Below are 55882 nucleotides of genomic sequence, written 5' to 3'. Positions count from 1 at the left end.
CAGCGGCTGGAGAAGAGCGGCGTCATCACCGGCTACCGGGCCGTGGTCGATCCGGCGGCCCTCGGCCTGAACCTGCACGCGGTCATCCGGCTGCGCACCACGCACGCCCGGCTCTCCCACGCCCTGGACTTCGCCTCCCGGACGCCCGAGATCGCCTCCACCCTCAGGGTCACCGGGGAGGACTGCCTCATCTTCGAGGTCCACTGCCCCCAGGCCGGACGACTGGAGGAAGTCGTCGACGCCCTCGCCAGGTACGGCCCCGTCACCACCTCCCTCGTGCTCCGCGCCTACCCGGACAAGCCGCTGACCGAGGCCGCGGAGGCAACGCCGTCCCGCACCGGCCGGCGGCCCCTGCGCGAAGGCACCGGCGCCTCGCAGGCGTGAGGCGGCGGGGGAACGGCCGTGGGAGGGCCCGTCCGGCGCTCACCGGGCGGGCATGCCCCCGTGCGGGCTGTTCACCACCAGCGGCACGGACCCCTCGGCGAGGTAGGGGTGGCCGGGGAAGTGGTCGAGGTGCAGGTGGCCGCCGTCCCCCGCGGCGGCCATGGCGCGCAGGTTGTCCGCGAGTACCGCCCTGGCGGCCTCGTCACCGCTGATCACGAGGATGCCCCGGGAGGCGTCGAGGCGGATGCGGACCCCGGGGCCCGCCCCCTTCGTGACCTCCACGCCCGCCAGATGCTCACCGCCCGGTCCGGCCGTGGAGCGGAGCAGCCCCTCGCCCCCGGCCACCGCGCCCGCGAGGCGGTTCAGCTCCGCTGCCGACGCGGAGAGATCCACCTCGCCGTATACGCGGTCACGGACAATCCTCACGGTGGCGCTCCTTCCCGGCCGGACTTCCATGGTCCCGCGGGAACCCGTCCATCCACCGCCCGGGTCCCGGAGTTGCCGGGCGGAACGCCCTCCTGGGGGCGCGCCCGCCTCCTCCCGCGTGCGGGAATGGCCCACGGGGCCGCCCGCGTTGCACGACCATGCCGACCGACGCGCCGCGGCCCGAGGTGCTGCGCTACACCGCCTTCTCGAACGACCCCGACGGGGGGAACCCCGCCGGCGTCGTCCTGGACGCCTCCGCCCTGGACGACGGCGACATGCAGGCCATCGCCGCCGACCTCGGCTACTCGGAGACCGCGTTCCTGACCGCGCCCCCCGAGGGCCTCGGCGGCCCGGAGGGACGGGCGTTCGGCCTCCGGTACTTCAGCCCCAAGGCCGAGGTCCCGTTCTGCGGTCACGCCACCGTCGCCACCGCCGTCGCGCTGGCCGAGCGGATGGGCACCGGGGAGCTGGTGTTCGCGACGCCCGCGGGCACGGTGCCGGTGGAGACCACCGAGGAGGGCGGGACGGTCAGGGCCACGCTCACCAGCGTGGAGCCGTACGTCGAGGCGATCGCCGAGGCCGACGTCGCCGAGGCCCTTGCCGCGCTCGGCTGGCCGGCCGCCGATCTCGACCCGGCCTTCCCGCCCCGCATCGCGTTCGCCGGCGCCCGCCACCTCGTCCTCGCGGCGGCGACCCGCGCTCGCCTGGCGGACCTCGCCTACGACGTCCCGCGCCTCGAAGCCCTGATGCACCGCCTGGACCTGACCACCGTGCAGCTGGTCTGGCGGGAGTCGGCCACCGTCTTCCACGTCCGCGACCCCTTCCCGGTCGGCGGCGTCGTCGAGGACCCGGCGACCGGGGCCGCGGCCGCCGCGTTCGGGGCGTACGCCCGCGAGCTCGGCCTGGTCCCCGGGGAGGCCGTCCTCACCCTGCACCAGGGCGAGGACCTGGGCCGCCCCGGCGAGCTGACGGTGACCCTGCGCGCGGGCGACCCGCGCGTCCGCGTCAGCGGCGCGGGGGCGCGCATCGGCTGAAGCGGCGGCGGTGCACGCCCGGCGCGCGAGCATGTCCCCGCGGGGCGGGGCGGGGCGCGCTGCGCGGGGCGCGGTGCGGGGTGCGGGGTTGCGGGGCGCTGTCGTTCGCGGCGCCCTCGTCCGCCGCTTCGCCGGGCGGAGGGACAGGGACGTGGGGCAGTCAGCGCTGCCAGAGGCCGACGCGATTGCCGTCGGGATCACGGAACACGGCCATCTTCCCGAGGCCGGGAATCTCCCAGGGCGGCACCGCGCAACTGCCCCCAAGCGCTTCGGCGCGTCCGAGTGCCGCGTCGACGTCGGCCACCGGGAAATACATCACCAGCCCGGCGGGGTGCGGACCGTCCTCCGTCGCCTGGCCAATGCCCCCGGCAACGCCTTCGGGCGTCTGGGTCAGGCCGTAGTCCATCGACGCGTCGACCCTGACCTCCCAGCCGAAGAGCTGCCCGTAGAATTCGCGGGACCTGTTGGCGTCCAACGCCGTGATGTCGAACCACGCGGGCGGCTGATTCATCCTTGCGTTCCTTTTCTGGTGTACGCCTGTCGTTCACTACCGGGACCGCCGACCTGCCTGAAACTCATCGGGGCATTCGGTGTGAGTCGGCTCACGACCTGAGGGATGTGCGGGGCTCCGGAGCGCCGCGGGATGTAGCCGCCGTAGCCGTGGTCCGCCCTCCTCGTTGGGCGTAGCGTCATGTCAGGACCTTCCGGCGGGGGTGCAGGAACCATGCCCAAGGGCAAGAGGACCATCGGCGAGCGCATCGCCCTGTTGCGCGAGTTCCGCGACGTCACCCAGGAACAACTCGCCGAACGCGCCGGGGTCTCGGTGGACACCATCCGCAAACTGGAGCAGGGACAGCGGCAGACGGCCTACATCAGCACCCTTCGCAAGCTCGCCTCCGCGCTCGACGTCGAACTGGAGCGCCTCCTCGGGCAGCCCACGGTGACGCCCGAACTCCCCGCTGCCGAGGGCGGGCTCGTGGCCCTGCGCGATGCCATTCAGGACGTGGGCGACCTGCCGGGAGTGCCCGTGGACGGCGCGGAGAGCGCGCCGCCTGCCGCGGACGAGTGGGTACGTGCGGCACGCGACGCCACCGGGCTGTACTGGACGGGCCAGTACGCGGCGCTGGCGGCCCGGCTGCCGGCCGTTCTGCGGGAGGGGCGGCTCGTCGCCGAGCACGCCGGGGGGAGAGAGGTGTGGCGCGAGCTGGGCCTCGCCTACCAGGTGGCGGCCTCGCTGGCGACGCAGACCGGCCACACCGCGTGGGCCTTCCAGGCGGTGGAGAGGCAGTTGCGAGCGGCGGAGCGGGCGAGCGATCCGCTCCTGTCGGGCATGGGCGTCTCGACGCTTTCCTGGGTGCTGCTGCGCCAGGGGCGGTGGGAGGAGGCGCAGCGCGTGGCCGAACGCAAGGCGGACATGCTGGAGCCGCGGAGTTACCGGCGCGCGCGCCCGGCGGAACTCGCCGTGTACGGCAACCTCCTGGTCTCGGCGGCGACTCCGGCCGCCCGCAGGGACCGGCACGACGAGGCGTCGGAGCTGCTGAACGCCGCTGCGAGCGCGGCGGTGCGCTCGGGCTCGGTCACGGTGTACGGCACGGCGTTCTCCCCGGTCGACGTGGCCACGCAGCACGTGAACGTGGCCCTGGCCGGGAAGGACGGGATGTCACCCGCGCGGGCGCTGGCCATGGCGGACGAGGTGGATCTCGACGCGATCTCCCGGCCCGTGCACCGCGCTGCCCACCGCCTGGACGTGTCGCAGGCCCAGTACCTCACCGGCGACACGGACGGCGCCTTGGCCACCTTGCTTGAGGTCGAGGCGGACCAGCCGCAGTGGATCAGGTTCCAGACGCTGGCCACCATGGCGGTGCAGGGTCTGCTCGAAGCCGAGCGGCGCCGCAACACCACGCTGCGCGGGCTGGCCGCCCGTCTCGGGATCGACCCGAGCCTGTGAGGGCGTAGGACAGAGCGTCCTAGTCAGGCCATGCGCTCGTCGGCAGTTGATGTCCGCCATCCCTGTAGCGTGATCGCGCGCATCCGTAGCGTGATTCCCGAAGGTGCGGTGCTCGCCGTCTTCCCTGCCGGGGACGTCGGTTGACGCCGCTCGACTGAGGGGAGCGACATGACGACGACACGCAGTACGGCACCCACCTCGACCGTGGGCCGGTACATCTCCCCGCCGTGCGCGGGGCGCCGTTGTGAGGAGTGCACGCAGGGGGAGGCGCGGCCGCCGGAGCCGGAGAACGGGATCGCCTTTGACCCGTGCACGCACCGCTGCCATACGGTGTGGCCCGGGCGGGAGTTCGGCAGGTGAGCGGGGAGGCGGCGGGGCTGGTCTGGGGGCCGAGGCGCCTGCCGGTGCCGTATGTGGCGCGCTGGAGCGGGGAGTCGGTGGTCACGCAGGAGGCGTTGCGCGTTCGGCCCGACGGCCGGGGGCTGGCGTACCGGGACGAGAGCGCCGGGGATCGGGACAGGCGCGGGGTGCTGTGGGCCCGGCTGCTCGAAGAACCCGGCAGCGGGCAGCCGGACTTCCGCACCATGCACCCGGCCCGGCAGCGGCGCGCGATGCTGGAGCGGCTTTGCCAGGTGTGCGGCGGCCAGGCCGACCGCACGGGGCGGGGCTGGCTGTTCGTGCTGCGCCGTCCCACCCCGGCCGGGGACCGCCCGGACTGGCCGGAAGGACTGCTGAGCACGAAGCCGCCGGTGTGCGGGCCCTGCGCCCACCTGGCGGCGGAGCACTGCCCGCACCTGGGCGAGCCGGCGTTCGTGCGCGTGCGCAAGCCGCGGGTGTGGGGGGTGTTCGGTGGCCTCTTCGTGCCGGGGCCGGGCGGGCGGCTCGCCGCGGGCGGGGACGCGGACCTGCCGTACGGGCACCCGGCCGCCCCGTGGTTTCTGGCGAACCAGGTCGTCGTCGAACTCGCCCGTTGCACCCGCCTGCCGGGGCCGTAGCCGTGGCGGCCTCCCGGCCCCGGCCACCACGTGCGGCGGGCGCCGCGGGGGCGCCCGCCGTGCCCGCCGCGTCAGCCGAGGCCGCCGAACCGCGGGGTGTTCAGTCGGGGCGGACGGAGAGGGAGTGGCGGAAGACGTTGCCCGGGTCCCAGCGGCGCTTGGCCCGTTGCAGCCGGGCGTAGTTGTTGCCGAAGTAGAAGGCGTGCCAGGGCACCCCCGAGGTGTTGAACTCCGGGTCGAGGATGTCGGGGTCGGGGGAGTTGATGTAGCAGCCCGCGGTGTCCTTCCCCGGGATCGGGTAGCCGCCGGTGGCGGCGTAGACGCCGCCGTACACGTCGCGCAGCCAGCCCACGTGCGCCTGGTCCTCGCCCGGCTGGGACCAGAAGCTCTCGTAGGTGACGACGTAGGTGCTGTCGCGGTGCGGGAAGGCGACGGCGTCCTCCGGCACCGTGTTGATCTGCGCGCCGGCCGCGTAGAACACCACGCGGGAGGTGTCGTTGGCGTAGTCGTCGCGGGTCAGCTGGCGGAAGGCCGCGGCGCACTGCTCGGGCGTCCACGGGGTCTTGTGGAACGCGGACTTGACGGCGAGGCGCTCGGTGAGGTGCCACATCGTCCGTGGCTCGATGGAGGACAGCAGGCGCTCGGTCTGGTCCCAGCGCATCGGCAGCGAGGGACCCACCTGCATGCCGGTGCCGTTCGCCACGTACGTCGTGAACTCCCGCAGCGCCGACTCCGCGCCCGGCAGGGCGGCCTCGACGAGGCTGAGCATCTGGATCTGCCGCCCCGCCTTGTGCGGGGCGATCATGATGGCGCCGATCGCGCCCTCGGGCGGCTCGGCGGAGGGGTGTTCCCCGCACCAGCCCGCGAAGTTGCGCACCAGGCGGGTGAAGGACTCCTCGGTGAGCCCCTCGTAGGGGAGGGTGGCCGCGTTCACCAGGACCCGCTCCGGGGTCCGCGGCAGCTGGTCGCGGGGATCGTCCCCGGTGGCGCCCCGGGAGCGCAGCCAGAAGCGGGTGACGATCCCGAAGGTCCCGCCGCCGCCCCCGCAGATCGCCCACCACAGGTCGCCGAGGTCGCCCCGGGACTCCCGGGAGGCCACGACCGCGCGCGCCCCGCCCCGGCGGTCCGCGACGACCACCTCCACCGCCGCCACGTGGTCGGCCACCACGCCGTTGCGCCGGTTGAGCAGGCCGTAGCCGCCGCCGGACGCGTGCCCGCCCAGGCCGACGGCGGGACACAGGCCGCCGGGCAGGGTGACGCCCCAGCCGCGGTTCAGCGTCTCGTAGACGTCGGTCAGCTGGGCGCCCGGCTCGGCGAGGAACGCCCGCCGTTCGCCGTCCCAGGACACCCGGTTGAGCAGCGAGAGGTCGACGATGACCTCGGCCTGCGGGTGGTAGACGAGGTCGGCGTAGCAGTGGCCGCCGCTGCGCACCGAGAGCCGCTTGCCCGAGCGGACCGCCTCGGACACCGCGGCCACCGTCTCCTCGGTGGAGCGCACCACGTGGACCGCCTCGGGCGAGGCGCGGTAGCGCTGGTTGAAGCCCACCACGAGCGTGTCGTACTGATCGTCTCCCGGCTCGACCCTCATCGGCCCCCCGCCTTCCGCATGAGCCCTGACCTCATTGCGCCTCCCGTCGGTTGCCGCACCCCGCAGAGCTGTGTCACTCAGCGTACGCACGGAATGACGGTCATATCGTCGCTCCTGGTGAGGAATTGAAGCCGATGGGTGTGTGGGGCGCGGGAGTGCGCCCACGCCGCGCGCCGCGCGCCGTCGCGCGCGCGGGGTGAGGTGACCCATTGTCAACTGCGCAAGTGTGCAGAGTCGTTGCGGGGAGGGCGGGACCGGCGGGGGCGGGCTCAGCCGCGCGGCCCGGCGCGGTCGAGGAGGGCCGTGGGCGGGACGGCCGCGTCGGCGAGGCGGGCGGGGTCGACCGGCCGGCCCGCGCGCACCAGGGCGGCGAGCGGGACCATGGCGCCCGGCATGTTGACGCTCATCGCGGCGAGCGGCCTTCCCTCGCCCAGCCAGAAGGCGAGGAACTCCCCTTCTCCCGGGTCCCCGCGCAGCACCACCCGGTCGCACTCGCCGGGCGCGACGTGCCCGACGTACTCCATGCCGAGCCCGTACTGGTCGGTGAAGACGTACGGCAGCCGGTCGTAGGCGGCCTCGCGCCCGAGCATCGCGCGCGCGGCCGTCCGCGGCTGGTGCACCGCGTTGGCCCAGTGATCCACGCGCAGGTGCCTGCCGAGCACCGGGTGGAAGGCGCAGGCCACGTCTCCCGCGGCGAACACGCCGGGCGCCGAGGTGCGCAGCCGCTCGTCGGTCTCCACGCCGTCCCGCACCCGGAGGCCGGCCGCGTGGGCCAGCCCGGTGTTGGGCACGTCGCCGATGGCCACCACGATCACGTCCGCCTCGATGTGGGTGCCGTCGGAGAGCTGCACGCCCTCCGCGGCCCCGCCGCGGCCGGTGATCTCCGCCGCCTGCACGCCGAACCGCAGGTCCACGCCGTGGCCGCGGTGCAGGTCGGCGAAGACCGCGGAGACCTCGCGGCCCAGCAGCCCGAGCAGGGGCAGCTCGGTCATCTCCAGCACGGTGACGTCCAGGCCCGCCTGCCGGGCGACGGCCGCCGTCTCCAGGCCGAGCCAGCCCCCGCCGAGCACGACCAGCCGGGAGGCGGTGCGGAACGCGGCACGCAGCCGGTCGCTGTCCTCGATCCGGCGCAGCCGGCGCACGCCCTCCAGCTCGGCGCCCGGGATGTCGAGGGGACACGGGGTGGAGCCGGTGGCCAGCAGCAGCGCGGCGTAGCCGATGCGGGTGCCGTCGCGGAGCACCACCTCGTGCCGCCCCGGGTCGAGCGCGGTGGCGGGCAGGCCGAGACGCAGGTCCACCTCGTGCTCGGCGTACCACTCGGGCGGGTGCACGAGGAGGCTCTCGCGCGGCTCGGCGCCGCTCAGGTAGCCCTTGGAGAGTGCGGGGCGCTCGTAGGGCGGCTCGCGCTCCTCGCCGATCAGGACGAGGGGCCCCTCGTAGCCCTCCTCGCGCAGGGTCCGCGCGGCCACGGCCCCGGCGAGGCCGGCGCCGACGATCACGTGGGCGGCGGGCGCGGGCACGGTCAGCTCCCGGCCCGGGACGTCGGCGCGGGCCGTGGCGCGGCGTGGCGCCGCGCGAGTCGCCGTGCGAGCGAAGGGATCATGTCACCGCCGTTCCTGTCCGCTTCCGCCATCCTCCGTCTCCCGCGGCCGGCTCGCATCCGCAGGCCGGGCGCCGCCCGGCACCGGGAGGCCGGCCGCCGCGGCCGCCTCGGCGAGGACGGCGCGGAACATGGCGGGGGTGAGGCGGCCGGTGAAGACGTTCCGCTGGCTGACGTGGTAGCAGCCGAAGACCGTCAGCGCCCGCGCCTCGCCCGCCGGGCTCCCGCCCCCCGGGCTCCCGGCGCCCGCCTCGTCCCGCGCGCCCGCCGCCTCCCGCGCGCCCCCCGCCCGCGTCGCGCCCCCGGCGCCTCCTGCCGCCTGCGCGCCTCCCGACCGCTCCCGGCCCTCCGCCCGCCGCAGCGTGAGCCGCGCGCCGTGGCCGAACGCGGGCCGGGGCCGCGGCACCTGCCAGCCCGCGCCGCCGAGCGCCGTCAGCACGGCCTGCCAGCCGAAGCCGCCGAGCGCCACCACCGCGCGGACTCCTGGCAGCAGCCCCAGCTCCCGCGCCAGCCACGGCAGGCAGGTGTCCCGCTCGGCCGGGGTGGGCCGGTTGCCCGGCGGGGCGCAGTGCACCGGCGAGGTGATGCGCACCCCGCGCAGCCGCAGCCCGTCGTCCCGGCTGAGGGCCGTGGGCTGCGAGGCCAGCCCCAGCTCGTACAGCGCGGCGTACAGGAACTCGCCCGAGCGGTCGCCGGTGAACATCCGGCCGGTGCGGTTGGCGCCGTGCGCCGCGGGCGCCAGGCCGCTGATCAGCAGCGGCGCCTCGGGCGGGCCGAAACCCGGCACCGGGCGCGACCAGTAGGTCCACTCCCGGAACGCCTCGCGCCGCACCCGGCCCGCCTCCTGCCGCCAGGCCACCAGCCGCGGGCAGGCCCGGCAGCGCACCAGCTGCTCCTCCAGCGCCTCCGGCGTCCCGGCCGCCGCGGCGGCCGCGGCCGGGAAGCCCGGGTGGTCGGGGGCGGGAGAGGCGGCCTTGGGTGCCGCGGGCCGGTCGGGCATGAGGCGCGCTCCTCGGGGTAGTCGGGCGGGGTACGGCGCGAACCCTGCGCCGCACAACCCACAGGTCGGGGTGAGGACAGCATGGGCGACACGAGCCACGACAGCGGACACGACACCGGCGAGAGCGCCGGCATCAGGTGCCGGCGCGTGTACGAGGACGCCGACGGCGCGGACGGGACCAGGGTGCTGGTGGACCGGGTGTGGCCGCGTGGCCTGCGCAAGGCCGACGCGCGCCTGGACGCCTGGCTGCGCGACGTCGCCCCCTCCACCGAGCTGCGCCGCTGGTACGGGCACGAGCCGGCGCGCTACCCGGAGTTCCGCCGCCGCTACCTGGCCGAACTGCGCGAGCCCGGGCGGCGCGAGGCCCTGGCCGAGCTGTCCAGGCTGGCGGACGGCGGGCCCCTGACGCTGCTCACCGCCACCAGGGACGTGGCGCACAGCCAGGCCGCCGTGCTCGCCGACCGGCTGGCCCACGGGAGCCGAGGCCCCGGCCCTGGCGGGCCGGCCTAGGAGGCGGGACCGAGGTCGACCTGCTGGAGCAGGGACATGGTCGAGCCGATCTTCACCTCGTAGTCGTGCCCCTCCAGGTCCACGTCGATGACGGCGCCGTCCGCGGTCAGCCGCAGGTCCCAGCGCAGCGGGGAGCAGTCGGCGTCGATCACGTCGACGATGTCCAGGCCGGTGGCCAGGTCGTTGTAGAGCCGCACCGCCGCCACGGCCCTGGCGTCCCGGCTGAGCACCAGCGCCGTCTGGTGCTCCTCGGTGCCGCTCAGGACGTTCTGCGGGGTGGCGCCCTCCACCAGCCGGTACTGGTTGAACACCTTCGACTCCCGCGCCAGGTACTGGTCGAGGCAGGAGGCGGCCCCGGCGCCCGCGCCGTCCTGGGCGCGGGCCGCCTCGTCGTCGTCCGTGGCCCGCGCGAGCAGGAGCAGGGCCGCCGCCACCACGGCGGCCAGCGAGGTCGCCGCCACCGCCAGCCTGAGGGCCGCCTGCCGCTTCTCCTGCTTGCGGCGCGCCGCCGCGGCCGGCGGCGGGGCGGCCACCGCGCGAACGTCCGCCTTCACCGCGGGCGGCAGCCAGCCCTCCGCCCGGCGCTGCCCGGCCCCGGAACCCAGGGCCCGGCAGGCCTCGGCGACCTCGGCGGGGGAGGGGCGGTCGGCGGGGGCCTTGGCCAGGCAGCGCAGGATCAGCTCCCGTATGGCCTCGGGGCACTCCTGCAGCCGCGGCCGCTCGTTGACGATCCGGTAGATGAGGGCGGGCACCTGGCCCTCGCCGAAGGCGTGCCCGCCCGTGGCGGCGTAACAGGCCACGGAGCCGAGGGAGAAGACGTCGGAGGCGGGCGTGACCCGGCCGCCCGTGGCCTGCTCGGGCGCCATGTACGCCGGCGTGCCCACCCGGGCGCCGGTGTCGGTCAGCGAGGTGGCCTCCGCGGCCCGGGCGATGCCGAAGTCGATCACCCGCGGGCCGTCGGCGGCCAGCAGCACGTTGGCCGGCTTGAGGTCGCGGTGGATGACGCCGGTGGCGTGGATGGAGGTCAGGGCCTCGGCCACGCCGGCGACCAGGTGCAGCACCGAGTCCAGGGGCAGCGGGCCGTGCCGCTGCACGGCCTGCGACAGCGCGGGCCCCGGCACGTGCGCGGTGGCCAGCCACAGCGGCGGCCGCGAGGTGCTGCTGTCGAGGACGGGCACGGTGAACGGGCCCTGCACCCGCCGGGCGGCGCCCACCTCGTGCCGGAACCGCCGCCGGAACTCCGGGTCCTCGGCGAACTCCGGCCTGATCACCTTCAGCGCCACCGGCTGCCCGCCCCTGCTGTGGCTCAGGTAGACCGTCCCCATGCCGCCCGAGCCGAGGCGGCCGCGCAACCGGTACCCGCCGACCTCCCGGGGGTCCCCCGGCCTCAACGGTTGCAGCAGGTGCACGGCTCCGCCCCCCGAATCGTGTGCGATGTGTGAGCGCTTCGTTACCGCACGATGCTAGCCGCCGCCCGGGAGGCGCGGGGGGTGGCGCGGAGCCGCGGACCGCGGGCGGCACCCGCCCCTGCGCGGGTCTCGCCGACGCGCGCCCGCGCCCCTCCCGGCCGCCGTGCGCCGTCCCGTTCGCGCCCCCGCGCCCCCCGCGTCCCCGGCCCGGCCGGGGCCCGCCCACCTCGGGGAACGCGTCCGGCACGGGCCCGGCAGGCGGCCGGAACGCGCCCGGCGGCGGCCGGAGGCGGGTCTGCGGGCCGCGGCCCAGGCGGGGGCGGCCGGACGGCAGGCCGCCGGGGGGAGCGCTCAGGCGCCGGAGGGGAAGCCGAGGTTGACGGCGCTCTCCGCGGGCCGCGGCCACCGGGTGGTGACGACCTTGCCCCGGGTGTAGAAGCGGATGCCGTCCTCGCCGTACACGTGGAGGTCGCCGAACAGCGAGTCCTTCCAGCCGCCGAAGGAGTGCGAGGCCACCGGCACCGGGATCGGCACGTTGACCCCCACCATGCCCGCGGCCACCTCCAGCTGGAAGCGGCGGGCGGTGCCGCCGTCCCGGGTGAAGATCGCCGCCCCGTTGCCCCAGGGCGAGGCGTTGATCAGCGCCAGGGCCTCCTCGTAGTCCGCCGCCCTGACCACGCAGAGCACCGGGCCGAAGATCTCGTCCCGGTAGGCGTCCATCGCGGGGGTCACCCGGTCCAGCAGCGAGACGCCGAGGAAGAACCCCTTCTCGTGGCCCTCGACGACCAGTCCTGTGCCGTCCACGACCACCTCGGCGCCCTGCGCCCGGGCGCCGCCCACATAGGAGGCCACCCGGTCGCGGTGCTCCGCGGTGATCAGCGGCCCCATCTCCGAGGCCGGGTCGTCGCCCGGGCCGATGCGCAGCGCGCGCGCCCGCTCGGCGATGGCGGCCACCAGCGCGTCGGCGGTGTCCTCGCCGACGGCCACCACCACCGAGACCGCCATGCAGCGCTCGCCCGCCGAGCCGTAGGCGGCGCTGACGGCGCTGTCGGCGGCCACGTCCAGGTCGGCGTCCGGCAGCACCAGCATGTGGTTCTTCGCGCCGCCGAGCGCCTGGACGCGCTTGCCGTGGGAGGTGGCCGCCCGGTGCAGGGCGCGCGCCACGGGCGTGGAGCCGACGAAGCTGACGGCGGCCACGTCCCGGTGGGCCGTCAGCCGTTCCACCGTCTCCCGGTCCCCGTTGACGACGTTGAGCGCCCCCGCGGGGAAACCGGCCCGCGCGGCCAGCTCCGCCAGCCGCAGCGCCGCCGAGGGCACCTTCTCGCTCGGCTTGAGCACGACGGTGTTCCCGCAGGCCAGGGCCAGGGGGAACATCCACAAAGGCACCATCGCCGGGAAGTTGAAGGGCGTGACGCAGGCCACCACCCCCAGCGGCTGCCGCACCGAGGCGACGTCCACGCCCGTGGACACCTGGGTGGACAGCGCGCCCTTGAGCTTCTCCGGCACGGCGCAGGCGAGTTCGACGACCTCCAGGCCGCGGGCGATCTCCCCCAGCGCGTCCGCCCGCACCTTGCCGTGCTCGGCGGTGATCAGCGCGGCCAGCTCCTCACGCTCGGCGTGCAGCAGCTCGCGGTAGCGGAAGAGCAGCGCGGTGCGGCGCGCGAGCGAGGTCGTGCGCCATTCGCGGAACGCCTCCGCCGCGGCGGCGACCGCCCGGTCGACCTCGGCCGGGCCGGCGAACGCCACCCTGGCCGCCTCGGCTCCGGTGGCGGGGTCGTAGACCGTGCCGTGGCGGCCTGAGGTGCCGGCCGCCGGCTTGCTGTCGACAAAGTGGCCGATGGTCTTCATCAGAATCCTGGTCTCCTGGCTGCGAGTTCGTGGGGCCGCCCGCGGCCCCCGGGGGAGGCGGGCCGCCCGCGCCCGGGGGAAAGCGGTGGGCGGGCGGCCCGGTCGGCTACAGGTGGCGGCGGCGCTCCGCGGCCCGGCGCTCGTAGGTCTCCCGGGCGGCCCGCGCCGCCGGGCGCGAGGCGGCCCCGGCCACCGGCACGTCCCACCACGCCTGCGCCTCGGGGGCGGTGTCCGCCGGGTCGGTCTCCACGTAGACGCAGGTGGGCCGCTCGTCGGCGCGGGCCGCGGCGAGCGCGGCGCGCAGTTCGCGGTACGTGCCGGCGCGCAGGACGTGCAGGCCCAGCGAGGCGGCGTTCGCCGCCAGGTCGACCGGCAGCGGGTCGCCGGTGTAGGAGCCGTCAGGGGCGCGGTGCCGGTAGGCGGTGCCGAAGCGTTCGGCGCCGGTCAGCTCGGAGAGCCCGCCGATGGAGGCGTAGCCGTGGTTCTGCACCAGGACCACGTTGATGCCCAGGCCCTCCTGCACCGCGGTGACCAGCTCGGTCGGGTTCATCAGGTACGTGCCGTCCCCCACCAGCGCCCACACCGGGCGCCCTGGGGCGGCCAGGGCGACGCCGATGGCGGCCGGGATCTCGTAGCCCATGCAGGAGTAGCCGTACTCCAGGTGGTACTGCCGCCGGTGCCTGGCGCGCCACAGCTTGTGCAGGTCTCCCGGCATCGACCCGGCCGCGTTGATGACGACGTCCTCCTCGCCGACGACCTCGTCCAGCGCGCCGATCACCTGGGTCTGGGTGGGGCGGGCGTCCTCGTCGGCCGGGGTGAGCGAGGCGGCGACCCGGGCCTCCCAGCGTTCCTTGCCGGCGGCGTACTCCGCCGCGTACCCCGCCTCCACCCGGTGCCCGGCCAGCGCCTTGCGCAGCGCGGCAAGGCCGGCGCGGGCGTCGGCGATCAGCGCCAGGGCGCCCATCTTGTGCGCGTCCGCGGGGGAGTTGGTGAGGTTGACGAAGCGGACGCCGGGGTGGGCGAACAGGGTGTGCGAGGCGGTGGTGAAGTCCGTCCAGCGGGTGCCGATCCCCAGCACCAGGTCCGCGCGCCGCGCCAGCGCGTCGGCCGGCTCGGTGCCGGTGTGGCCGATGCCGCCCAGGTCGCAGGGGTGGTCGTGGCGCAGCGAGCCCTTGCCCGCCTGGGTGGAGGCGACGGGGATGCCGGTGTCCTCCACCAGGGCGCGCAGCGCCTCCTCGGCCTCGCTGTGGTGCACGCCGCCGCCCGCCACGATCAGGGGGCGCCGCGCGGCGCGGATCGCTTCGGCCGCCGCGGCGAGCGCCCCCGCGTCCGGGGCCTGGCGCGGAACCTGCCACACCCGCTCGGCGAAGAAGCCCTCGGGCCAGTCGAACGCCTCCGCCTGCACGTCCTGCGGCAGGGCCAGCGTGACGGCGCCGGTCTCCACCGGGTCGGCCAGCACCCGCATCGCCGCGAGCGCCGCCGGAATCAGCGCCTCCGGCCGGTGCACCCGGTCGAACCACCGGCTGACCGGGCGCAGCGCCTCGTTGACCGAGACGTCCCCGGCCGAGGGGTGCTCCAGCTGCTGGAGCACCGGGTCGGCCGGCCTGGTCGCGAAGGTGTCGCCCGGCAGCAGCAGGACCGGCAGCCGGTTGATCGTGGCCAGCGCCGCGCCCGTGACCAGGTTGGTGGCGCCGGGGCCGATCGAGGTGGTGACGGCCTGCGCCGACAGCCGGTCGCGCTGGCGGGCGAAGCCGACGGCGGCGTGCACCATCGCCTGCTCGTTGCGGCCCTGACGGAACGGCAGTACCGCGCCGGGACCCTGGCCGCTCTCCACCAGCGCCTGCCCGATCCCGGCGACGTTGCCGTGCCCGAAGACGCCCCACACCGCGTCGATCAGCCGATGGCGGCGGCCGTCGCGCTCGGTGAACTGGCAGGCCAGGAAGCGGATGAGGGCCTGCGCGACGGTCAGGCGGCGGGTGCCGCCGCCCGCGGGGCCGGGGCGATCGCCCCCCTCGGGGGCGGGGGAGTGCGCCGGGGGGCTCGCCGGCCGGGGCGGCGCATCGTTTCGTGGAGCGTTCACCTGGACACCTCCGGAGGATGGTGGCGCGGCAGGCGGGGGTCCACGGCCTCGGCCTCCCAGGCGCCCCTGACCCAGGCGTGCCCGGGGTGGTCCCTGATCAGCCAGGCCCGTTCCTCGCCGGGCCCCGCCATGACGTTGAGGTAGTACATGTCGTGCCCGGGCGCGGCGATCGAGGGCCCGTGCCAGCCGTCGGGAATCAGCACGGCGTCCCCCGAGCGGACCTCGGCCAGCAGCTCGGTGCCGCGGCCCCGCCCGGAGGAGGTCACCCGCTGGTAGCCGAAGCCCGGCACGGCCTCGGCGCCGGGGGAGGGCGCGATCTCGAAGTAGTAGATCTCCTCCAACTCGGACTCCTCGCCCGGGCGTTCCTCGTCGTGCTTGTGCGGCGGGTAGGAGGACCAGTTGCCGCCGGGGGTCAGCACCTCCACGGCGATCAGCCGGTCGGCCTCGAAGACGCCGGCGGCGGCGAAGTTGTGCACCTGCCGCGAGCAGGCCCCGGCCCCGCGCAGCTCCACCGGCACCCCGCCGGCCGGCCCGTACCTGGCGGGCAGCCGCCGCCCGCAGCGCGCCCCGGCCAGCGCGAACCTGCCGCCCTCGGCCGAGGAGAGCGCCACCCGCGCGTCGCGCGGCACGTAGGCGAAGTCGGAGACGCCGGAGAACACGTCCGGCCTGCCGTGCAGCCGGAACGTCTCGCCCCCGGTCTCCACCGTGCAGCCGCCCGAGAGCGGCAGCACGATCCACTCGCTGTCGCCGGTGGCGAAGGAGTGCCGCTCGCCCGGCCCCAGGGGCAGCACGCGCAGCGAGGAGTACGCCCAGCCGGCGCGCTCCGGGGAGACGTCGAGCGTGTACATCGCCCCCGAGGCGGTACCGGCCGGCAGGTGGCAGCGCGCCGTCTTTCCGGCCGGACCTTCGGTCGTGTCCCTCACCCCAGTCTCCCTTCCGGCGTCGTCTGCCGTGGTTCTCCCGCGGTGGCGAAACCGCCGGGCGACGCCGCCCCGTTCGCCCCCGCCTCCGGGCGCGGCCCCTCGCGGAGCAGGCCGACCGCGGTGGTCACGGCCCGCAGGACGTCGCCGTCCGGCGGGTAGAGCAGCGAGCGGCCCACCACCAGGCCCCGCACCGTCGGCAGCCGCAGCGCCGCGCGCCACTTCTCGAAGACGGCGTCCTGGTCGCCGCTGACCTCGCCGCCCAGCAGCACCGCCGGCAGCGTCGAGGTCTGCATCACCTGGCCCATCAGGTCCGGGTCGTCGGTGACCGGCACCTTCAGCCAGGTGTAGGCCGAGGTGCCGCCGAGCCCCGAGGCGATGGCGATGGAGGTGGCCACGGCCTCGGCGCTGAGGTCGTTGGTCACCTTCCCTCCCACCCGCCGGGAGATGAAGGGCTCGACGAAGACGGGCAGCCGGCGCCTGGCCATCTCGTCGATGACGCGGGCGGTCGCCGCCATCGTGGCCAGCGAGCCGGGATCGGCATAGTCGATGCGCAGCAGCAGCTTGCCCGCGTCGAAGCCGAGCCGCTCGATGTCCTGGGCGCGGTGGCCGGTGAACCTGTCGTCGAGCTCGAAGGCCGCGCCGGCCAGCCCGCCCCGGTTCATCGAGCCCATCACGACCTTGCCGTCGAGCGCGCCCAGCAGCAGCAGGTCCTCCAGGATGTCGGCGGTGGCCAGCACCCCGTCCACGCCCGGCTGCTGGAGCGCGAGCACGAGGCGCTCCAGCAGGTCGAAGCGGTTGGCCATGGCCAGCCTGTCCCCGCCGACGGCCAGGGCGCCGCGCGCCGGGTGGTCGGCCGCGACGATCATTAGCCGCCCGCTGTCGCCGAGGAGGGGGCGCCTGACCCGGCGGGCGGCGGCCTCGGCGATCGCCTCCGGATGCCGGGAGCGCACCGCGACCAGGTCGCTGATCCCGATGCTCACGGCAGGTTCTCCTTCCGCGCCGCCCGGGGCCCGTCCCCGGCGCCGTCTCCCGGCGGCCCGGCGGCCAGCAACTCCTCGACCTCGGCCGCGGCCGGCATGGCGGCGGAGCAGGCGAGGCGGCCGGCGACCAGCGCGCCCGCCGCGTTGGCGTACCGCGCCAGCCGCTCCGGCTCCCACCCGGCGAGCAGCCCGTGGCACAGCGCGCCGCCGAACGCGTCGCCCGCGCCGAGGCCGTTGACGACCTCGACCGGATGGGGCGGCACCTCGGCGCGGCGGCCCGCGCGGTCCACCACGAGCACCCCCGCCGGACCCTGCTTGACGAGGGCGAGTTCCACCCCGGCGGCGAGCAGCGCCTGCGCGCAGGCCCACGGCTCCCGCTCGCCGGTGGCGACCTCGCACTCGGCCAGGTTGCCGACGGCGACGGTGGCGTGCGAGAGCGCCTCCCGGTACGCCTCCCGCGCCGCCTCGGCCGAGCCCTCCGGCCAGAACATCGGGCGCCAATCCAGGTCGAAGACCGTCGCGACCTGCCCCGCGCCGCGGCCGGCGGAGCGGGCCGCGAGGGCGGCCAGGGTGGCCGACCTGCTGGGCTCCTCGCACAGTCCCGTGCCCGACATCCAGAAGATGCGGGCCGCGGTGACGGCCGCCAGGTCCAGCTCCTCCGGGCGGATCTCCAGATCGGGCGCCTTGGGCAGCCGGTAGAAGTACAGCGGGAAGTCGTCCGGCGGGAAGATCTCGCAGAACGTCACCGGCGTCGGGTAGGCGGCCACCGGCCGCACCCACCGGTCGTCCACGCCGAACTCACGCAGCGCCTGGTGGCAGTAGTCGCCGAACGGGTCGGCGCCCGTTCTGCTGATCACCGCGGCGCGGCGGCCGAGCCGGGCCGCCGCCACCGCGACGTTGGTCGGCGAGCCGCCGAGGAACTTCCCGAAGGACTCGACCCGCGCCAGCGGGACGCCGATCTGCAGGGGGTAGAGGTCGACGCCTATGCGTCCCATGGTGATGACGTCGAAGGGTTCGCTCATCATGGCTCCCGGGGGGCGGTGGCGGTCAACGGCTCAGCCGGACGGTGGCGATCTCCCAGGGCCGCATCGGCAGCGACACCGTGCCCCGGGGACCGCCGGGGCCCTCGGGTCCTTCGGCGCTCAACGGGCCTGCGGCGACCGGCAGTTCCTCGCCCGGGCGGCCCAGCAGGTCCACCCGCCTGGCCGCGGTGAAGTCCCCCGAGAGCCGCGCGGTGGCCGCCACGCCGCCCTCCGCGATCAGCCGCACCTCCACGCACCCCTCGCGCTCGCGGACGCTGCTCACCACCACGCCCTCGCCCGTCACGGCCGGCCCCGCGGCCGGCGGGGGCAGCGCCGTCCCGGTGGGCGCGGTCCCGGGAAGGGTGAACAGGCCGTGGCGGAACTCCTCCGCCGCCCGCAGCACCCCGCCGGCCGCCCAGTCCGCCGGCCCACCCTCGGCCGCGTCCTTTGCCGGGCCCTCCGGGTAGGGCAGCAGCGCCAGTTCGACCCGCCGCTCGCCGCGGGACTGGGCGCCCGGCGTGGGCACCTGGGGCCCGGCGGGCTCGTCGCGGTAGGCGTGGCGGTTGCGCGAGAGCGCCCCCACCGCGCGCAGCACGGTGAGCGAGAGCTCCGCGCCGCCCGAGGTCAGCTCGTACTCGCTGTACTCGGTCAGCAGCACGGCCAGCCCGCCCGCGGCCACGAAACCGGACGCGGGGAACGTCGGCAGCGGCTTCTCGCCGAAGCCGCCCTCCGCGTCGAGGCCGCGCTCGGTCACCGCGAACTGCCCCTCGGCGAAGGAGCGGTGTGCCCGCCGGGGCAGCGGCAGCCGCAGCCGCAGCCGGTGGTCGTCGCAGGGATTGTCGAAGGACAGGGTGAGCCGGGCGAAGCGCTCGGCGGCCCGCAGCTCGACCCGGGTGCGCACCGTCACCCGCCGCGTCTCGGCCGACCTGCCGTTCGCGGCGAAGTCCCCCGCCGCCGGCCAGTCGTACGTGCGGATCACCTCCAGGGAGGAGGCCAGCGGGTGGCTGGCCAGGGGCACCACCCGCACCGAGTGCGGCCGCTCCACCCGCACGTCCGCCGCCGGCGGCGCGTAGTTGTAGCTGTCGCCGAGGTCGCCGCCGTCCACCAGCGCGCCCAGGCCCTGGACGACGACCCCCTCCGGGGTGCGGAGGCTGAGTTCGCCCGCGGCGTCGACGGCCACCCGCAGCAGGCCGTTGTCCAGCACCCGCCCCTCGGCCCGCACGTCGTGCCGGGGCGGGGCGCCGGCCGGGGACTTCGCCTCCGGCCTGACCGCCGCATGCCCCAGCGCGGGCACCTCGGCCCACACCGGCACCGTGCGCCTGGGCACCGCCAGAATCCGCACCCGCAGCGGCCGTCCGGCCGCGCGCCCGGCCAGCGCGGCGCGCACCTCGGCCACGTCGAAGGGCACGTCGGTGTGCGCGGCCACCGTGAAGGTCAGCACGTCCTCGGCGTAGGACCAGCCGGTGACGTGCTGCCCGTAGAGCTCGGTGCCGTGCACCCTGGCCAGCGCCAAACCGGGCTCGGCCAGCAGGTCGTCGGCGAGCACCTCAAGGCCCTCACCCGGCGCGGGGGCGTCGAGGAAGACCACCCCGGAACGCGGCCAGGGCGAGGGGTTGAACACCAGGTGCGCCTCGCGCGGCACCGACCGCGCCAGCCTGCCGCCCACCAGGTCGCACACCGCGCGGCCCAGCTGCTCGGCCTCCGCCATCCTGGCCGCGACCTGCTGGGCCGTCTCGTCGCAGCCGCAGCCGGTCACCGAGTCGTGGCAGCTGACGGAGATCAGCTGCCGCCAGGCCAGGTCGAGGAAACGCCGCTCGCTGCCGTCGCCGTACAGCGCGGCGAGCGGCTCGGCGTAGCGCTCCACGGTGCGCTCGGCCCTGGCCATGGCCTGCTTGAGCGCGGGCCGCACCGAGAGCACCCCGGGCAGGATGTTGGACCTGGCGTGGGAGCGCAGCTCGCCGTGGATCTCGGGCAGGCCCGCCACGGTGGTGGGCAGCGCCTCGAAGAACTCGGCCAGCGTGGCCAGCCGGGTGGGCACGCCGGTGCGTGCGGTCGTCGCCGCCAGCCGCTCGGGGGCGTCGGCGGCCGGCGCCGTGTGGTCGGAGCCGTACATGCCGAGCAGCGGGGACTCCGGCTCGCCCGGCAGGGCCCAGCGGCCCATCCGCTCGGCCAGCGCGACCGTGCGCTCGTCGGTCAGCTCCGGGTCCTCCAGCAGCCCGGCCGCGTTGCCGTAGCCGCCGTCGGCCAGGAAGCGGGTGCGGATCGCGGTGCCGTCGGGGGCCACCCAGGCGAAGGTGTCGGTCGCCACCCGCGCCGGGACCCCGCGGTAGACGCAGGCGTGCGCGAGGCCCGCCCCGCGCAGGATCTGCGGCATCTGCGCGGCGTGCCCGAACATGTCGGGCAGGTAGCCCACCGGCATGGCCGCGCCCAGGTCGCCGGCCCGCCGGATGCCGCGCTCCAGGTTGCGCACCAGCTGCTCGCCCGAGCACAGGAACTCGTCCATGAGGATGTCCCACGGGCCGATCGCCAGCCGCCCCGACTTCACCAGGGCCGCGACCCGCTCCCTGGCCTCCGGCCTGACCTCCAGGTAGTCGTCCACGGCGGCCATCTGGCCGTCGAGGGTGAACCGCTGGCGCGGGTCACGCTCCATACGGTCGAGCAACTCGTCGAGCAGCGCCACCAGTTGCAGCCTGAACCGCTGGAAGGGCAGGTACCACTCCCGGTCCCAGTGGGTGTGCGGGACGATCACGAGTTCACGCATGCGCGGCCTCTCCTGTGAGGTTCAGCCCGTACCGCGTGGCCAGCCGGTGGGCCGCGCGCTGGGCGGTGACGACGTCGGCGAGGCCCTCGGCCACGCCGGACAGCGGGGGCGTGCCGCGGGTCACCAGGGCGTGGAAGGCGAGCAGTTCCGCCTCGAAGCCGCCGAGCGTGCCGCGGTGTTCCGCCCGCCGCTCCACCCCCTCGGCCGAGCCGACCTCGGTGAGCAGCGTCGGGGCGTTGAGCAGGTAGGGGGAGGGGAAGACGAGTTCCAGGGAGCCGGTGGCGTGGTGCACGGCGACGGTCTCCCGGTAGGCCGGGTAGTCGGGCAGGTAGAGCCAGCGGATGGCGTAGCGCCCGCCCTGCGGCAGCGGACCGGACAACTCCACGGAGGGCTGGGGCCGTTCCGCGGCCTCCGCGTGCCCGGGCGGCGCCCACACGGCGACGTGGTCCACGTCCGCCGGGGTGCCGGCGAACAGCCTGATGAGGGACAGCTCGTGGCAGATGCTGCCCAGCGTGATGTCGTACAGGGTGCGCACCGGGGCGGCCGGCTCCTCGCCCAGGGCGGTGCCCACCAGCTTGTCCTCCTCGGCCCGCAGCGCCGCGACGGCCTCGGGCGGCACGTCGCCCGCCGGGCGCGGCAGCCTGGCGAAGGCGAGCTGGGAGGCGGAGGAGGGGTGCAGCACGGTGACGTCCACCGCGTGCACGGCCTGCGGGCCGCCCACCTTCTGCAGCAGCCGCAGCATCCGCTGCGCGGCCGGGTCGTACTGCTTCATGTAGCCGACCATCAGCCGCTCGGCGCCCGGCACGTCGGACAGGGCGGTGATCTCCTCGCGGGTGAAGCCCAGGGGCTTCTCGGACAGCACCCGGTAGCCGCGGCGCAGCGCGGCCGTGGCGTAGCGGACGTGGGAACCCGAGGTGAGCAGCAGCACGGCGTCGAAGCCGCCGCGCTCCAGCATGGCCGGGACGTCGGTGTGCCGGTGCTCGGGCGCGATGCCGTAGCGCGCGCCGACGCGTGCGGCCAGCGCGGGGGACAGGTCGGCGACCGCGGTCAGCGAGAACCGGTCCGAGAGCCGTTCGAGGAGCGGCAGGTGGATGGTCTGGGCGATGACGCCGAGGCCGGCGACGGCGACCCTGACCCGCTCCTGCCCCTCGTTGCCGCCGCTCACAGGCCCGCCTCCCGCAGCCGGGCGCGGTTGGCGCGCTGGGCCGCCATGAGGCGGGCGGCGTCCCGGCCGGTGGGGGGCGCGTCCTGCTCGACGACTATCCAGCCCGTGTAGCCGATCGCGCGCAGCGTCGCGGCGACCGCCTCCAGGTCGATGTCGCCCGCGCCGAGCGGCGTGAACCCGCCCGCCGCGACCATGTCCATCAGGTCCCCGCCCGCCGCGGCGGATTCCGCGGCGAGGGCCCGCGAGGCGTCCTTGATGTGCACCTGCTTGATGCGTGGCGCCCAGTCGCGCAGCCCGGCCAGCGGGTCGCCGCCCGCCAGCCACAGGTGGCCGGTGTCCAGGCACAGCGAGACGTCGGTGCTCTCCAGCAGCCGCTCCACCTCGGCGGCGCTCTCCACGTCGGTGCCCAGGTGGGGGTGGAAGACCGGTTCGAGGCCACGCTCGCGGCAGCGGTCGGCGGCGCGCTGCACGCGGGAGGCGAAGCCCGCCCAGTCCGCGGGCTCCCCGTAGGCCAGGCCAGGGCGGGCGAAACGCTCCGGGTTGGGCGGGCAGGCGAGGGTGGGCCGCGGCGCGAACGCCGGGTCGGGGACCGGGACGGCGGTGAACATGTCCAGGGCCGCGTCGAGCCCGGCCAGGTCGGCGCGCCAGCCCGCCTCCTCGTGGTAGCGCAGGTCGACCCAGCCGCCGGCCAGGCCGAGGCCGGCCCGCTCCAGCGCGGCGGCAAGCTCCTCGCCGGTGCCGAGGTAGCCGATGGGGCCCGAGTCGACACCGTCGTAGCCGGCGTCGGCGAGGCCGGTCAGCAACTCGGCGGCGGTGAGAGGGGCGTCGTCGGGGGAGTAGATGCCGAAGTTGACCGGGGCGTTCGCCACCCGGGTCGTGCCCGCCCGCGTCGGCGGCACCGAAGTCACTGGCATAGCGCGATCACCTCGTTCTCGTAGGTCTCAAGCCGGTGCTGACCCGGCGCAGCCGGGAGCAGGGCGCGGTCGCCGCGCACCGGGAGGCGGCTCCCGTCGGGCCGCACCAGGGCGGTGCCCTCGGCGCCGAGCGCGAGCAGTTCGTCGCCCAGGCGCAGCAGCAGGGCGGCGCCAGGGCCCGCCGAGACGGCGGTGCGCCCGGCGTCCAGCGCGGCCAGCAGCCCCGCGGTGCTCTCCTCGGCGACCAGCAGCCAGGTGGTGGGCTCGCCTGGCAGCCCGTTGCCGCCCGGCCGGTGGAAGTCGCTGCCGCCGATGGCAATCACCTCGGGCCGCCAGGCCATCGCCCAGGCCAGCGGCCCGCCGTGGCGGCGGTCGCGCCAGTCGGAGTGCCAGACCTCGGCGTGCCGGGTGCGGCGCGGCAGCGGGTTGCGCCAGGAACAGTCGCCGCCCAGCGGGTGGTTGACGGACATGACGCCGCCGTGCTCCTCGGCGTGCGCCAGCCAGTGCCCGGCCGGGCGGCGGAAGTCGACCCAGCCGGTGTCGCCGAAGACGTTGGCGTGCCCGGTGTCGGTGGTGACCTCCTGGCCGGGCAGCAGCACGATGCCGTGCCGCTCGCCCGTGGGCCCCAGCTCGGGGTGGTGGCTGACGGTGTTGTGGTCGGTGACGGCCAGGAAGTCGAGGCCGCGTCCCGCGGCGAGCGCGGCCAGCTCGCCCACGGTCAGCGCGCCGTCGCTGTGCACGGTGTGGCTGTGGAAGTCCCCGGCCACCCACCGCATCCCGTCCACCTCGGGCAGGTCGCGGCGCGGGGGCCGCGGGGCGGGCGGCACCTCCTGCGGGGCGGGCGGCGGCGGCGCCGTGTCGGCGGTGGTGATCCGCACCTCGTAGTCGAGGCCGCCGGGCGGCACCCGGTGCAGCCGCAGCAGCACGTGCCAGCGGCCCGGCTCCGCCTCGCCCGGCAGGTAGCCGGGCGTGGCCCAGCCGGCGGCGACGGTGTAGGAGTCGCGGGCGCCGCCCGACCAGCCGCGGAAGCCCGCGGCGCCCAGGCAGCCCAGGTCGAGGACGCCGGCGGCGCGGTCGTAGGAGAGCTCCACGGCCACGGCGGCGGTGCCGGGCGGCACGTCGAAGGGCAGCTCGCGCAGGTTCTGCTCCAGCCGGTCGGCCAGGGTCCACCGGCCGCGGTGCACGGTCGTGGCGCGGGGGCTCACGCCGCCTCGCCCTCGCCGGGGCGGCCGGCCGGCCCGGACTCCGCCGGGGCCCGGTTCAGCAGTTCGCCGTCCCGGTAGAGGAGCGCGCGGTCGCGCCGGGGCACGGCGTGGCCGATCTCGCCGGGCGTCAGCCGCCGGTCCTCGTCCACCACGGCCTGCACGAACCCGCTCTCGCCCTCCAGGGTGACGAGCTGGGCGCTGCCCAGGTTCTCCACGACGCGCACCGCGCCGCGCAGCGCGCCCTCGGCGGGGCCTTCGGCCAGGCCCAGGTACTCGGGGCGGATGCCGTAGACGAGCTTCTCGCCCTCGGCGAGCCCCTCTTCCAGGCCCTCGGGCACCGGCAGCAGGGCCCCGGCCACGTCGATGCGGCCGCCCGCGACCTGGCCGTCCAGGAGGTTCATCGGGGTCGAGCCGATGAAGGAGGCGACGAAGGTGTTCGCCGGGTACCTGAACACCTCGGCCGGGGTGCCGAGTTGCCGGATGCGGCCGCTTTCCATCACGGCGATGCGGTCGGCAAGCGCCAGCGCCTCGGCCTGGTCGTGGGTGACGAAGACGGTGGTGACCCCGAGTTCGCGCTGGAGCCGCTTGAGGAAGGTGCGGGCCTCCAGGCGCATCCTGGCGTCCAGGTTGGACAGCGGCTCGTCGAACAGGAAGACCTGCGGGTGGCAGGCCATCGCCCTGGCGAGCGCGACGCGCTGCTGCTGGCCGCCGGAGAGCTGCCCGGGGCGCCGGTCCAGGTAGTCCGTCAGGCCCAGCTCGGCCGCGGTCTGCGCGGCCTTCTCCCGTCGCGTCGCGCCCGGCACCTTCTGGATGCGCAGCGGGTAGGCGATGTTGTCCGAGACGGACATGTGCGGGAACAGCGCGTAGTCCTGGAAGACCATGGCCACGTCCCGCCTGCCGGGCGGCAGGGCCGTGACGTCCCGGCCGCCGATGCCGACGCTCCCCGAGCTGGCGGTCTCCAGGCCGGCCAGGGTGCGCAGCAGGGTCGTCTTGCCGCAGCCCGAGGGCCCAAGCAGGGCGAAGAACTCGCCGTCGGCGATGGTCAGGTCAATGCCGTCGAGCGCCCGGACGCCGCCGGGATAGACCTTGGTCAGGGCGGCCATCGAGATGTCGGCCATCAGCGTTTGATCCCTCCGTGGAACCGGAATCCGTACCGGGAGCTGACGAGCAGGAACATCAGGACGACCGGCAGGGAGTAGAGCAGCGAGAAGGTGGAGATGAGCGCCAGGTCGGGCTGGCCGCCCTCGGTGTAGAAGGTGTACATCACCACGGCCGCGGGGGACTTCTCCGGCGAGCGCAGCAGCAGGAAGGGGATGAGGAAGTTCCCCCACACCTGGGCGACCGACCACACCGCGATGGTGGCCAGGCCCGGGCGCACCAGCGGCACCACGACGTGCCGCACGATCTGCAGCGGGGAGGCGCCGAACACCTGGGCGGACTCCTCGTAGGACCGCGGGGTGCCGTCCATGAAGTCCTTCAGGATGAAGATCGCGCTGGGCAGCAGGCCGCCGGTGAGCACCAGGATGACCCCGAGCTGGGAGTCGATCAGGTGCAGCTCGAAGGCCAGGTTGAACAGGGGGACCATGGCCGCGGTGCCGGTGACGATCGAGGACAGCAGCAGCAGCGTGTACAGCAGCGCGTCCCGGCCCGGCAGCCGCACCCGGCTGAGCGCGTAGGCGGCCAGCGCCGCGAACACCACCACCAGCACCCCGGTTCCGGCCGCGAGCAGCAGGGAGTTGCCCAGCGAGCGCATCGCGTACGGATTGTCGAAGAGGGTGTCGAAGTTCTGCAGCGTGAAGTCGGGCAGGGAGGCGGTGATGGTGGGCGTGCGGTCGAAGGGGGCGCAGGCCAGCCACAGCAGCGGTAGCGCGAAGAACGCGAGCAGCAGGCAGCAGAAGACGTAGAAGCCGATGCGCCGCACGGCCTGCCTGGCGCCCGCGAGCCCGGCCAGGTGGCCGGTCGCGGACGGGTCGGGCGGGGGGCCGCCGCGGCCGGGGGAGGAGTGCTTTTCGAGGTCGGTGGTCGCTTCCGTGCTCATGCGGGCGCGTCCTCCTTCCGCCTGCGCAGCAGCGTCATGTAGACCACCGCGATCACCAGGTTGATCAGCAGCATCAGCACGGAGATGGCCGCGCCGAAGCCGAGTTCGCCGTTCGAGAGCGCCAGCTTGTAGATGAAGACCGGCATCACCTCGGTCTTGTCCTCGGGGCCGCCGCTGGTCAGCAGGAAGGGCGTGAAGTCGTTGAACGTCCACAGGCTGATCAGCAGCAGGTTGGTGAGGATGTGCCCGCGGATGCGGGGGAAGACGACGTCCCGCAGCTGCTGCCAGCCGCTCGCGCCGGCCAGCCGCGCGGTCTCCAGGTGCGAGGGCGGCACGTTCCCCAGCGCGGCGGCGTACAGCATCATCGAGAACGCCGTGCCGCGCCAGATGTTGAAGACGATGATCGACAACATCGGGTGTTCGAGCAGCCAGGCGGTGCCCGGGGTGTGCAGCGCCGCGTTGAGCGTGCCGTCGTCGCGGTCGAGCAGCGCGATCCACAGGAAGGCGATGACCGAGCTGGGCAGGATCCACGCGGTCAGCACCAGCGCCTCGACCAGGCGGCGCAGCGCGCCGCGCCGGTTGCGCATCACCCAGGCGATGAGGAAGCCGAGCCCGGCCTGGCCGATGACGGCGGAGCCGACGACGAACTGGAGCGTGAGGCCGAGGGAGTGGCTGAAGCTGTCGTCCTTCAGGGCGTCCGTGAAGTTGTCCAGGCCCACCATCTGCGGGTCCGCCGCGGCCAGGCCGGTGAGGCGGTAGTCGGTGAGGCCGAGGTAGATCGTCCACAGCGCGGGGAACACCAGGAAGGCCGCGATCAGCAGCAGCGCCGGGGTGACGAACGCGGCGGCGCGCGGGCGCCCGAGGCCGGCCGCGTCCCGGTCCCGCGCGGGCCGCGGCGCCGCTCCGGCCTGGCCCCCCGCGCCGCGGGGGGCCAGGCCGGCGTCAGGAGGTGACGTGGTCGGCACCGCCGACGACCTCCTCGAGCCCGTCCTGGTAGTCCTCGGCGGCCTGACTCGGGCTGTCGCCGTCCACCACCGCGGCCGTCGCCTCCTGCAGCAGCGTGGAGACCTGCGGGTAGAGGGAGTCGGCGGGCCGGAAGATGGTGATCGGCAGCACCTGCTCGTTGATGAAGGTGAGCATCGGGTCGTCGGCGAGCACCTGCTCGTTCACGTCCGTGCGGGCGGTGATCTTGGGGGTGTCGGCGACCGAGGCGGTGACCGCCTCCGCCGAGTTCATGAACGTCAGCAGGTCCCAGGCCAGGTCGAGGTGGTCGCTGGCCGCGTTGAGGGTGCGCACGCTGCCGCCCGACATGCTGACGAAGTCCTGCCCGTTGACGCCCTGTCCGGGCTGCGCGGCCGGGATCAGCGCGTAGCCGACGGCCTCGTCGCGGTCCTCCATGGGGGCCACGCCGTTGTCGGGATTGACGACGCTGCGCCAGAAGTAGTCGCCCTCGGCGAGGATGCCGATCTTGTTCTCGGCGAACTCCTGGAAGGACTTGTCGCGGCCCTGGGTCTCCTGCTGGAGCTGCGGGTCGCCGAGGCCGCCGCCGTAGATGTCCTCGTAGAGGCCGAGGGCCTGCTCCATCCCGTCGCTCGCGCCGGTCCAGGAGCCGTCGGAGCTGATCTCCTCGCCGGTGCCCGCCAGCAGCGGCAGGATGCCCTGCATCGTGGTGGCCTCGCCCATGGCGGTGCCCGCGTTGAGCTGGATCGGGGTCACGCCGTCGAGCGAGCCGAGGGCCTCGCCTGCGTCGAGGATGTCCTGCCAGCTGGTCGGCTGCCAGTCCGTGGGCAGGCCGGCCTGCTCGAAGAGGTTCTTGTTGTAGAACAGCACGCGGCCGTCGGTGCCCCATGGGATGCCGTACAGGTCGCCGTCGAACGCGGCCAGTTGCTGCACCGCCTCGGGTATCTGGTCCCAGCCGTCCCAGGATTCGAAGTCCGGGGAGGTCTCGCTCAGCGGCTTGATGTAGCCGGCCTCGGCGAACTCGCCCAGCCAGATGCCGTCGAGCGACATGATGTCGGGGCCGGAGCCGGACTGGAGGTCGAGCGCGAGGCGGGACTTGAACTGCTCGTCGTCCACGCCGCTGGGCTCGAAGGTGACCTTGACGTCCACCCCGCGATCCGCCTCTGCCTCCTCGAAGTGCGGGATCACCCAGTTCTCGATCCAGTCGGCCTCCTCGGCGTTCTTGCCGCCGGAGATCGCGTTGGCCGCGATCTTCAGCTCGATCGTCCCGCCGGACCCTTCCGAGTCGGAACCACAGGCCGCGACGCCGAACGACAGGGCCAGCACCCCGGTGACAGCCCAGGCCCGTCTGGTCAGCACTCCCATGAGTCATCTCCTCGTTGAGAAGTTTGCCCCGGGAGACTTACATATTGACCAGACGACGTAAAGGCTTATTGTCTTAACGTTTTGGAGTGCGTACAGGGAACCACGTAACGTGACCGAAGAAGAGCCCTCCGACCGGCGCGGACCGGCGCCCAGCCACGCCGGCCGGCACCGGGGCACGCCGGCGCGGCCGCCGCGGACGCCGTCTGACGCCGCGTCCGGGCGCCGGGGCGACGGAGGGACCGGACGGGGAGTTGGGGGCAAGGCACCGTGACGAGGCAACCCGACGAGACACCCGTGGGGACACCCGAGGGACCCGAGGGACCCACCGGGACACCCGCCGAGACAGCGGCCGAGACACGAGGGAGCGCGCTGGTGGACCTGGAACTGACCGTCGACCGGGCCAGTCCCGTGCCGCTGTACTACCAGCTGTCCCGGCAGCTCGAAGTCGCCATCGAACGCGGCAGGCTGCGCCCCGGCACCCTGCTCGGCAACGAGATGCGGCTCGCCGGCAGCCTCGGCCTCTCCCGCCCCACGGTCCGGCAGGCGATACAGGCACTTGTCGACAAGGGCCTGCTGGTGCGCCGCCGCGGCGTGGGCACCCAGGTGGTCCGCAGCCAGGTCAAGCGCCCGCTCGAACTCACCAGCCTCTACGAGGACTTGGAGGCGGCGGGCCAGCGCCCCACCACCCGGGTGCTGGACCTGGCCACCGTGGCCGCGCCGCCCGAGGTGGCCGCCGCCCTCGGCCTCGCGCCCGGCGCCGAGGTCCGCCGCCTGGAGCGGCTGCGGCTCACCCACGGCGAGCCCATCGCCCTGCTGCGCAACTACCTGCCGGTGGGACTGCTCGCGGTGGACCGCACCGCCCTGGAGGGCACCGGCCTCTACCGGCTGATGCGCGCGGCCGGCACCACCCTGCACAGCGCCCGCCAGTCCATCGGCGCCCGCGCGGCCACCGCGGAGTACGCCGAGCTGCTCGCCGAGCCGGTGGGCGCCCCGCTGCTGAGCATGGAGCGCACCGCGTACGACGACACCGGGCGCCCGGTGGAGTACGGCTCCCACCTCTACCGGGCCACGCGCTACGCCTTCGAACTCCAGCTGCTCATCCGCCCCTGAACCCACCCCGGGGCACCCGCCCACGCCCCGGCACCGACGCCCACCGGGAGCGGTGGCCCGCCGCCCGCAGGGATCGGTGGCCCGGCGGCGGAGGGCGCGTCAGGTGGCGTCGGCCCGCGCGAAAAGGCCCCGGAGCAGCCCGGTGGCCTGGCCCACCTCGATCAGGTAGCCGTCCGGGTCGCGCAGGTAGCAGCGCAGTTCGGCGCGCCGGTCGAGGGGCGGCGTCAGGAACTCGGCGCCCTTCGCCGACCACTCCCGGTAGGCGGCGTGGATGTCGGCCACCCGCAGGTTGAGGAAGGCGGAGACCGTGTCCGGCTCCTCCGGCGGGCGCAGCGTCACGCCCGGCTTGTCGGGGGTGGGCCCGCCGCCGGGGTTCATGATGATCCAGCTGTTCGCCAGCCGGACCGTACAGGGGTTCTCCTCCAGCACGACCCGCCCGCCGAGCACCTCGCTGTAGAACCGCCGCGAACGCGCCACCTCACGCACCGTCAGGAAGTGCGCGACCGCAAGCCCCTCGCTCGGTGCCGGGAACTCCCCGGCCCCCGCGCCGCCCCCGTCCCCGGCGCCGCCCTGCGCCGGCTGCCCCGCCCGCTCGTCCCGCTGTGCCATCCGGCCCTCCTCTCCTCGCCGCGCGCGGCGCGCGCGGCCCCGGCGTTCCCCGGGGGCGTTCCTCAGACGGCGCGCGGCCCCGGCGTACCTCAGGCGGCGCGCGCCTCCCTCGGGTCGGTCACGCCCTCGGGCGAGGCCAGGCCCCGCACGTCCCAGTCGGCGAGCCCCGCGGCCGAGCGGTACACCGACTCGAAGAAGCCGAGCACCGTGCGGCGCGGGTCCGCCGTCTCCCTGGCCGCGTCGTAGTCCAGCGTGGCCATGTGGCTGCCGTCGTGCTCCATCCAGCGCGCGGTGGCCGGGCTCAGCCGCCGCTCCGCCAGGCCCTCCGGCTCGGGGGCGGCGTACGAGTAGAACGTGGGCCGCGGCACCGCCTCGTCGCCGAACCAGAAGCCGGAGGAGATCACCGCCCGCGAGTACGCCTCGCGGGTCACCGGGTCCGCCTGGGGCGGCTGGTCCACCGGCCGGTCCTCGAACCGGGTGACGGCGATGTCGAAGGTGTGCCAGAAGTGGTGCACCGGGCTGATCTTCCCGGAGAAGCCGGCGGCGAACTCCTCCAGCACCAGGTTGACCTGACTGAGCACCTGCCAGTACCGGTTCACCCAGTACGGGTCGTAGGAGGCGTGCTCGGTGTCCTCGGCGAAGGGCCTGCCCTCGTCGCCGAGCCCGAAGGGGTGGGCGTGCTCGATGGTGGGCTCCACCCCGACCGAGCGCAGGGCGTCCAGGGCCTCCCGGTAGAAGGACGCCACCGACTGCCCGAGCAGCGAGAACGAGGCCGACCTGCCGTCGATCTCCCGGACGATCAGCAGGTGGTCGACGAAGTCGAAGTCGACGGTGAAGATCGGGTTCCCGTCCACCTGACCCATCGGCCGGGTGGTGATCCCGCGCCCGGTGACGTGGTACGGGACGTTCCACCAGTGGTTGCGCCGCACGCTGCTCGCCAGCCGGATCTTGCCGATGACCTGGGCGAACCGGTGCAGGGTCTCCTTGGAATCCCGCCACTGCGCCAGCGGGATGGGGGGAAAGACCTCCATGCCGACCTCACTCTCGCGCCGCGCGGTCGCGCCCCGCCACGGCGGGCCTGGGCTGCCTCGCGCCCTCGCGAGCTCTCCTTCCGAGGCTAGGCGCGCCCGCGGCGGCGGGCATCCGGAGCGGGGCCCTTGCCGGGCGGGCCGCGGCGCCGGGCCCGCGCGCCACCACCCCGCACGACCCGTCCGCCCTCACGCCCCGTCCGCAGGCCGGAGCCGCCGCAGGCGCCGATGCCCGTGGTCGGCTCGTCGCTTTGCGTTGTTATATTGGCCCGGCAGAAGGACGAGGCGCGTCCGGGGGGACACGATGGGTCACGAGGCGGAGCCCGACCTCGCAGTGCCGGGTGAGGACTTGGTGCGGGTGGGGCAGGAGGCGAGCAGTCTCAGGGAGGGCATGCCGGCCAAGGCGATGGTGGCGGAGGCGAGCAGTTACGAGGCCGCGTCTGCGCTGTCGGCGGCCGGGTTCGGTTCGGGGGGCGCGTTGCGCGAGGCGATGGCGCGTTTCGGGGAGAAGGCGCGGGATCTGGGCCGGGCGTGCGAGAGCATCGAGAGCCACCTGGCGGGCACGGTCACCGTTCACGCCGCGCTTGAGGAGGATCTGCGCGCTCGGGTGCGCGCCGCGGGCGTGGGGCAGGTGGACTATCTGGCCGGGTTCGGGCTCACGCCGGCCGACCTGGAACGCCCGTCGGGGCCGCCCGTGCCGGGGCGCAACGCCGCCATCGAGGATCTGTGAGGGCGTGTCACCGGGTGGCAAGGGGGGAGAGCGATGCCCACGTACGAGGAGCTGAATCGCCTTGACCTGTCGGGTCTGGAAGCCGCGGTGGAGGATTGGGCGCGGGTGAGGAACGACTTGGCGGCGCTGGCCGATCAGGCCGAGGGCGGGCTGCTTGCGCGTGCCCGGGAAGCGGCGTGGTCGGGGGAGAACGCGGGCGTGACCAGGAGGTTCGTGGAGACGGTGGCCGAGCGTTTCGGCTATGCACGCGACGAGGCGGCGATCGTCCACAGAACGCTGGAGGATCTTCTGGACAGTCAGCGGGATTGCCGGCGCAGGCTGAGGGCGCTGAGCGAGGACGCGGCTGAGGGCGGTTTGTACATCCAGCCCGATGGCAGGGTGGTCGTCCCGTCTCCCGACCCCTACCGTCCGCAGGGCGAGGCGACGGCCGAGCAGGCGGAATTCAGCCTTGCACTGACGGGCAGGATCGCCGAGATCCTCAGCGAGTCCCAGGAGAGCGACGCCCAAGCCGCCCAGGTGCTGCGGGACTTGGCGGACGACGGGCACGGCCCGTTCCGTGCGGCGCCGCTGAGGGCGGAGGCGATCGAGGACGCGCAGGAGATCCTTCCGCTGCTGCGGCGGGGTGGGGAGCTGACCGACGAGGAGATCGCCACGCTCAACGACCTGTTGGCCCGCCGGGCCGGCAACGTGGACTTTGCCGCGTACCTGGCGACGGAGCTGGGCGCGCGCGGCACTCTCGACTTCTGGTCCGAACTCACCCATGAACGTGCCCTGCGGCCCCGGGATGCGGAGGAGTGGCAGCTGCTCGCCGAGCTCCAGGCGAATCTGGGCACCGCGCTGGGAACGGCGACACACTCCGACGCGGCGGCCATGGACGCCTGGGAAGAGCAGATGATCGACCTGGGTGACGAGATGCTCGGCGCGAACCAGGACTACCCGATGGGTTACCAGGTCATGGGCAGCCTGATGCACAGCGGCGCCTACGACACGGAGTTCCTCACCGCCTACGGGGATTCTCTCCTCGACTACGAGCGTGGCACCGACGGCTTCGACCCGCGACAGTGGGGGGACAGTGGTTACGGGCTGTCGCGGCTGAGCTTCGGCAGCGAAGACGACCCCGGCTTCGACCCGATGAGCGGCTTCATGGAGGCCCTGGGCCGGAATCCGGAGGCGTCGAACCAGGTGCTGTACCGGGTGGACAACTTCGACTACCTGGTCCAGCAGCGCACCTGGCCCACCTTCTTCACGGGCGACGGCGTCACCCTCAACGGCGCGGAATCCGGCTACACCGCCCTCGGCCACGCCCTCGAATCCGCCACCCTGGGCCACCCTTACGACGACGACACGCCACTCCACTCGAGAACGGTCCGCGAGGCCGCGCTGGCGGAACGGATCGTCGATTACTACGGGAGCAATCCCGAAGCCATCGGGCACGGTGATCTCACCAACAGCCTGGCCCGCATCTCCGCGGGCTACATGGCCGATATCGAACGCAGTTTCTTGGATTCTGCGGTGCTCGTGTCCCCGGAGCAGCCGGCCAGCTTCGATTATGGGAAATCCGCGGTGCTCCTGAGCGTCATGGGGCGGGACCCCGAAGCGTACGGAACCCTCCTCCAGGCCCAAGAGTCGTATACGGCACTGGCCGTGGACAACGTCATCAACGCGCACGACTACGATACGGCGGAGACCCTGGAAGCCGTGCAGCAAGTGTCCCAGGGCGGCGGCATGGTGTCCGGGATTCTGAGTGAAGCCAGAGCCTACGCGGTGTTCGACCAGTCCGCCGCGCAGGATGCCGAGTTCAATCAGCGGGTGCAAACGGGGGCTTCCTGGGCTGAAACGCTCCTTGGGTATGGAGTGGATCGCACCGTCGGTAATGTACCGGTCGCCGGGACCATCGGAAATTGGGCAGTGAGCGGCCTTGTGAATGCCATGGGAGAAAACCTCATGCACGACAACAGCGCCGAAGCGGCGGCCATGTCGGACGAGATCTATGCGCGCTCCATGGACCGGGCCCAGGAGGTGGCCGCGGCCGCGACGAGGGCTGCCGTGGCCTCCGGCGCGACGGATGTGGACGCGGATGTTCTCGCCGGAGCGGCGGCAAGCGGTGCCGCTGAGGGCCATGACCAGCGCGCTCGGCTTTTCGTACGGGAGGGGTGATCGTATGGCGGATCGCTGTTTTGTATCCGTGAGCGCGAGGAGGAAGAGCCGTGCCGTCCTAGTCGCAGGGTTGGTGTTCACGGCGGGAGCGTTGAGCGCCTGTGGTGGGGGCGAACCGAAGGAGCGTTCCTACGAGTTGCCCACTGATCTGTGCGGCGTGGAGGTGGACCAGGATCTGTACGATCCGATCTTTCCGCCTGGGGACGACATCGATATTTCGGGTTCGGTGAGCCGTGAGTTTCCTCTGTCGGGATGCACGGTCGAAGTCGACGGGGAGGAGGTCATCAATCTGGGGACCTTTCCGTCGGGGTACGATCTGGAGGGTCTCGTGGTTATCGGTCCCTACCAAAATGATCTGGACGAGGGTGAGGAAGTGCCCGGTCGATACGAGATGATGGTCTGGCCTGATGCGGTATTTGCCGTGTCGGACTGCGTTGTTCCTCGATACGCCCCTGGTTTTTCGGTGGGGCTGTGGGCAACCTATCCCGATGACGAGGACGATTCCCGGCGTATCTTGGCCGATCTGATTGAGCCGCTCACCGCCAGTGCTGCCCAGGAGGTCGGCTGCGTGGAGCCCGAGTGAGGAATGCCCTCGGCTGGTTGCGGCTGGCGCACTAGGTTTTCAGGTGGGGGAAATCGTATGGTGGATCGCTGCGTTGCATCCGTGAGTGTGCGGAGGAGCCGTGCTCTCCTGGGTGCGGGGTTGGTTTTCACGGCGGGGGTGCTGAGCGCGTGTGGTGGGGGTGAACCGAAGGTGCGTTCCTACGAGTTGCCTGCTGACCTGTGTGGTCTGAGTGTGGATCGGGATTTGTATGATCCTCTCTTTCCGCCCGGGGACACGGTCGACATCCTGGGCTCGGTGGGCCGTGATCCTCTTGACGGGTGCGTGGTCGAAGTCGATGGGGAGGAGGTTATCAATCTGGGCACCTTTACGCCGGGGTGGGATCTGGAGAGTCTTGCGACTATCGGCCCTTACCAGAATGATCTGGATGAGGGTGAGGAGGTGCCCGGTCGATACGAGATGATGGTGTGGCCTGATGCGGTATTCGCCGTGTCGGACTGCGTTATTCCTCAACTCAATCCTGGTTTTTCGGTAGGGCTGTGGGCGACCTATCCCGATGATGAGGATGATTCCCGGCGCATCTTGGCCGATTTGATTGAGCCGCTCACCGCCAGTGCTGCCCAGAAGATCGGCTGCGTGGAGCCCGAATGAGGAACGCCCTCGGGGGTCAGGCTGCCGGGGAGAGGGCGGGGAGGGGGGTCTTGGCGGGCTCGCCGAGCCGGGATGGGACCGGGGTGGGGAGGGCTCGGCGGTGCAGCAGGAGGCCACCGCCGCACGCGGTGGCGATGACCAGGCCGCCGATCACCAGCGCGAGGCGCGCGCCCGCCAGTTCGATCAGCAGGCCGGCCAGGGGCGGGCCCACCAGGTTCCAGCCGGTGCTCAGGCTGCGCCACACGCCCAGCACCCGGCCGCGCATGCCGGGCGGCGGGTCGGTCTGGAGCACCGTGGTGCCGGCCGTGTCGGAGACCGACTCGACCAGCGCCATCGGCACGGCGAGCAGGATCAGCAGCGCGAGGGTGGGGGTCAGGCCGGCCGCGATCTGGAGCACCGCTCCGGCCCCGGCCATCGCGGAGACCAGCCGGACCGAGGGCCGTCGCAGCAGCCCCGCCAGGACGGCGCCCGCGATGCCGCCCACGGCGAGCGCCGTGGAGACGGCCCCGAACGCGCCCGCGCCCGCGGCCAGCGGCCCGGTCACCAGGACGGCCAGGGTCAGCGTGTAGTTCCGGCCGAGCATCGAGCTCAGCCCGGTGATCGCGGCCAGGGCGAGGAGCCGGGGGCGGTGCAGGAAGAAGCGCAGTCCCTCCCGTGCGCCGCCGCCCACGGCCTCGGCCGCCGGCGCGTCCTGGACCGGCGCCTCCCGCGTCGGCGCGTCCTCGGCCGACGCGTCCTGGGCCCGTGCGTCCTGGGCCCGTGCGTGCTCGGCCGGCTCGCTCTGCCCCGGTGCCGCGGGTGCTTCCGGTGCCGCGGCCGCCTCCGTGGCGGCCGCGGGCTCGGGGCGGTGCATCAGGCGCAGGAACGGGATGACGGTGGCGACGAAGGCGAAGGAGAGGCCGTTGGCGGCGAAGGCCGCCGCCGGGCCCCACAGCGTGACCGCCACCCCGGCCAGGGCCGTGCCCGCGAGGCGGCCGACGCTGTGCACGGTGGAGCCGAGCGCGATGGCCGAGGGCACGTCCTCCTCGGGGACCAGGTCGTTGCCCAGCAGTGCGCAGGCCGGGGCGTCCACGGTGGCGATCACGCCGGTCACCGCGGCGAGCACCAGCAGCACCGGCACGTTGAGCAGCCCGAAGGCCACCAGGACGGCGGTGGTGAGGGCGACCAGGCCCAGGGCGGCCTGGCTCAGCGCGGCGGTCAGCTTGCGCGGCCAGGCGTCGACGGCGGCGCCGCCGAGCAGCCCGAGGAGCAGGCCGGGGCCCGCCTGCACGGCGAGCGAGAGGCCGGTCATCGCGGCCGAGCCGGTGACCTGGAGCACGAGCAGGTTCTGCACGGTCAGCTGCATCCAGGTGCCGGCGTTGGAGACCAGGTTCGCCACCGACCACCAGCGCATGCCGGTGTGGCGCAGCGAACGCCAGGGGGCCCGTCCGGCGCCGGAGCGCCGCAGCCCCGGGCGGGGGAGCCCGAGGCGGGGAAGCCCCAGGCGGCGAAGGCGCCGGAAGGGGGAGGCGGGGCGGGGCAGGGCGGGGCGCGGCGCGGGAAGCGCGCGCGGGGGCGAGGCAGGAGGCATGGAGAGGATGCCCGCGAGGGGCGGCTGGGAGCTGGGCGTCCGGGGACGCCCAGGGTGCGGTCCGGGCGGCGCCGATGCCGCACCGGGAGGGCGGACCCCACCTTGACAGACCGGTTCCCCGCCGAAAAGACCATGATCGTCCCCCGCGGCGGCCACGACCCCGGAAGCCTTGCGGCGCAAGGCTTCCGGGGTCCTCCGTGCGTTTGCTCACACCGAGCCGGGTGCCGGGCCGGGACCGGTTCGCGGGCCCGGCGCGGGCGGCTCAGGGCCGCATGACCACCTTCACCGCCTCCTTGTGCTGGAACATCCGGTACGCCTCGGGCGCCTCGTCGAGCGGCACGTGGTGGGTGGCGAACCCGTCCACGCCCAGCGGGTCCTCCTCGGTCAGCAGCGGCAGGATCTCCGGCACCCAGCGCCTGACGTTCGCCTGCCCCATCCGCAGCTGGATCTGCTTGTCGAAGACCGTCATCATCGGCATCGGGTCGGCCATCCCGCCGTAGACCCCGGTCAGCGAGATCGTGCCGCCGCGGCGCACCATGTCGATCGCGGCGTACAGGGCGGCCATCCGGTCCACGCCCGCCTTGGTGACCACCTTCTCGGCCGCCTTGCCCGGCAGGAAGGCGCTGAGGTTCTGCAGCAGCCTGCTGACGTTCCCGCCGTGCGCCTCCATGCCGACGGCGTCGATCACCGAGTCGGGGCCGCGCCCTGCGGTCCGGTCGCGGACCGCGGCGGCGATGTCCGGGTACCGCGTGAGGTCCATCGCCTGCACCCCGCGCGCCCTGGCCCGCTCAAGACGCTCGGGCACCAGGTCGATGCCGATCACCTGCCCGGCGCCCCGGTGCAGGGCGATGCGGCAGGCCATGTCGCCGATCGGGCCGAGGCCGAGCACCGCGAGCGTGCCCCCCGGCGGCACGTCGGCGTACTCCACCGCCTGCCAGGCGGTCGGCAGCACGTCCGAGAGGTAGAGGTAGCGGTCGTCAGGCGCGTCCTCGGGCACCTTGATCGGCCCGTAGTGGGCCTGCGGCACCCGCAGGTACTCGGCCTGCGCGCCGGGCACGGAACCGTACAGCTTCGTGTAGCCGAAGAGGGCAGCCCCGGCCTTCTCGCCCCGCACCTGCGTGGTCTCGCACTGGGTCTGCAGGCCGCGTTCGCACATGTAGCACGAGCCGCAGGCGATCTGGAACGGCACCACCACGCGGTCCCCCGGCTTCAGGTTCCGCACCTCGGGCCCGACCTCCTCGACCACGCCGATCGGCTCGTGCCCGAGCACGTCCCCCGGGGTCATCAGCGCGCCGAGCACCTCGTACAGGTGCAGGTCCGAGCCGCACAGTCCGCTGGAGGTGACGCGGATCACCGCGTCGGTCGGCTCCTGCAGGGTCGGGTCGGGCACCTGGTCGACCCGCACGTCTCGCTTCCCGTGCCATACCGCCGCCTTCATGCAACTCGCCTCCTGACTGCCGGGACTCTGCCGCGGACTTGGGACAACCGGGGAAAGCCCGGGGGAACGCGGGCGGTGCCGGGGAGTGGGGCCGGTGCCCGCCGCCGGGGTCCGGGTACCCCGCGGAGTCCGGGTACCCCGCGGGGCGCGGGCGACCCGGCGCGGACTCAGGGCAGTTGACTGCCGCCGGTCGCGTTCATGATCTCGGCGGTGATGAAGCCCGCCTCCTTGGACGCCAGGAAGACGTAGGCGGGCGCCATCTCCGCGGGCTGGGCCGGGCGCCCGAAGGAGGAGCCGCCGCCGAAGCCGGTGGTGTCCGGCATCGTCGAGGGGATCAGCGGCGTCCACACCGGACCGGGCGCCACCGCGTTGACCCGGATGCCCTGCTCGGCCAGCTGGGCGGCCAGCCCCTGGGTGAAGGTGACGATGGCGCCCTTGGTCATCGCGTAGTCCAGCAGGTGGGGGCTCGGCTGGTAGGCCTGCACCGAGGTGGTGTTGATGATGCCGCCGCCCGCCGGGATCAGCCGCAGCAGCATCTGCGTCAGCCAGAACATCCCGTAGAGGTTGGTGCGCACCACCCGGTCGAACTGCTCGGTGGGGATCTTCTCGATGCCCTCGGGCTGCGACATCTGGTAGGCGGCGTTGTTGACCAGCACGTCCACGGTGCCGAACTCCTCGGCGGCCCGGTCGGCCACCCGGCGGCACTCGGACTCCTCCCTGATGTCGCAGGGCACGGCCACCGCGCGGCGGCCCGCCTCGGTCACCAGGCGCGCGGTCTCCTCGGCCTCGCCCGCCTCCTCGGGGAGGTGGGTGAAGAGCACGTCCGCGCCCTCGCGGGAGAAGGCGACGGCGACCGCGCGGCCGATGCCCGAGTCGCCGCCGGTGATCACCGCCTTGCGGTCCTTCAGCCGGTCGCTGCCGCGGTAGGTGCGCTCGCCGTGGTCGGGGCGCGGCGCCATCTCCTCGGTGCTGCCCGGCGGTTCCTGGGACTGGCCGGGGAACTCCGGGCCCGGGTAACGCTCGCCCGGATGCTCCCGCCGCGGGTCCGGCGTGGGGTCTGGCATGTCGCCTGCCTCCCGTGGTGCTCGTGGTGCTCGTCCTCGGTCTGGTGATCGGTCTGGTGATCCGTCTGGTTCTCTTGTCGGGAACGGGCCCGGGTGCGGGCCCGGTTCAGGGGCGCGCGCCGGTGCCGGTGGCGAACTCGCCGAACCGGCCGTGGCGCGCGTGCGGCGCCAGCGGCGGGGTCTGCATGCCGCTCCCGTGCCGCAGCCCTTCGAGCAGCTCGCGCAGGGCGTCCTCCGCGCTGTGCCGCGGCTGCCAGCCCAGCTCCTGTGCCGCCCGGGAGCAGTCCATGACCGGCAGCCGCAACAGGGCGTCGAACAGGTGCGGGGAGGCGGGCACCAGCCGGGCGCGCCAGGCCGCGGCCAGGGCCGTGCGCAGCAGCGGGCGCGGCAGCCGCACCGTCCGCGCGTGGAACAGGCCGGCGAGCATCCGCGCGTCCACCACGGGCCCGGCCGCCAGGTTGAAGGCGCCGTGGGCCCGGCCGGTGACCGCCAGCCGGTACGCCTCGGCCGCGTCGGCGGTGTGCAGCACCTGGAACCGCAGCCCCGGCAGGTCGGGGACCACCGGGCTCAGCTCGGGGCGCACCATCGGGCCGAAGAGCAGGGGGCCGAGGAAGAGCCGGCGCTGGGCGGCGGCCGACTCGCGCTGGAAGATGAAGCCGGGCCGCATCCGCACCACCCGCACCTCGGGCACGCGGTGCTCGAAGCCGTCAAGCAGCCGCTCCACGTACGCCTTCTCCCGGCTGTAGGCGGCGGTCGGCCAGCCGTGCGTCGGCCAGCTCTCGCGCACCGGCGGGTCCTTGGGGCCCGGGGCGTAGGCGGCGATCGAGGAGGCGTACAGCAGGGCGGGCACGCCCGCCGCCGCCACCGCGCCGAGCACCCGGCCGGTGCCCAGGACGTTGGTGCGCCAGGTCATCAGCGGGTCTCTCGACGGCTGGATCATCCAGGCCAGGTGCACCACCGCGTCGGCGTCCCGGAAGTGCCCGGTCAGCTGCGCCTGGGCCTGCTCCTCGGCCCGCAGGTCCACCGGCGCCCAGGTGGTCTTCTCCACCTGCCACTCGGGCACCCGCCTGGCCAGGCCCAGGATCGACCCCACGGCCGGGTCCGCCGCCAGGGCCCTGACCACGGCGCTGCCGACGTTGCCCGTGGCCCCGACCACCACGACGCGCAGCCCCTCGGCGTGCTCGCTCGTCATCTCGCGTCCCGATCCCTTCCGTGCGGCTGCGGCTGCGGCTCGTCCCCGCGGGTGCGGCGGCCCGCCCGTCCCGGGCCGCCGCGACCGCGTTCACCCGGGTGGGCGCTGCCCGCGCCGCCGTGCGGGCCGCGTGTCGGGCGGAAGGCGGCGGGTACCCGGCACACCTACCGGGAAACGGCCGTTTGCTCCTTTTTGTCCCGGGTACTTGGGGCCGGTCTGCAGGAGCGTCTGCAGGAGAAAGGAGCGGGCATGCAGTCCTCGCACGCTGTTGTCACCGGCGGCGCCGGGTTCCTCGGGTCGCACCTGTGCACGGCCCTGCTCGACCAGGGCTGGGCGGTCACCTGCGTCGACGACCTGTCCACGGGAGACGCGGAGAACGTGGCCCACCTGCGCGGCAGGCCGGGCTTCACCGAGGCCTATACGACCGTGTGCGAGCCCTTCGCCGTGGAGCGGCCCGTCGACCTGGTGCTGCACTTCGCCTCCCCCGCCTCGCCCGCCGACTACCTGCGGCTGCCGTTGCACACCCTGGAGACCGGGAGCCTGGGGACGCGCAACGCGCTCGCGGTGGCCAGGGAGCACCACGCCCGCTTCGTGCTCGCCTCGACCTCCGAGGTCTACGGGGACCCGAGGCAGCACCCGCAGAGCGAGTCCTACTGGGGCAACGTCAACCCGGTCGGGCCGCGCAGCGTGTACGACGAGGCCAAGCGGTTCGGCGAGGCGATGACGGTGGCCGAGGCCGAGGTGAACGGCACCGACACCGGCATCGTCCGGCTCTTCAACACCTACGGCCCCAGGATGCGCGGCCACGACGGGCGCGCCGTGCCCACCTTCGTCCGGCAGGCGCTGGCCGGGGAGCCGCTGACGGTGACCGGCGACGGGCGGCAGACCAGGTCCCTCACCCACGTGGCGGACACCGTCCGCGGGGTGCTGGCGATGGCCGCCTCCGACCTGCGCGGGCCGGTCAACCTCGGCAACCCGGTGGAGATCAGCATGCTCGACCTGGCGCGGCTGGTCATCCGGCTGACCGGGTCGGACTCCACCATCCGGCACATCGAGCGCCCGACCGACGACCCCTCCGTGCGCCGGCCGGACATCACCCTGGCCCGCGGCAAGTTGCAGTGGGAGCCGCGGGTGAGCGCCGAGGAGGGCCTGGCCGGCACCATCGCCTGGTACCGCGAGCGGGCGGCCGGCGGGGCCGAGCCGGTCCCCGCCTGAGCCCCGCGGGCACCCCCGCCGCCACCCCGCCCGCCCCGCGACCCGGCGCACGCCCCGCACGCCCCCGTCCCCCTCGCGCACCCGGGGCCGGCCTCCCCGACGGCCGCAAGGCCCCCGCCGCTGAGCCCCGAGCCCCCGGCCCGCCCCACGTTCCGCTCGCCTCGCCCACACGAAAGGCCCCTGACATGCGCGTCCTCGGTATCAACGCCCTGTTCCACGACCCGGCGGCGGCCCTCGTCGTCGACGGGCGCACGGTCGCCGCGGCCGAGGAGGAACGCTTCTCCCGCCGCAAGCACGGCAAGCGGCCGCTGCCCTTCTCCGCCTGGGAACTGCCCGAGCAGGCCGCCGCCTGGTGCCTGAGTCAGGCCGGGCTGCGGCCCGAGGACCTGGACGCGGTCACCTACTCCTTCGACCCGGACCTCGCCCGCCCCGCCGACCGGCTCGGCCTGCACGACCCCTGGGACCACCTGCGCCTCACCTACGCCAGGGAGGCGCCCGGCTTCCTGGCCACCGCGCTGCCCGGACTCGACCCGGAGCGGGTGCGCTTCGTGCCGCACCACATGGCGCACGCCGCCTCCTCCGCCTTCGCCGCCCCCGCCGCGGACGACTGCGCGGTGCTCGTGCTCGACGGCCGCGGCGAGGCCACCTCGCACCTGGCCGCCCGCCGCGCCGGCCGCCACCTCGAACCGCTGCGCGGCCAGGAGCTGCCCCATTCCCTCGGCCTGGTCTACGAGGAGCTGACCGAGCACCTGGGCTTCCTGCGGTCGAGCGACGAGTACAAGGTGATGGCCCTGGCCTCCTACGGCAGGCCGCGCCACCTCGCCGAACTGCGCCGCCACGTGCACCCCACCGGGGACGGCGGCTTCCTCGCCACCGGGGTGCCCTGGGAGGAGTTCTGCCCGCCGCGCCGCCCGGGCCAGGCGTGGACGCAGGAGCACGCCGACCTCGCGGCCGGCGCCCAGGCCTGCCTGGAGGAGACGCTGCTCGACCTCGTCCGCTGGCTGCACGGCCGCACCCACGCCGAGGTGCTGACCATGGCGGGCGGCGTGGCCCTCAACTGCGTGGCCAACAGCAGGATCGCCCGCGAGGGCCCCTTCCGCCGGGTGTGGGTGCAGCCCGCGTCAGGCGACGCGGGGACCGCGCTCGGCGGCGCCCTGCTGCACGCCGCCGCCTCCGGCCCCGAGCCCCCGCGGCCCCCGGCGGGCACCGACCTCGGCCGGGGCTGGTCCGACGCCGAGCTTGAGGCGTGGCTGAAGACCGCGGCCGTGCCCTTCGAACGGCCGCCCGACCTGGCCGCCGCGGTGGCCGAGGCGCTGGCGGGCAACGCCGTGGTCGCCTGGTTCCAGGGCCGCGCCGAGTTCGGGCCAAGGGCGCTCGGGCACCGCTCGCTGCTCGCCCACCCGGGCAGGTCGGGCAACCTGGAGCGGCTGAACGACATCAAGGGCCGCGAGCAGTTCCGGCCCGTGGCGCCGATGGTCCTCGCCGAGCGCGCCGCCGAGGTCTTCGACGGGCCCCTGCCCAGCCCGTACATGCTGTTCGTCCACGACGTGCGCCCCGGCTGGCGGGAGCGGATTCCCGCCGTGGTGCACGTCGACGGCACCGCCAGGGTGCAAACCGTGGACCCGGCGCAGGAGCCGCTCGTGGGCCGCATGCTCGCCCGCTTCGAGCAGCTCACCGGCCTGCCCGTCGTCGTCAACACCAGCCTGAACACCGCGGGGCGCCCGATGGTCGACGACCCGAGGGACGCCCTGGAGTGCTTCGGCTCGGCCCCCGTCGACCTGCTGGCGATCGGCCCCTTCCTGGTGCGCCGCCGCGCCCTCTTCGACGGCGGGGACCGGGTGGCCGAGGCCCGCCCCATGGCCGCGGAGGCGGCGTGAACACCGCGCCGGGCGCCCCCGCGTACGCCGTGGTGATCCCCACGCTCGGCAGGCCCAGCCTGTCCGCCGTGCTGGCGGCGCTCGCCACGGGCACCGGGCCGCGCCCGGCCCGGGTCCTGCTCGTCGACGACCGGCCGCCGCACGACCCGGCGCCGCTGCCCGTCACCGTGCCCGCGGAGCTGAGCGGCCTGGTGGAGACGGTGCCGGGACGCGGCGCAGGACCCGCCGCGGCGCGCAACGCCGGCTGGCGCGCGGCCGGGGAGGAGTGGATCGCCTTCCTCGACGACGACGTGCTGCCCAGCTCCTCCTGGGCCGAGGACCTGGCGGGCGACCTGGCCGCCGCCACCCCGGCCACCGCCGGCGTCCAGGGCCGCGTGTTCGTCCCGCTGCCCGCGGATCGCCGCCCCACCGACTGGGAGCGCGGCACCGCGGGCCTGGCGACGGCCAGGTGGATCACCGCCGACATGGCCTACCGCCGCTCCGCCCTGGAGGCGGTCGGCGGCTTCGACGAGCGGTTCGGGCGCGCCTTCCGGGAGGACGCGGACCTGGCGCTGCGGCTGCTGGACGCGGGCTGGACCCTCGACGTCGGCGAACGCCGCACCGCGCACCCGGTACGCCCCGCGGACCGCTGGGTGTCCCTGCGGGCCCAGGCGGGCAACGCGGACGACGTGCTGATGACCCGGCTGCACGGCCGCGACTGGTGGGAGCGCGCGGACGCCCCGCGCGGCCGGCTGCCGCGGCATGCGGCGATCACCGCGGCCGGCCTCGGCGCCCTGGCCGCCGCTCTGGCGCGGCGCCCGCGGGCGGCCGCGGGCCTGGGCGCGCTGTGGCTCGCGGGCACCGCCGAGTTCGCCCTCGCCCGGATCCTGCCGGGCCCGAAAACCACGGAGGAGATCGGCCGGATGCTGCTGACCAGCCCCGCCATCCCCCCGGCCGCCGTGGGGCACTGGCTCGCCGGGCGGTACCGGCACCGGGCGGCAAGGCCCCGGCCGCCCGCCGCCGGGCCCGTGCCACGGCCGGCGAAAGGTGTACCCGAGACGTCAGTTTCAACCGCGGTAACCGGGCAACTCGCCGAGTCATGAAAAAAGGCCAGATAAGGGCACAAACGGAGCTGAGGGGCGAGTGTCCTGCCGACGGCCCCTGGCTTTTCCCCGCGCGCCCGCCGGCCACGCCCCCCGCCGGCCGCCCCCGGCCCCCGCGCCTGCTCGGCGGCGTGGCGGCGCGCACCAGGCCGCTCGCGGTGCTCTTCGATCGGGACGGCACGCTCATCAAAGACGTGCCGTACAACGCCGACCCGCGGCTGGTCACCCCGCTTCCCCGGGCCAGGGCGGCGCTCGACGCGCTGCGGGCGCGCGGCATCGCCGTCGGGGTCGTCAGCAACCAGTCGGGCGTCGCCCGCGGGCTCGTCACCAGGGAGAGCTTCGAGGCCGTGCGGCTGCGGGTGGAGGAGGCACTCGGCCCCTTCGCCGTGTGGGCCGCCTGCCCGCACGCGCCCGAGGCCGGCTGCGCCTGCCGCAAGCCGCGGCCCGGCCTGGTGTACGCCGCCTGCGAGCGGCTCGGCGTCCCGCCGGAGCGCACGGCCCTGATCGGGGACATCGGCAGCGACATGGCCGCCGCCGGGGCGGCCGGGGCGCGCGGGGTGCTGGTGCCCACCGCGGCGACCAGGCGGGAGGAGATCGCCGCCGCCCCGGAGCACGCCGCCGACCTCCTGGCGGCGGTACGGCTCCTGTTCGGCCCGGCCCCCGCCGCGACGGCGGCTGCCGCCGCGGGACCCCCGGCAGGGCCCGCCGCGGGAAACGCCTCCGGCGCCGTCGCCCGGCCTGCGGCCGACGCGGTCGCGGAACCCGCCGCGGAACCCCTCGCGGGGACGGACGCGGCACCCGCCGCCCGGCCTGCGGCCGGTGCCGTCGCGGAACCCGCCGCGGGGTCCGTCGCGGAACCCGTCCCAGGCGCCGACGCGGAGCCTGCCGCCGGGTACGACGTGGGGCCCGCGGGAGGTTCCGTTGCGGGAAACGCCGCGGGGGCCGACGGCGGGCGGGCCGCTGCCGGGGAGGTGCCGCATGAACGCTGAGCCGCGCAGCCTGGTCGTCCGCCTCGACAGCGCGGGCGACGTCCTGCTCGCCGGCCCCGCCATCCGGGCGGTCGCCGCACACTCGGGGGAGACCACGCTGCTGTGCGGGCCCCGCGGGGAGGCGGCCGGCCGGCTGCTCCCCGGCGTGGACCGCCTCCTCGTCTACGACGCCCCCTGGGTGGGGCTCTCGCCGCAGGCGGTGCGCCCCGCGGAGGTCAACGCGCTGGTGGACCGCCTGGCCGCCGGGCGCTTCGACCGGGCGCTGATCTTCGCCTCCTACCACCAGAGCCCCCTGCCGATGGCGCTGCTGCTGAAGATGGCGGGCGTGCCCTGGATCGCCGCGGACAGCGAGCACTACCCGGGCTCGCTGCTGCAACTGCGCCACCGCAGGGCCCCCTACCGGCACGAGGCCGCCGCCGCCCTGGAACTCGCCGAGGCCGCGGGCTGCCCCCTGCCGCCCGGCGACCAGGGCGAACTGCGCATCAGCGAACACCCCGACACCACCGCACTCACCGGCCCCGAGCCCTACCTCGTGGTCCATCCGGGCGCCGCCGTGCCCGCCAGGGCCTGGACCCCCGCCCGGGCCGCGCGCGCCGTGGCCGCCCTCGTGGACGCGGGGCACCGGGTGGTGGTGACCGGCGGGGAAGGGGAGAAGGCCCTCACCGCCCGCGTGGCCGGACCCCACGCCCTCGACCTCGGCGGCAGGACCGGGCTGCGCGAACTGGCCGGCGTGCTGGCCGGCGCCCGGGTCGCCATCGCGGGCAACACCGGCCCCGCCCACCTGGCGGCGGCCGTGCACACGCCGGTCATCAGCCTCTTCTCCCCGGTGGTCAGCGCCGACCGCTGGCTGCCCTACCGGGTTCCGCACCTGCGGCTCGGCCGCCAGGACGCCGCCTGCGCCGGGACCAGGGCCAGGCTGTGCCCGGTGGCCGGCCATCCCTGTCTCGACTCCATCACGGACCAGGAGGTACTGGCCGCCGTCGCCGCGCTCACCGTGGGCGACCCGCGCCGGGCTCCCGTCGGCGGAAGGGCGCCAGCATGAACATCCTGCTGTGGCACGTGCACGGCTCCTGGACGACGGCCTTCGTCCAGGGGGCCCACTCCTACCTGGTGCCGGTGCTGCCCGGGCGCGGCCCCGACGGGCTCGGCCTGGCCCGCACCTACAGCTGGCCGGCCACGGTCACGGAACTGCCGCCGGAGCGGCTGCGGGACGCCCCCGTCGACCTGGTGCTCCTCCAGCGCCCCCACGAGGCGGAACTCGCCGAACGCTGGCTCGGCGGGCGCCGCCCCGGCCGCGACGTGCCCGCCGTCTACCTGGAGCACAACGCGCCCCAGGGAGACGTCCCCCACACCAGGCACCCCTGCGCCGACCGCGACGACCTGCTGCTCGTCCACGTCACCCACTTCAACCGGCTCTTCTGGGACAGCGGACGCACCCCCACCGCCGTCGTCGAGCACGGGGTCGTGGACCCGGGCCACCGCTGGACCGGCGAGCTGGCCCGCGCCGCCGTGGTGGTCAACGAGCCGCTGCGCCGCGGCCGGGTCACCGGCACCGACCTGCTGCCCGGGCTCGCCGCCGCGGTGCCCCTCGACGTGTTCGGCATGCGCACCGAGGGCCTGGCGGGCAAGCTCGGCCTGCCGCCCGACCGCTGCCGCTCCCACGACCTGCCGCAGGCCGAACTGCACGAGGCCATGGCCAGGCGCCGGGTCTACCTGCACCCGGTGCGCTGGACCTCGCTCGGGCTCTCCCTGATCGAGGCCATGCACCTGGGCATGCCCGTCGTCGGCCTGGCCACCACGGAGGCCGTCGAGGCCGTGCCGCGCGAGGCCGGGGTGCTCACCACGCGGCCGGACGAACTCGCCCGCGCCGCGGCCGGCTTCCTGCACGACCCCGACGCCGCGGCCGCCGCCGGCCGCGCGGCCCGCGAGGCGGCCCTGGCGCGTTACGGACTGCGGAGATTCCTGGACGACTGGGACCTGCTGATGAAGGAGGTGACCCGCTGATGCGGCGCACCCGTGCCGAGGACGCCCTCACCATCGCCCTCGTCTCCGAGCACGCCAGCCCGCTGGCGGCGCTCGGCGGCGCCGACGCCGGAGGCCAGAACGTCCACGTGGCGCAGCTGGCCGGCGAACTCGCCGACCGCGGCCACTCGGTGACGGTCTACACGCGCCGGGACTCCCTCGACCTCCCGGCCACCGTGCGCGTCAGGCCGGGCGTCACCGTCCGCCACGTGCCCGCCGGGCCCGCCGAGCAGGTGCCCAAGGACCGGCTGCTGCCGTTCATGCCCCAGTTCGGCGCCTTCCTCGACCGCGAGTGGGCCCTGGCGCCGCCCGACGTGGTGCACTCCCACTTCTGGATGTCGGGCGTGGCCACCCTGCAGGCGGCGGGCGCCCACGGCATCCCCTTCGCCCACACCTTCCACGCCCTGGGCACCGTCAAGCGCCGCCACCAGGGGGCGGCCGACACCAGCCCGGCCGACCGCGTCACCTGGGAGCGCTACGTCGGCCTCAGCTGCGACCAGACCGTGGCCACCTGCCGCGACGAGGTCGCCGAACTCCTCGCCATGGGCCTGCCGCAGGAGCGGATCAGCGTCGTGCCCTGCGGCGTCGACCCCGACCGCTTCACGCCCACCGGCCCGGTCGCCCCGCGCGGCGGGCACCGCCACCGGCTGCTCCAGATCGGCCGTCTGGTGCCCCGCAAGGGCGCCCAGGTCTCCCTCGCGGCGCTGGCCCGCCTGCCGGACACCGAACTCGTCCTCGCGGGCGGCCCCCCGGCCGGGCGCCTCGACGACGAGCCCGAGGTGCGCAGGCTGCGCGCCATCGCCCGGGCCTTCGGCGTCGCCGACCGGGTCACCTTCACCGGCGGCCTGTCCCGCGACGAGGTGCCGCCGCTGCTGCGCAGCGCCGACCTGGTGCTGTGCCCCGCCGACTACGAGCCCTTCGGGATCGTCCCGCTGGAGGCGATGGCCTGCGGCGTTCCCGTGGTGGCCAGCGCCGTCGGCGGCCAGCGCGACACCGTGGCCGACCCGGGCACCGGGCGGCTGGTCCCGCCCCGCGACCCGGCGGCCCTGGCCGCCGCCGCGGGAGCGCTGCTCGCCGCACCCCAGGAACGCGCCGCCAGGGGCGCGGCCGGGCGCCGCCGCGTCCTCACCCGCTACCGCTGGGCCGCGGTCGCCGCCGCCACCGAGGAGATCTACCGCGAGATCGGCAGCCGCCGCCCCGCCCCGCTGAGCAACACGGCCTGAACCGGCCCCCGCCGGCACCGGTACGGAGGAAGAACCCATGTCCGACCCCCTGCGCACCGCCCACAGGCACTGCGAGGCGCTGCAGGACGCCCTCGCCCGCCTCTGCCACGAAGGACTGGCCCAGACCGCCGCCTGGGGCCGCCACCTCGCCGAGGTCCTGCCGGCCGGCGGGCGGCTGCTCGCCGCGGGCAACGGCGGCAGCGCCGCCCAGGCCCAGCACCTGACGGCGGAACTCGTCGGCAGGTACGTCGCCGAGCGGCGCCCCTACTCGGCCATCTCGCTGCACGCCGAGACCTCCAGCATGACCGCCATCGGCAACGACTACGGCTTCGACGAGGTGTTCGCCCGGCAGGTCGCGGCGCACGGCAGGCGCGGCGACGTGCTGGTCCTGATGTCCACCTCGGGCCGCAGCGACAACCTCCTGGGCGCCGCCACCGCGGCCAGGGCCGCGGGCCTGCGGGTGTGGGCCATGACCGGCCGCACCCCCAACCCGCTGGCCGCCCAGGCGGACTCCGTCCTCGGCATCGACGCGCCGAGCACCGCGACCGTGCAGGAGGCCCACCTGGTCGCCCTGCACCTGGTGTGCGAGGCGTTCGACGAGGCCCTGGCCGGCACGTCCGCCCTGGCCGGCACGTCCGAGGAGCCGCGCGAGCCCGCCGCGACCGTGCTCACCCGCGGCCCCGCCGCCTTCTCCCACCCGGAGGTGCCATGACCGCCGACCGGCAGCCGCTCGTGGTCGTGGGGGACGTGCTTCTCGACCAGGACGTCAGCGGAACGGCGACCCGGCTCGCCCCGGACGCGCCGGTCCCCGTCGTGGAGGTCAGCGGCGAGCACAGCCGCCCGGGCGGCGCCGGGCTCGCCGCGGCGCTCGCCGCCCGCGAGGGCCGGGACGTCGTGCTGGTCTGCGCCCTGGGCTCGGACGAGGCGAGCGAGGCGGTGCGCGCGATGCTGCCCGCGGGGGTCCGGCTGGTGGAGATCCCCTTCGAGGGCGCGCTCCCGGTGAAGACCCGGGTCCTGGTCGAGGGGCGGCCCCTGGTCCGCGTCGACCGCGGCGGGGGCACGCCAGGCCCGCCGGGCGCCGGGGTGCGCGCCGCGCTCGCCGGGGCCCGCGCCGTCCTGGTCGCCGACTACGGCCAGGGCACCGCGGCCGCCGTCCGCGGGGCGCTCGCCGAGGCGGCCAGGCGCCTGCCCCTGGTGTGGGACCCGCACCCGCGCGGCCCCCGGCCCGTGCCCGGCGCCAGGCTGGTCACCCCCAACGGGCGCGAGGCCCGCCACTTTCTGCGCGAGGACCGGCCGGGGGACGCCGCCGTGCCGGCCGAGGGGGACGACTCGCTGCGCGCCCACCGCACCCGCGGGGCGCTCCTGGCCGAACGCTGGCTGGCCGGCTCGGTCGCCGTCACCCTCGGCGAGCGCGGGGCCGTGCTGACCAGGGCCGACAGCGACGACGCCCTGTACGTTCCGGTGGCCGGGTGCGGCGAGGGCGACCCCTGCGGCGCCGGGGACTGCTTCGCGGCCACCGCCGCCGGCGTCCTGGCCGACGGCGGCCTGCCCGAGGAGGCGGTGGGCCGGGCCGCCGAGGCGGCGGCCGCCTTCGTCACCGGCGGCGGCCTGCGCGCCGAGGGCCCGGGGGCGGGCGGGCCGCGCGCCACCCGCACCCCGCCCGCCGGCCGCGCGGGAGCCGGGGGCGCGGGCGACGTTGGCCACGCGGGCGACCCCTGGGCGCTGGTGGACGCCGTCCGGGCCCGCGGCGGCACGGTCGTGGCCGCGGGCGGCTGCTTCGACCTGCTGCACGCCGGGCACGTCCAGTTCCTGGAGAACGCCCGCCGCACCGGCGACTGCCTCATCGTCTGCGTCAACTCGGACGCGTCGATCCGCCGGCTGAAGGGCCCGGGCCGCCCGCTCAACCCGGCGGCCGACCGGATGCGGGTGCTGGCCGGGCTCGGCTGCGTGGACGCCGTCCTGGAGTTCGGCGAGGACACCCCGGAGGCGCTGCTGCGCCGCCTGCGGCCCGACGTGTGGGTCAAGGGCGGCGACTACCGCGTGGACGACCTGCCCGAGGCGGCGGCCCTGCGGGAGTGGGGCGGGCAGACCCTGGTGCTGCCCTACCTCGACGGCAGGTCCACCACAGAACTCGCCCGCCGCGCCGCCTTCGCCCGGCCGTGACCTGCCAGGACGGGCCGTCGGCCGGCTCGGCCCCCCGCGTCCTGGCGCTGCGCGCCCTGGGCCTGGGCGACCTGCTGACCGCGGTGCCCGCGCTGCGCGCCCTGCGCCGCGCCCACCCGGGCCACCGCCTGCTGCTGGCCGCCCCCCGGTGGCTGGCCGAGGCCGCGGCGGCCACCGGGGCCGTGGACGAACTGCTCCCGGCCGCCGCCCCCGGCCGGGCCGTGCCCGCCCGCCTGCCCTGGCGCGGGCCGCCGCCGGACTGCGCCGTCGACCTGCACGGCAACGGCCCCGCCAGCCTCGCCCCGCTGCGCGCCCTGCGGCCCGGCAGGCTGCTCGCCTACGCCGATCCCACCGGACCCGCCTGGCACCCGGAGGAGCACGAACGGGCCCGCTGGTGCCGCCTGCTCACCTGGTACGGCCTGCCCGCCGACCCGGGGGACCTGGCGCTCGCCGCCCCGCCCCTGCCCTCGCCCGCGCCCGGCGCGGTGGTCGTGCACCCGGGCGCGGACGCGGGCGCGCGCCGCTGGCCCGCGGAGCGTTTCGCCGCGGTGGCCAGGCGGCTGCGGCGCGCCGGGTGGCGCGTGGTGCTCACCGGCGGCCTGGGCGAGCGGGACCTCGTGCGGCGGGTCGCGGAACTGGCCGGGCTGCCCCCCTCGGCCGCCGCCCTCGGCCTGCCGTTCCGCCGGCTGGCCGCGCTGCTCGCCTCGGCCCGCGCGGTGCTGGTCGGGGACACCGGCATCGCGCACCTGGCCACCGCCCTCGGCACGCCCTCGGTCGTCCTGTTCGGCCCGGTCTCGCCCCGCCTGTGGGGCCCGCCCCCCGGGCCGCGGCACCGCGTCCTGTGGCACCCCGACGGCCCGGTTGACGCCGATGACCCCGCCGGTCTGGTGCCAGGAGACCCGCACGGCACCCGCCCCGACCCGCGGCTGCTGCGCATCACCCCCCGGGAGGTGCTCGCCGCGCTGCACGACCTGCCCCCCGCCCCCGTGCACGCACCCGGCCCGCGGGTCACCCACGTCCCGGGACGGCACGCCTAGGCCGACGGGGCTGTGGGCCGCAGGCCGTCCATCAGGAGGTTCAGCAGGCGGCCGGCCATGTCCTCACGCTCGGGCCGGGGGGCCACGGTGTAGATGCCTATCAGGGAGGCGGCGATGTCCTCGGCGGTGACGTCGGAGCGGAGGTCCCCCGCCGCGCGGCCTGCGTCGAGAATCGTGGTGATGGCCCCGAGGAGTTCGGCCCGGGTCTGCGCATGGGCGATCTCGCCCGACTCGATCATCGCCAGCAGCGTGCGGAGCATGCCGTTCTTGGTCGCGATCCAGTCCCCGAACAGGTCCATCCAGCGCCGCATCGCCGCGGCCGGGGGCAGGTGGCCGAGCAGTCCGCGGGCGCCGGCCGTCAGCCGCGTGACCTGGTCTTGGTAGACCGCGTCGACGAGCGACTCGCGGGTCGGGAAGTGCCGGTAGAGCGTGCCGATGCCGACCCCCGCCTCGCTGGCGATCGCGCGCATCGACGGCTCGGCGTCGGCGGAGGCGAACGCGCGGGTCGCTGCCGCGAGCAGTTGGTCGCGGTTACGGGCTGCGTCCGCCCGTGGCGTGCGGGTCTGGGACCCAGCCGATCCGGAGCGCGCTCCGGTTGTGTTAACCTCACGCATGTAAACGGAGCATAGTCCGTTTCATCGCTACCGCTCGATTCCGAAGAGGCAGGCACACCATGGGGGAACAGAACGGCAGGGCGGTCCGGCTCGCATCATTCGGCGGGCCCGAAGTCCTCGACATCCAGGAGATCCCCGTTCCCCAGCCCGGCCCGGGACAGATCCGAGTGCGCGTTACCGCTGCCGGGCTGAACCCGATGGACTGGAAAATGACCGCCGACGCGGACACCGCCGCCCTGTTCGGCCTGAGTCTCCCCACCGGGTTCGGGACCGACTATGCGGGCGTGGTCGACCGGATCGGAGACAAGGTGACGGGCTTTGCGCCTGGCGACCGGGTGTTCGGAGGTGCCCTGTCGCGTGCGGTCGCCGACTTCGTGGTGGTCGACGCGGCCGGGGCGCACGCGGCGAACGAGGCGTATCACACCCCGGACGGCGTCGACGATCGCACGGCTGCCACCCTCGCGATCGCCGGCCGTACGGCATCCGCCGCTCTCGCGGCGGTCGGCCTGCGCCCGGACGACATCGTGCTGATCGGTGGCGCGGGGGGCGGCGTCGGGGTGTTCGCCGTGCAGCTGGCCCGGATCGCAGGAGCGCGCGTGATCGGGACAGGAGCGCCCGCCTCGGCCCACTTCCTGCGCGAGCTGGGAGCCGAGCCGGTCGCCTACGGCGACGGCCTGGCTGACCGGGTCCGATCCCTTGCGCCCGGCGGGGTCACCGCCGCCCTCGACCTGCAGGGGACGGAGACCGTCCAGGTCGCACGGGAACTCGGCGTCCCGGACGACCGCATCTGCACCATCGCCGCGCGGGTCGAGGGCGTACCTGCGGCCAACGGCGCGCACGCGGCCCCCGGTGCCCTGGACGGGATTGCCCGCCTGGTCGCGGCAGGCCGACTCCGGGTGCCCATCGAGGCGAGCTTCCCGATCGAGCAGATCCGCCGCGCGGCCGAACTCCAGGCCGGCCGACGCGTGAAGGGCAAGGTCGTCATCGACCTCTAGCCCACGTAACGCCTGGCCTTCGAGTGGTGCTGCGCCTCGTCGAGCAGCCGCAGCGCGGCCTCCACCGGAGGCGGGACGACGCGCCGTTCGCGCAGCAGCCAGGGGGTTCCGGCGGCGGCCCGCAGCAGCGCGGCGGCCGAGGCGCGGTCGCGCGGCACGCTGCCGAGCAGCCGCCAGGTGCGGCGCAGCGCCGGTCCCGCCGGGCGGCGCAGCCAGGTGAACCACAGGGTGTTGCGGATGCCGTCGGCCCGCCGCCTGGTCGGGTCCCGCAGCGCCGAGGGCGCGTGGTGGATGCTCAGCTCCTCGGCGAACAGCAGCCACCAGCCGCGCGCCATCAGATCGGCGGCCAGCAGCTCCTCCTCGCCGCCGAGCCACAGCCGCGGCGAGAAGCCGCCCGCCGCGCGGAAGGCGCCGGTGCGCAGCACCGTGGCCCCGGCCAGGAACGACCCGAGCACGGGGCCCGGCAGGCCCGCGGGACGCGGCAGCGGCGAGGAGCGCAGCTCCTCGACGATGGGGTCCTCCTCGCCCCCGGGCTCCACCACGATCCTGGCCGTCACGGTGGCCACGGCCTGGTGCGCGTCCAGCAGGTCGGCCGCCCCCGCGAGGGAGCCGGGCGACCACCAGGTGTCGTCGTCGCAGAACGCCGTATACGGGGTGCGCACCTCGCGCACCGCCAGGTTGCGGCCGACGGCGCCCAGGTTGGCGCCCGGGCTCAGCACCCGCACCCGCGGATGCCGCTCGGCCACGGCCCGCGCGGTGCCGTCGGTGGAGCCGTTGTCCGTGACGATGACCCGCGGGCGCTCCGGCAGCGCCGCCAGCCGGTCCAGCGTCCGCAGCAGCTCCGCCTTGCGGTTGTGGGTGATGATCACCACCGAGATCCGGTCATCGCCCGGCATGGTCCGCCTCCAGCCTGCGGACGCCGGCCTCCACCTCGGGTGGCAGCCGCCGCCTGCCGCGCAGGGCCGCGGGCATCCTCGGCAGCAGCTGCCGCAGCGCCTGCCGGGCCGCGGGGTCGCGCGGGGCGGCGCGCGTCAGCCGCCAGGTGTCGCGCAGCGCGATGTGCGCCGGGCGGCGCAGCCAGGAGGTCAGCGTCTCGTTGCGCCGCACCAGCGTGCGCCGCTGCGGCCGTTCCCCGTCCGCGGGCTGGTGGACGGCCGTGACCTGCGGGGCGTAGCACACCAGCCAGCCGGCCGCGGTCAGGTCGTAGGCCAGCAGGGTCTCCTCCGCGCCGAAGAACAGCAGCGGGTGGTAGCCGCCGACGGCGAGGAACGCCTCGCGCCGCGCGACGGCGGCACAGCCGAGGAAGCCGAGCACCTGCGGCCCGGGCAGCGCCGGCGGCTCGGCCGGCCCGCCGAGCGGCGAGGAGGCCAGCGTCCGGTTCAGCGGGTCGGGCGTCTGCCGCGGCGCCACCAGGGTCCGTGCGGCCAGCAGCCCGATGCGCGGGTCGGCGTCCAGGGACTCGGCCGCCGCGGCCAGCGCGCCCGGCGCCCACCAGGAGTCGTCGTCGCTGAAGGCCACGTAGGGCAGGGCCAGGGCCCGGGCGCCGATGTTGCGCGCCAGCGCGCCCCGGTTGTCCGGCAGCCGCAGCAGCCGCACCCCGGGGAACCGCTCGACCCGGGCGCCGGTGTCGTCGGCCGAGTCGTTGTCGACCACGACGATCTGCGGGCGCTCCGGCAGCGCGCACAGCCGCTCCAGCGTGCTGGCCAGGCTGGCGGCGCGGTTGCGGGTGGCGATGACCACCCCGACGGGCGAGTGCGGCACGCAGGCGCGAGTGCCCAGCGGGCCCCCCGCGAAACCCGCGCCCCTGGCGCCCGCCCCGCCCCGGACGTTTGGCGCCCGCCGCCCCGGGGACCCGGGGCGGATGAAGCGAGCGGGCGGGCGCACCCTGCTGACCGGGTGGTTCAGTTTCGTCGAGGGCGAGGCCACGGCGGGTGACCTGCTGGCCCTGCAGCGGGTGCGGGCGGTCCTCGACCGGCACGGGCAGCCCTACGACGTGGCCTTCAGCCCCCGCTTCCGGCCGGACGGGCTGAGCCTGGACGACGCGCGCCCCGCCGACTACGACCGGCTGCTGTTCGTGTGCGGGCCGCTGCACGGCCCGCGCCTGGCCGAGCTGCACGAGCGGTTCGCGCACTGCCACCGCGTCGCCGTCGGCACCTCGCTGGTGGACGCGGAGGACCCGGCGGTCACCGGATTCCACACGGTGCTGCCCCGCGACGGGGAGGGCACCACCCCGGCCCTCGACCTGTCCCTGCACGCCCCCCGCGTGGCCCGCACCCCGGTCGTCGGCGTGCTGCTCACCCGCGGGCAGCGCGAGTACGCCGACCGCCGCATGCACGAGACGGTGGCCGAGGCGGTGACCTCCTGGCTGGCCGAGGCGCCCTGCGCCCCGGTGATGCTGG

General features: G+C 75.3%; 49 protein-coding genes and 1 pseudogene (2 of these 50 only partly in view). 22 read left to right on the top strand and 28 right to left on the bottom strand.

Annotation, left to right across the window (positions count from 1 at the left end; all coding sequences use genetic code 11):
• Positions 1–384, top strand: the 3' portion of a protein-coding gene (locus D7294_RS19710) for an Lrp/AsnC family transcriptional regulator (protein WP_120681566.1). Its footprint begins 123 nt before the window's first position; only the last 384 of its 507 coding nucleotides appear in the window; the start codon falls outside the window, past its left edge; its stop codon occupies positions 382–384.
• Between the two features lie 39 nt (positions 385–423).
• On the opposite strand, the gene D7294_RS19705 is transcribed toward D7294_RS19710, so the two are convergent.
• Positions 424–810, bottom strand: coding sequence for an Imm32 family immunity protein (locus D7294_RS19705; RefSeq protein WP_206619530.1), 387 nt, complete (start codon positions 808–810; stop codon positions 424–426).
• Positions 811–968: 158 nt separating this feature from the next.
• Here D7294_RS19705 and D7294_RS19700 point away from each other — a divergent pair, with 158 nt between their 5' ends.
• A complete protein-coding gene (locus tag D7294_RS19700) occupies positions 969–1844 on the top strand; it encodes a PhzF family phenazine biosynthesis isomerase (RefSeq protein ID WP_120681562.1) in 876 nt (291 codons plus the stop codon).
• Between the two features lie 160 nt (positions 1845–2004).
• On the opposite strand, the gene D7294_RS19695 is transcribed toward D7294_RS19700, so the two are convergent.
• On the bottom strand, positions 2005–2355 hold the full coding sequence (locus D7294_RS19695) for a VOC family protein (RefSeq protein WP_120681560.1): 351 nt from the start codon (positions 2353–2355) through the stop codon (positions 2005–2007).
• Between the two features lie 213 nt (positions 2356–2568).
• Here D7294_RS19695 and D7294_RS19690 point away from each other — a divergent pair, with 213 nt between their 5' ends.
• Both D7294_RS19690 and D7294_RS19685 read left to right on the top strand, forming a co-directional pair.
• Complete coding sequence (locus tag D7294_RS19690; RefSeq protein WP_120681559.1) at positions 2569–3792, top strand: helix-turn-helix domain-containing protein; 1224 nt, start codon at positions 2569–2571, stop codon at positions 3790–3792.
• Positions 3793–4148: 356 nt separating this feature from the next.
• A complete protein-coding gene (locus D7294_RS19685; RefSeq protein ID WP_120681556.1) occupies positions 4149–4787 on the top strand; it encodes a hypothetical protein in 639 nt (212 codons plus the stop codon).
• A gap of 100 nt (positions 4788–4887) precedes the next feature.
• On the opposite strand, the gene D7294_RS19680 is transcribed toward D7294_RS19685, so the two are convergent.
• From D7294_RS19680 to D7294_RS19670, 3 genes are all read right to left on the bottom strand, one after another.
• The gene (locus D7294_RS19680) at positions 4888–6375 is read right to left on the bottom strand and encodes an FAD-binding oxidoreductase (RefSeq protein WP_120681554.1); all 1488 of its coding nucleotides are present in this window, start codon (positions 6373–6375) and stop codon (positions 4888–4890) included.
• Positions 6376–6644: 269 nt separating this feature from the next.
• Complete coding sequence (locus tag D7294_RS19675) at positions 6645–7895, bottom strand: NAD(P)/FAD-dependent oxidoreductase (RefSeq protein ID WP_120681552.1); 1251 nt, start codon at positions 7893–7895, stop codon at positions 6645–6647.
• A gap of 84 nt (positions 7896–7979) precedes the next feature.
• A complete protein-coding gene (locus D7294_RS19670; RefSeq protein WP_120681551.1) occupies positions 7980–8975 on the bottom strand; it encodes a uracil-DNA glycosylase in 996 nt (331 codons plus the stop codon).
• A gap of 81 nt (positions 8976–9056) precedes the next feature.
• On the opposite strand from D7294_RS19670, the gene D7294_RS19665 reads away from it, so the two are divergent.
• The gene (locus D7294_RS19665) at positions 9057–9485 is read left to right on the top strand and encodes a DUF488 domain-containing protein (RefSeq protein ID WP_120681549.1); all 429 of its coding nucleotides are present in this window, start codon (positions 9057–9059) and stop codon (positions 9483–9485) included.
• Here the strand turns inward: D7294_RS19665 and D7294_RS33880 are convergent.
• From D7294_RS33880 to D7294_RS19595, 14 genes and pseudogenes are all read right to left on the bottom strand, one after another.
• Positions 9482–10894, bottom strand: a complete 1413-nt coding sequence (locus D7294_RS33880; RefSeq protein WP_338325669.1) for a serine/threonine-protein kinase — start codon at positions 10892–10894, stop codon at positions 9482–9484. The two genes, D7294_RS19665 and D7294_RS33880, sit on opposite strands and share 4 nt — an antisense overlap.
• Positions 10895–11245: 351 nt before the next feature.
• The gene (locus tag D7294_RS19655; RefSeq protein ID WP_120681547.1) at positions 11246–12742 is read right to left on the bottom strand and encodes a CoA-acylating methylmalonate-semialdehyde dehydrogenase; all 1497 of its coding nucleotides are present in this window, start codon (positions 12740–12742) and stop codon (positions 11246–11248) included.
• A 106-nt stretch (positions 12743–12848) separates the two neighbouring features.
• Positions 12849–14711, bottom strand: coding sequence for a 3D-(3,5/4)-trihydroxycyclohexane-1,2-dione acylhydrolase (decyclizing) (iolD, locus tag D7294_RS19650; RefSeq protein WP_241562502.1), 1863 nt, complete (start codon positions 14709–14711; stop codon positions 12849–12851).
• A 107-nt stretch (positions 14712–14818) separates the two neighbouring features.
• On the bottom strand, positions 14819–15670 hold the full coding sequence (iolB, locus tag D7294_RS19645) for a 5-deoxy-glucuronate isomerase (RefSeq protein ID WP_120681642.1): 852 nt from the start codon (positions 15668–15670) through the stop codon (positions 14819–14821).
• 179 nt (positions 15671–15849) lie between these two features.
• A pseudogene (locus tag D7294_RS19640) lies at positions 15850–16725 on the bottom strand (Cgl0159 family (beta/alpha)8-fold protein); the annotation flags it as partial.
• A complete protein-coding gene (gene iolC / locus D7294_RS19635) occupies positions 16722–17747 on the bottom strand; it encodes a 5-dehydro-2-deoxygluconokinase (RefSeq protein ID WP_120681640.1) in 1026 nt (341 codons plus the stop codon). The pseudogene D7294_RS19640 and the gene iolC, both read right to left, overlap by 4 nt.
• A 25-nt stretch (positions 17748–17772) precedes the next feature.
• Entirely contained in the window at positions 17773–20508 is a 2736-nt protein-coding gene (locus D7294_RS19630; RefSeq protein WP_120681543.1) for a glycoside hydrolase family 38 N-terminal domain-containing protein, read from the bottom strand.
• A complete protein-coding gene (locus D7294_RS19625) occupies positions 20501–21673 on the bottom strand; it encodes a Gfo/Idh/MocA family protein (RefSeq protein ID WP_120681541.1) in 1173 nt (390 codons plus the stop codon). Before D7294_RS19625 ends, D7294_RS19630 begins: the two co-directional genes overlap by 8 nt.
• Positions 21670–22587, bottom strand: a complete 918-nt coding sequence (locus D7294_RS19620) for a sugar phosphate isomerase/epimerase family protein (RefSeq protein ID WP_120681539.1) — start codon at positions 22585–22587, stop codon at positions 21670–21672. Before D7294_RS19620 ends, D7294_RS19625 begins: the two co-directional genes overlap by 4 nt.
• Positions 22578–23792: a CehA/McbA family metallohydrolase gene (locus tag D7294_RS19615; protein ID WP_120681537.1), complete on the bottom strand. Its 1215-nt coding sequence runs from the start codon at positions 23790–23792 to the stop codon at positions 22578–22580. The genes D7294_RS19620 and D7294_RS19615 overlap by 10 nt, the downstream gene beginning before the upstream one ends.
• Complete coding sequence (locus D7294_RS19610; RefSeq protein WP_120681535.1) at positions 23789–24910, bottom strand: ABC transporter ATP-binding protein; 1122 nt, start codon at positions 24908–24910, stop codon at positions 23789–23791. Before D7294_RS19610 ends, D7294_RS19615 begins: the two co-directional genes overlap by 4 nt.
• Entirely contained in the window at positions 24910–25830 is a 921-nt protein-coding gene (locus D7294_RS19605) for a carbohydrate ABC transporter permease (RefSeq protein ID WP_241562492.1), read from the bottom strand. The genes D7294_RS19610 and D7294_RS19605 overlap by 1 nt, the downstream gene beginning before the upstream one ends.
• On the bottom strand, positions 25827–26795 hold the full coding sequence (locus D7294_RS19600; protein WP_241562491.1) for a carbohydrate ABC transporter permease: 969 nt from the start codon (positions 26793–26795) through the stop codon (positions 25827–25829). Before D7294_RS19600 ends, D7294_RS19605 begins: the two co-directional genes overlap by 4 nt.
• Complete coding sequence (locus D7294_RS19595; protein WP_120681533.1) at positions 26773–28155, bottom strand: extracellular solute-binding protein; 1383 nt, start codon at positions 28153–28155, stop codon at positions 26773–26775. Before D7294_RS19595 ends, D7294_RS19600 begins: the two co-directional genes overlap by 23 nt.
• Positions 28156–28527: 372 nt before the next feature.
• On the opposite strand from D7294_RS19595, the gene D7294_RS19590 reads away from it, so the two are divergent.
• Complete coding sequence (locus D7294_RS19590) at positions 28528–29265, top strand: GntR family transcriptional regulator (protein WP_120681531.1); 738 nt, start codon at positions 28528–28530, stop codon at positions 29263–29265.
• Between the two features lie 99 nt (positions 29266–29364).
• Here the strand turns inward: D7294_RS19590 and D7294_RS19585 are convergent, their stop codons facing one another.
• Together D7294_RS19585 and D7294_RS19580 are read right to left on the bottom strand one after the other, a co-directional pair.
• Positions 29365–29874, bottom strand: a complete 510-nt coding sequence (locus tag D7294_RS19585) for a VOC family protein (RefSeq protein WP_120681529.1) — start codon at positions 29872–29874, stop codon at positions 29365–29367.
• An 89-nt stretch (positions 29875–29963) separates the two neighbouring features.
• Positions 29964–30905, bottom strand: a complete 942-nt coding sequence (locus D7294_RS19580; RefSeq protein ID WP_120681527.1) for a DUF5996 family protein — start codon at positions 30903–30905, stop codon at positions 29964–29966.
• A 301-nt stretch (positions 30906–31206) separates the two neighbouring features.
• Between D7294_RS19580 and D7294_RS19575 the strand changes: the two genes are divergently transcribed.
• The 4 genes from D7294_RS19575 (at position 31207) to D7294_RS19560 (ending at position 35002) form a co-directional block, all read left to right on the top strand.
• Positions 31207–31632: a hypothetical protein gene (locus D7294_RS19575; RefSeq protein ID WP_120681525.1), complete on the top strand. Its 426-nt coding sequence runs from the start codon at positions 31207–31209 to the stop codon at positions 31630–31632.
• A 33-nt stretch (positions 31633–31665) separates the two neighbouring features.
• A complete protein-coding gene (locus D7294_RS19570) occupies positions 31666–33789 on the top strand; it encodes a DUF6571 family protein (protein ID WP_120681523.1) in 2124 nt (707 codons plus the stop codon).
• Between the two features lie 136 nt (positions 33790–33925).
• Entirely contained in the window at positions 33926–34372 is a 447-nt protein-coding gene (locus D7294_RS19565; RefSeq protein WP_147450870.1) for a hypothetical protein, read from the top strand.
• A gap of 171 nt (positions 34373–34543) precedes the next feature.
• Positions 34544–35002 (top strand): hypothetical protein, encoded by a 459-nt coding sequence (locus D7294_RS19560; protein ID WP_120681518.1) that lies wholly within the window; start codon positions 34544–34546, stop codon positions 35000–35002.
• Between the two features lie 16 nt (positions 35003–35018).
• Here D7294_RS19560 and D7294_RS19555 read toward each other — a convergent pair whose 3' ends face one another.
• From D7294_RS19555 to D7294_RS19540, 4 genes are all read right to left on the bottom strand, one after another.
• Positions 35019–36395, bottom strand: a complete 1377-nt coding sequence (locus D7294_RS19555) for an MFS transporter (RefSeq protein WP_241562490.1) — start codon at positions 36393–36395, stop codon at positions 35019–35021.
• 439 nt (positions 36396–36834) lie between these two features.
• Positions 36835–38010: a zinc-dependent alcohol dehydrogenase gene (locus D7294_RS19550; RefSeq protein ID WP_120681514.1), complete on the bottom strand. Its 1176-nt coding sequence runs from the start codon at positions 38008–38010 to the stop codon at positions 36835–36837.
• Positions 38011–38177: 167 nt separating this feature from the next.
• Positions 38178–39074: an SDR family oxidoreductase gene (locus D7294_RS19545; protein WP_120681512.1), complete on the bottom strand. Its 897-nt coding sequence runs from the start codon at positions 39072–39074 to the stop codon at positions 38178–38180.
• A gap of 106 nt (positions 39075–39180) precedes the next feature.
• The gene (locus D7294_RS19540) at positions 39181–40266 is read right to left on the bottom strand and encodes an NAD-dependent epimerase/dehydratase family protein (RefSeq protein ID WP_120681510.1); all 1086 of its coding nucleotides are present in this window, start codon (positions 40264–40266) and stop codon (positions 39181–39183) included.
• 249 nt (positions 40267–40515) lie between these two features.
• On the opposite strand from D7294_RS19540, the gene D7294_RS19535 reads away from it, so the two are divergent.
• The 10 genes from D7294_RS19535 (at position 40516) to D7294_RS19490 (ending at position 51874) form a co-directional block, all read left to right on the top strand.
• Positions 40516–41481 carry an NAD-dependent epimerase/dehydratase family protein gene (locus tag D7294_RS19535; protein ID WP_120681508.1) on the top strand — a complete coding sequence of 322 codons (966 nt, stop codon included), beginning with the start codon at positions 40516–40518 and terminating at the stop codon, positions 41479–41481.
• Between the two features lie 185 nt (positions 41482–41666).
• On the top strand, positions 41667–43358 hold the full coding sequence (locus D7294_RS19530) for a carbamoyltransferase family protein (protein ID WP_194117758.1): 1692 nt from the start codon (positions 41667–41669) through the stop codon (positions 43356–43358).
• Positions 43355–44440: a glycosyltransferase family 2 protein gene (locus D7294_RS32645; protein WP_241562489.1), complete on the top strand. Its 1086-nt coding sequence runs from the start codon at positions 43355–43357 to the stop codon at positions 44438–44440. Before D7294_RS19530 ends, D7294_RS32645 begins: the two co-directional genes overlap by 4 nt.
• Before the next feature lie 131 nt (positions 44441–44571).
• Complete coding sequence (locus D7294_RS33995) at positions 44572–45429, top strand: D-glycero-alpha-D-manno-heptose-1,7-bisphosphate 7-phosphatase (RefSeq protein WP_422070718.1); 858 nt, start codon at positions 44572–44574, stop codon at positions 45427–45429.
• Positions 45419–46471, top strand: coding sequence for a glycosyltransferase family 9 protein (locus tag D7294_RS19515; protein WP_120681502.1), 1053 nt, complete (start codon positions 45419–45421; stop codon positions 46469–46471). Before D7294_RS33995 ends, D7294_RS19515 begins: the two co-directional genes overlap by 11 nt.
• Positions 46468–47433, top strand: coding sequence for a glycosyltransferase (locus D7294_RS19510; RefSeq protein ID WP_120681500.1), 966 nt, complete (start codon positions 46468–46470; stop codon positions 47431–47433). The genes D7294_RS19515 and D7294_RS19510 overlap by 4 nt, the downstream gene beginning before the upstream one ends.
• Entirely contained in the window at positions 47433–48674 is a 1242-nt protein-coding gene (locus D7294_RS19505; protein ID WP_120681498.1) for a glycosyltransferase, read from the top strand. The genes D7294_RS19510 and D7294_RS19505 overlap by 1 nt, the downstream gene beginning before the upstream one ends.
• Positions 48675–48711: 37 nt before the next feature.
• Positions 48712–49386, top strand: a complete 675-nt coding sequence (locus D7294_RS19500; protein WP_120681496.1) for a D-sedoheptulose-7-phosphate isomerase — start codon at positions 48712–48714, stop codon at positions 49384–49386.
• A complete protein-coding gene (gene rfaE2 / locus D7294_RS19495) occupies positions 49383–50837 on the top strand; it encodes a D-glycero-beta-D-manno-heptose 1-phosphate adenylyltransferase (RefSeq protein WP_120681494.1) in 1455 nt (484 codons plus the stop codon). The genes D7294_RS19500 and rfaE2 overlap by 4 nt, the downstream gene beginning before the upstream one ends.
• The gene (locus tag D7294_RS19490) at positions 50834–51874 is read left to right on the top strand and encodes a glycosyltransferase family 9 protein (protein WP_241562488.1); all 1041 of its coding nucleotides are present in this window, start codon (positions 50834–50836) and stop codon (positions 51872–51874) included. The genes rfaE2 and D7294_RS19490 overlap by 4 nt, the downstream gene beginning before the upstream one ends.
• Here D7294_RS19490 and D7294_RS19485 read toward each other — a convergent pair.
• Positions 51871–52488: a TetR/AcrR family transcriptional regulator gene (locus tag D7294_RS19485; protein WP_120681492.1), complete on the bottom strand. Its 618-nt coding sequence runs from the start codon at positions 52486–52488 to the stop codon at positions 51871–51873. The genes D7294_RS19490 and D7294_RS19485 overlap by 4 nt on opposite strands.
• A 59-nt stretch (positions 52489–52547) precedes the next feature.
• Here D7294_RS19485 and D7294_RS19480 point away from each other — a divergent pair, with 59 nt between their 5' ends.
• Positions 52548–53483, top strand: a complete 936-nt coding sequence (locus tag D7294_RS19480; protein ID WP_120681490.1) for an NADP-dependent oxidoreductase — start codon at positions 52548–52550, stop codon at positions 53481–53483.
• Here D7294_RS19480 and D7294_RS19475 read toward each other — a convergent pair.
• Complete coding sequence (locus D7294_RS19475) at positions 53480–54379, bottom strand: glycosyltransferase family 2 protein (protein ID WP_120681489.1); 900 nt, start codon at positions 54377–54379, stop codon at positions 53480–53482. The two genes, D7294_RS19480 and D7294_RS19475, sit on opposite strands and share 4 nt — an antisense overlap.
• Complete coding sequence (locus tag D7294_RS19470) at positions 54366–55244, bottom strand: glycosyltransferase family 2 protein (protein ID WP_120681487.1); 879 nt, start codon at positions 55242–55244, stop codon at positions 54366–54368. Before D7294_RS19470 ends, D7294_RS19475 begins: the two co-directional genes overlap by 14 nt.
• 100 nt (positions 55245–55344) lie before the next feature.
• Here D7294_RS19470 and D7294_RS19465 point away from each other — a divergent pair, with 100 nt between their 5' ends.
• On the top strand, positions 55345–55882 hold the 5' portion of the coding sequence (locus D7294_RS19465) for a polysaccharide pyruvyl transferase family protein (RefSeq protein ID WP_120681485.1). 359 nt of this gene lie beyond the right edge of the window; only the first 538 of its 897 coding nucleotides appear in the window; the start codon lies at positions 55345–55347; its stop codon lies off the right edge, out of view.

The sequence above is a fragment of the Streptomyces hoynatensis genome (assembly GCF_003626535.1).
GTDB lineage: Bacteria > Actinomycetota > Actinomycetes > Streptomycetales > Streptomycetaceae > Streptomyces > Streptomyces hoynatensis.
The sequence above is the reverse complement of the archived record's forward strand: the minus strand, read 5'-3'. Positions and strand labels throughout refer to the sequence as shown.

Excerpts from the sequence above, each read along its gene's own strand:
- D7294_RS19555 (WP_241562490.1), bottom strand. The coding sequence starts at position 36,395 with ATGCGCTGGTGGTCGGTGGCGAACCTGGTCTCCAACGCCGGCACCTGG.
- D7294_RS19540 (WP_120681510.1), bottom strand. The coding sequence starts at position 40,266 with ATGACGAGCGAGCACGCCGAGGGGCTGCGCGTCGTGGTGGTCGGGGCC.
- D7294_RS19535 (WP_120681508.1), top strand. The coding sequence starts at position 40,516 with ATGCAGTCCTCGCACGCTGTTGTCACCGGCGGCGCCGGGTTCCTCGGG.
- D7294_RS19510 (WP_120681500.1), top strand. The coding sequence starts at position 46,468 with ATGAACATCCTGCTGTGGCACGTGCACGGCTCCTGGACGACGGCCTTC.
- D7294_RS19485 (WP_120681492.1), bottom strand. The coding sequence starts at position 52,488 with ATGCGTGAGGTTAACACAACCGGAGCGCGCTCCGGATCGGCTGGGTCC.
- D7294_RS19680 (WP_120681554.1), bottom strand. The coding sequence starts at position 6,375 with ATGAGGGTCGAGCCGGGAGACGATCAGTACGACACGCTCGTGGTGGGC.
- D7294_RS19515 (WP_120681502.1), top strand. The coding sequence starts at position 45,419 with ATGAACGCTGAGCCGCGCAGCCTGGTCGTCCGCCTCGACAGCGCGGGC.
- D7294_RS19475 (WP_120681489.1), bottom strand. The coding sequence starts at position 54,379 with ATGCCGGGCGATGACCGGATCTCGGTGGTGATCATCACCCACAACCGC.
- D7294_RS19690 (WP_120681559.1), top strand. The coding sequence starts at position 2,569 with ATGCCCAAGGGCAAGAGGACCATCGGCGAGCGCATCGCCCTGTTGCGC.
- D7294_RS19505 (WP_120681498.1), top strand. The coding sequence starts at position 47,433 with ATGCGGCGCACCCGTGCCGAGGACGCCCTCACCATCGCCCTCGTCTCC.
- D7294_RS19530 (WP_194117758.1), top strand. The coding sequence starts at position 41,667 with ATGCGCGTCCTCGGTATCAACGCCCTGTTCCACGACCCGGCGGCGGCC.
- D7294_RS19610 (WP_120681535.1), bottom strand. The coding sequence starts at position 24,910 with ATGGCCGACATCTCGATGGCCGCCCTGACCAAGGTCTATCCCGGCGGC.
- D7294_RS19665 (WP_120681549.1), top strand. The coding sequence starts at position 9,057 with ATGGGCGACACGAGCCACGACAGCGGACACGACACCGGCGAGAGCGCC.
- D7294_RS19700 (WP_120681562.1), top strand. The coding sequence starts at position 969 with ATGCCGACCGACGCGCCGCGGCCCGAGGTGCTGCGCTACACCGCCTTC.
- iolB (WP_120681642.1), bottom strand. The coding sequence starts at position 15,670 with ATGTACACGCTCGACGTCTCCCCGGAGCGCGCCGGCTGGGCGTACTCC.
- rfaE2 (WP_120681494.1), top strand. The coding sequence starts at position 49,383 with ATGACCGCCGACCGGCAGCCGCTCGTGGTCGTGGGGGACGTGCTTCTC.
- D7294_RS19585 (WP_120681529.1), bottom strand. The coding sequence starts at position 29,874 with ATGGCACAGCGGGACGAGCGGGCGGGGCAGCCGGCGCAGGGCGGCGCC.
- D7294_RS19655 (WP_120681547.1), bottom strand. The coding sequence starts at position 12,742 with ATGAAGACCATCGGCCACTTTGTCGACAGCAAGCCGGCGGCCGGCACC.
- D7294_RS19580 (WP_120681527.1), bottom strand. The coding sequence starts at position 30,905 with ATGGAGGTCTTTCCCCCCATCCCGCTGGCGCAGTGGCGGGATTCCAAG.
- iolC (WP_120681640.1), bottom strand. The coding sequence starts at position 17,747 with ATGAGCGAACCCTTCGACGTCATCACCATGGGACGCATAGGCGTCGAC.
- D7294_RS19550 (WP_120681514.1), bottom strand. The coding sequence starts at position 38,010 with ATGAAGGCGGCGGTATGGCACGGGAAGCGAGACGTGCGGGTCGACCAG.
- D7294_RS19570 (WP_120681523.1), top strand. The coding sequence starts at position 31,666 with ATGCCCACGTACGAGGAGCTGAATCGCCTTGACCTGTCGGGTCTGGAA.
- D7294_RS19545 (WP_120681512.1), bottom strand. The coding sequence starts at position 39,074 with ATGCCAGACCCCACGCCGGACCCGCGGCGGGAGCATCCGGGCGAGCGT.
- D7294_RS19575 (WP_120681525.1), top strand. The coding sequence starts at position 31,207 with ATGGGTCACGAGGCGGAGCCCGACCTCGCAGTGCCGGGTGAGGACTTG.
- D7294_RS19595 (WP_120681533.1), bottom strand. The coding sequence starts at position 28,155 with ATGGGAGTGCTGACCAGACGGGCCTGGGCTGTCACCGGGGTGCTGGCC.
- D7294_RS19620 (WP_120681539.1), bottom strand. The coding sequence starts at position 22,587 with ATGCCAGTGACTTCGGTGCCGCCGACGCGGGCGGGCACGACCCGGGTG.
- D7294_RS19695 (WP_120681560.1), bottom strand. The coding sequence starts at position 2,355 with ATGAATCAGCCGCCCGCGTGGTTCGACATCACGGCGTTGGACGCCAAC.
- D7294_RS19630 (WP_120681543.1), bottom strand. The coding sequence starts at position 20,508 with ATGCGTGAACTCGTGATCGTCCCGCACACCCACTGGGACCGGGAGTGG.
- D7294_RS19605 (WP_241562492.1), bottom strand. The coding sequence starts at position 25,830 with ATGAGCACGGAAGCGACCACCGACCTCGAAAAGCACTCCTCCCCCGGC.
- D7294_RS19670 (WP_120681551.1), bottom strand. The coding sequence starts at position 8,975 with ATGCCCGACCGGCCCGCGGCACCCAAGGCCGCCTCTCCCGCCCCCGAC.
- D7294_RS19480 (WP_120681490.1), top strand. The coding sequence starts at position 52,548 with ATGGGGGAACAGAACGGCAGGGCGGTCCGGCTCGCATCATTCGGCGGG.
- D7294_RS19500 (WP_120681496.1), top strand. The coding sequence starts at position 48,712 with ATGTCCGACCCCCTGCGCACCGCCCACAGGCACTGCGAGGCGCTGCAG.